This is a genomic window from Pseudomonas sp. MF7453 (assembly GCF_016405455.1).
GTDB classification, from domain to species: Bacteria; Pseudomonadota; Gammaproteobacteria; order Pseudomonadales; family Pseudomonadaceae; genus Aquipseudomonas; species Aquipseudomonas paralactis.
Genome location: NZ_JAEKCN010000019.1, coordinates 1 through 54,106 on the forward strand (window position 1 = coordinate 1; position 54,106 = coordinate 54,106).

63 protein-coding genes, 5 pseudogenes and 1 CRISPR repeat array (1 of these 69 cut by a window edge) are annotated in these 54,106 nt (G+C 57.3%); of the genes and pseudogenes, 29 read left to right on the forward strand and 39 right to left on the reverse strand.

Going from position 1 to position 54,106, the window contains the following annotated elements:
* The 4 genes and pseudogenes from JFT63_RS29915 to argC all read right to left on the reverse strand — a co-directional run.
* Positions 1-72: helix-turn-helix domain-containing protein (locus JFT63_RS29915; RefSeq protein ID WP_146469857.1), on the reverse strand; the 72-nt coding region annotated here is incomplete at its 3' end.
* Positions 73-96: 24 nt separating this feature from the next.
* Positions 97-723, reverse strand: a complete 627-nt coding sequence (locus JFT63_RS24465) for a DNA methyltransferase (RefSeq protein ID WP_003465024.1) — start codon at positions 721-723, stop codon at positions 97-99.
* Positions 724-1,137: 414 nt separating this feature from the next.
* A pseudogene (locus tag JFT63_RS29760) lies at positions 1,138-1,293 on the reverse strand (OmpA family protein); the annotation flags it as partial.
* Positions 1,294-1,706: 413 nt separating this feature from the next.
* Complete coding sequence (gene argC / locus JFT63_RS24470; protein ID WP_003465021.1) at positions 1,707-2,636, reverse strand: N-acetyl-gamma-glutamyl-phosphate reductase; 930 nt, start codon at positions 2,634-2,636, stop codon at positions 1,707-1,709.
* 114 nt (positions 2,637-2,750) lie between these two features.
* On the opposite strand from argC, the gene JFT63_RS24475 reads away from it, so the two are divergent.
* Positions 2,751-3,635, forward strand: coding sequence for a LysR family transcriptional regulator (locus JFT63_RS24475; protein ID WP_003465017.1), 885 nt, complete (start codon positions 2,751-2,753; stop codon positions 3,633-3,635).
* A 183-nt stretch (positions 3,636-3,818) separates the two neighbouring features.
* Here JFT63_RS24475 and JFT63_RS24480 read toward each other — a convergent pair whose 3' ends face one another.
* From JFT63_RS24480 to JFT63_RS24490, 4 genes and pseudogenes are all read right to left on the reverse strand, one after another.
* On the reverse strand, positions 3,819-4,082 hold the full coding sequence (locus tag JFT63_RS24480) for a uracil-DNA glycosylase family protein (protein WP_003830781.1): 264 nt from the start codon (positions 4,080-4,082) through the stop codon (positions 3,819-3,821).
* A gap of 61 nt (positions 4,083-4,143) precedes the next feature.
* A pseudogene (locus JFT63_RS30155) lies at positions 4,144-4,464 on the reverse strand (uracil-DNA glycosylase family protein); the annotation flags it as partial.
* A 28-nt stretch (positions 4,465-4,492) separates the two neighbouring features.
* Positions 4,493-5,041, reverse strand: a complete 549-nt coding sequence (locus JFT63_RS24485; protein ID WP_003465000.1) for a cytochrome P460 family protein — start codon at positions 5,039-5,041, stop codon at positions 4,493-4,495.
* A gap of 27 nt (positions 5,042-5,068) precedes the next feature.
* A complete protein-coding gene (locus JFT63_RS24490) occupies positions 5,069-5,602 on the reverse strand; it encodes a carboxymuconolactone decarboxylase family protein (protein WP_020309197.1) in 534 nt (177 codons plus the stop codon).
* Between the two features lie 117 nt (positions 5,603-5,719).
* Between JFT63_RS24490 and JFT63_RS24495 the strand changes: the two genes are divergently transcribed.
* The 4 genes and pseudogenes from JFT63_RS24495 (at position 5,720) to JFT63_RS24510 (ending at position 11,780) form a co-directional block, all read left to right on the forward strand.
* Positions 5,720-6,562, forward strand: coding sequence for a helix-turn-helix transcriptional regulator (locus JFT63_RS24495; RefSeq protein ID WP_003464996.1), 843 nt, complete (start codon positions 5,720-5,722; stop codon positions 6,560-6,562).
* 887 nt (positions 6,563-7,449) lie between these two features.
* Positions 7,450-7,866 (forward strand): annotated as a pseudogene (locus tag JFT63_RS24500) (PAS domain-containing protein); the annotation flags it as partial.
* 383 nt (positions 7,867-8,249) lie between these two features.
* On the forward strand, positions 8,250-8,810 hold the full coding sequence (locus tag JFT63_RS24505) for a recombinase family protein (RefSeq protein WP_033958617.1): 561 nt from the start codon (positions 8,250-8,252) through the stop codon (positions 8,808-8,810).
* A gap of 3 nt (positions 8,811-8,813) precedes the next feature.
* A complete protein-coding gene (locus JFT63_RS24510) occupies positions 8,814-11,780 on the forward strand; it encodes a Tn3-like element TnAs1 family transposase (protein ID WP_198844936.1) in 2,967 nt (988 codons plus the stop codon).
* Positions 11,781-11,812: 32 nt separating this feature from the next.
* On the opposite strand, the pseudogene JFT63_RS24515 reads toward JFT63_RS24510, so the two are convergent.
* The 4 genes and pseudogenes from JFT63_RS24515 to JFT63_RS24530 form a co-directional block, all read right to left on the reverse strand.
* A pseudogene (locus JFT63_RS24515) lies at positions 11,813-12,352 on the reverse strand (endonuclease); the annotation flags it as partial.
* Positions 12,353-12,456: 104 nt separating this feature from the next.
* Complete coding sequence (locus tag JFT63_RS24520; RefSeq protein WP_198844937.1) at positions 12,457-13,131, reverse strand: protein KlaA; 675 nt, start codon at positions 13,129-13,131, stop codon at positions 12,457-12,459.
* A gap of 140 nt (positions 13,132-13,271) precedes the next feature.
* Entirely contained in the window at positions 13,272-14,330 is a 1,059-nt protein-coding gene (locus JFT63_RS24525; protein WP_028619972.1) for an RNA-guided endonuclease InsQ/TnpB family protein, read from the reverse strand.
* A 65-nt stretch (positions 14,331-14,395) separates the two neighbouring features.
* On the reverse strand, positions 14,396-14,749 hold the full coding sequence (locus JFT63_RS24530; RefSeq protein ID WP_028619971.1) for a hypothetical protein: 354 nt from the start codon (positions 14,747-14,749) through the stop codon (positions 14,396-14,398).
* Positions 14,750-14,965: 216 nt separating this feature from the next.
* Here JFT63_RS24530 and JFT63_RS24535 point away from each other — a divergent pair, with 216 nt between their 5' ends.
* Positions 14,966-15,427 (forward strand): hypothetical protein, encoded by a 462-nt coding sequence (locus JFT63_RS24535; RefSeq protein WP_028619970.1) that lies wholly within the window; start codon positions 14,966-14,968, stop codon positions 15,425-15,427.
* 265 nt (positions 15,428-15,692) lie between these two features.
* On the opposite strand, the gene JFT63_RS24540 is transcribed toward JFT63_RS24535, so the two are convergent.
* From JFT63_RS24540 to JFT63_RS24590, 11 genes are all read right to left on the reverse strand, one after another.
* Entirely contained in the window at positions 15,693-16,130 is a 438-nt protein-coding gene (locus tag JFT63_RS24540; RefSeq protein WP_169866590.1) for an RES family NAD+ phosphorylase, read from the reverse strand.
* Positions 16,127-16,576 (reverse strand): antitoxin Xre/MbcA/ParS toxin-binding domain-containing protein, encoded by a 450-nt coding sequence (locus JFT63_RS24545; RefSeq protein WP_011078033.1) that lies wholly within the window; start codon positions 16,574-16,576, stop codon positions 16,127-16,129. The genes JFT63_RS24540 and JFT63_RS24545 overlap by 4 nt, the downstream gene beginning before the upstream one ends.
* A 422-nt stretch (positions 16,577-16,998) precedes the next feature.
* Positions 16,999-17,295 carry a hypothetical protein gene (locus JFT63_RS24550; RefSeq protein ID WP_233102398.1) on the reverse strand — a complete coding sequence of 99 codons (297 nt, stop codon included), beginning with the start codon at positions 17,293-17,295 and terminating at the stop codon, positions 16,999-17,001.
* A gap of 238 nt (positions 17,296-17,533) precedes the next feature.
* On the reverse strand, positions 17,534-18,778 hold the full coding sequence (locus tag JFT63_RS24555) for a DUF1173 family protein (RefSeq protein ID WP_011600750.1): 1,245 nt from the start codon (positions 18,776-18,778) through the stop codon (positions 17,534-17,536).
* Positions 18,779-18,801: 23 nt separating this feature from the next.
* A complete protein-coding gene (locus JFT63_RS24560) occupies positions 18,802-19,572 on the reverse strand; it encodes a hypothetical protein (RefSeq protein WP_047296946.1) in 771 nt (256 codons plus the stop codon).
* A gap of 67 nt (positions 19,573-19,639) precedes the next feature.
* Complete coding sequence (locus tag JFT63_RS24565) at positions 19,640-20,008, reverse strand: hypothetical protein (protein ID WP_033039696.1); 369 nt, start codon at positions 20,006-20,008, stop codon at positions 19,640-19,642.
* Positions 20,009-20,125: 117 nt separating this feature from the next.
* Positions 20,126-20,368: a hypothetical protein gene (locus JFT63_RS24570; RefSeq protein WP_033039694.1), complete on the reverse strand. Its 243-nt coding sequence runs from the start codon at positions 20,366-20,368 to the stop codon at positions 20,126-20,128.
* A 7-nt stretch (positions 20,369-20,375) separates the two neighbouring features.
* Positions 20,376-21,209 (reverse strand): hypothetical protein, encoded by an 834-nt coding sequence (locus JFT63_RS24575; RefSeq protein WP_198844938.1) that lies wholly within the window; start codon positions 21,207-21,209, stop codon positions 20,376-20,378.
* 212 nt (positions 21,210-21,421) lie between these two features.
* Complete coding sequence (locus tag JFT63_RS24580; RefSeq protein ID WP_033039690.1) at positions 21,422-21,610, reverse strand: hypothetical protein; 189 nt, start codon at positions 21,608-21,610, stop codon at positions 21,422-21,424.
* A 68-nt stretch (positions 21,611-21,678) separates the two neighbouring features.
* On the reverse strand, positions 21,679-22,098 hold the full coding sequence (locus tag JFT63_RS24585) for a hypothetical protein (RefSeq protein ID WP_033039687.1): 420 nt from the start codon (positions 22,096-22,098) through the stop codon (positions 21,679-21,681).
* Positions 22,099-22,213: 115 nt separating this feature from the next.
* Positions 22,214-22,669: an RDD family protein gene (locus JFT63_RS24590; RefSeq protein WP_033039684.1), complete on the reverse strand. Its 456-nt coding sequence runs from the start codon at positions 22,667-22,669 to the stop codon at positions 22,214-22,216.
* Positions 22,670-22,883: 214 nt separating this feature from the next.
* Between JFT63_RS24590 and JFT63_RS24595 the strand changes: the two genes are divergently transcribed.
* From JFT63_RS24595 to JFT63_RS24605, 3 genes are all read left to right on the forward strand, one after another.
* The gene (locus JFT63_RS24595; protein WP_131657991.1) at positions 22,884-23,117 is read left to right on the forward strand and encodes a hypothetical protein; all 234 of its coding nucleotides are present in this window, start codon (positions 22,884-22,886) and stop codon (positions 23,115-23,117) included.
* A 285-nt stretch (positions 23,118-23,402) separates the two neighbouring features.
* Positions 23,403-23,672, forward strand: a complete 270-nt coding sequence (locus tag JFT63_RS24600; RefSeq protein ID WP_033039679.1) for a nicotinamide mononucleotide transporter — start codon at positions 23,403-23,405, stop codon at positions 23,670-23,672.
* A gap of 96 nt (positions 23,673-23,768) precedes the next feature.
* Complete coding sequence (locus JFT63_RS24605) at positions 23,769-24,107, forward strand: hypothetical protein (RefSeq protein WP_131657990.1); 339 nt, start codon at positions 23,769-23,771, stop codon at positions 24,105-24,107.
* Positions 24,108-24,461: 354 nt separating this feature from the next.
* Positions 24,462-25,510: a CRISPR direct-repeat array (repeat unit 28 nt; unit sequence ACTTCAAGCCACCTACACGGCGGCACAC).
* Positions 25,511-25,533: 23 nt separating this feature from the next.
* Here JFT63_RS24605 and JFT63_RS29985 read toward each other — a convergent pair.
* From JFT63_RS29985 to JFT63_RS24635, 6 genes are read right to left on the reverse strand one after another with little or no spacing between them, the layout of a single operon-like run.
* Positions 25,534-25,869 carry a hypothetical protein gene (locus tag JFT63_RS29985; protein WP_322960085.1) on the reverse strand — a complete coding sequence of 112 codons (336 nt, stop codon included), beginning with the start codon at positions 25,867-25,869 and terminating at the stop codon, positions 25,534-25,536.
* Positions 25,850-26,767 (reverse strand): type I-F CRISPR-associated endonuclease Cas1f, encoded by a 918-nt coding sequence (gene cas1f / locus JFT63_RS24615; protein WP_306297916.1) that lies wholly within the window; start codon positions 26,765-26,767, stop codon positions 25,850-25,852. The genes JFT63_RS29985 and cas1f overlap by 20 nt, the downstream gene beginning before the upstream one ends.
* Positions 26,724-27,404: a hypothetical protein gene (locus JFT63_RS24620; protein ID WP_023093826.1), complete on the reverse strand. Its 681-nt coding sequence runs from the start codon at positions 27,402-27,404 to the stop codon at positions 26,724-26,726. The genes cas1f and JFT63_RS24620 overlap by 44 nt, the downstream gene beginning before the upstream one ends.
* Entirely contained in the window at positions 27,404-29,617 is a 2,214-nt protein-coding gene (locus JFT63_RS24625) for an ATP-dependent DNA helicase (protein WP_023093825.1), read from the reverse strand. Before JFT63_RS24625 ends, JFT63_RS24620 begins: the two co-directional genes overlap by 1 nt.
* A 13-nt stretch (positions 29,618-29,630) precedes the next feature.
* Positions 29,631-30,185 (reverse strand): type I-F CRISPR-associated endoribonuclease Cas6/Csy4, encoded by a 555-nt coding sequence (locus JFT63_RS24630; RefSeq protein WP_023093824.1) that lies wholly within the window; start codon positions 30,183-30,185, stop codon positions 29,631-29,633.
* A complete protein-coding gene (locus JFT63_RS24635) occupies positions 30,173-31,273 on the reverse strand; it encodes an RAMP superfamily CRISPR-associated protein (RefSeq protein WP_023093823.1) in 1,101 nt (366 codons plus the stop codon). Before JFT63_RS24635 ends, JFT63_RS24630 begins: the two co-directional genes overlap by 13 nt.
* A 74-nt stretch (positions 31,274-31,347) precedes the next feature.
* On the opposite strand from JFT63_RS24635, the gene JFT63_RS24640 reads away from it, so the two are divergent.
* On the forward strand, positions 31,348-32,016 hold the full coding sequence (locus JFT63_RS24640; RefSeq protein WP_023093822.1) for a hypothetical protein: 669 nt from the start codon (positions 31,348-31,350) through the stop codon (positions 32,014-32,016).
* 89 nt (positions 32,017-32,105) lie between these two features.
* Here JFT63_RS24640 and JFT63_RS24645 read toward each other — a convergent pair whose 3' ends face one another.
* From JFT63_RS24645 to JFT63_RS24655, 3 genes are all read right to left on the reverse strand, one after another.
* Positions 32,106-32,447, reverse strand: a complete 342-nt coding sequence (locus JFT63_RS24645) for a hypothetical protein (protein ID WP_198844939.1) — start codon at positions 32,445-32,447, stop codon at positions 32,106-32,108.
* Positions 32,448-32,523: 76 nt separating this feature from the next.
* Positions 32,524-33,183: a PIN domain-containing protein gene (locus JFT63_RS24650; protein WP_053060111.1), complete on the reverse strand. Its 660-nt coding sequence runs from the start codon at positions 33,181-33,183 to the stop codon at positions 32,524-32,526.
* On the reverse strand, positions 33,183-33,464 hold the full coding sequence (locus tag JFT63_RS24655) for a hypothetical protein (RefSeq protein ID WP_047882950.1): 282 nt from the start codon (positions 33,462-33,464) through the stop codon (positions 33,183-33,185). The genes JFT63_RS24650 and JFT63_RS24655 overlap by 1 nt, the downstream gene beginning before the upstream one ends.
* Before the next feature lie 179 nt (positions 33,465-33,643).
* Here JFT63_RS24655 and JFT63_RS24660 point away from each other — a divergent pair, with 179 nt between their 5' ends.
* From JFT63_RS24660 to JFT63_RS24685, 6 genes are all read left to right on the forward strand, one after another.
* Entirely contained in the window at positions 33,644-35,404 is a 1,761-nt protein-coding gene (locus JFT63_RS24660; protein WP_198844940.1) for a PRTRC system ParB family protein, read from the forward strand.
* Between the two features lie 14 nt (positions 35,405-35,418).
* Positions 35,419-35,892 carry a hypothetical protein gene (locus tag JFT63_RS24665; protein ID WP_198844941.1) on the forward strand — a complete coding sequence of 158 codons (474 nt, stop codon included), beginning with the start codon at positions 35,419-35,421 and terminating at the stop codon, positions 35,890-35,892.
* A gap of 11 nt (positions 35,893-35,903) precedes the next feature.
* Positions 35,904-36,116: a PRTRC system protein C gene (locus tag JFT63_RS24670; protein ID WP_011600742.1), complete on the forward strand. Its 213-nt coding sequence runs from the start codon at positions 35,904-35,906 to the stop codon at positions 36,114-36,116.
* Between the two features lie 195 nt (positions 36,117-36,311).
* On the forward strand, positions 36,312-37,586 hold the full coding sequence (locus tag JFT63_RS24675) for a hypothetical protein (protein ID WP_169715556.1): 1,275 nt from the start codon (positions 36,312-36,314) through the stop codon (positions 37,584-37,586).
* Complete coding sequence (locus JFT63_RS24680; protein ID WP_198844942.1) at positions 37,576-38,280, forward strand: PRTRC system protein B; 705 nt, start codon at positions 37,576-37,578, stop codon at positions 38,278-38,280. Before JFT63_RS24675 ends, JFT63_RS24680 begins: the two co-directional genes overlap by 11 nt.
* The gene (locus JFT63_RS24685) at positions 38,277-39,050 is read left to right on the forward strand and encodes a PRTRC system ThiF family protein (RefSeq protein WP_084341307.1); all 774 of its coding nucleotides are present in this window, start codon (positions 38,277-38,279) and stop codon (positions 39,048-39,050) included. The genes JFT63_RS24680 and JFT63_RS24685 overlap by 4 nt, the downstream gene beginning before the upstream one ends.
* Before the next feature lies 1 nt (position 39,051).
* Here the strand turns inward: JFT63_RS24685 and JFT63_RS24690 are convergent, their stop codons facing one another.
* The gene (locus JFT63_RS24690; RefSeq protein ID WP_011600738.1) at positions 39,052-39,351 is read right to left on the reverse strand and encodes a helix-turn-helix domain-containing protein; all 300 of its coding nucleotides are present in this window, start codon (positions 39,349-39,351) and stop codon (positions 39,052-39,054) included.
* 129 nt (positions 39,352-39,480) lie between these two features.
* Between JFT63_RS24690 and JFT63_RS24695 the strand changes: the two genes are divergently transcribed.
* The 12 genes from JFT63_RS24695 to JFT63_RS24750 all read left to right on the forward strand — a co-directional run bounded on the left by JFT63_RS24695 (position 39,481) and on the right by JFT63_RS24750 (position 45,254).
* Positions 39,481-40,038 (forward strand): hypothetical protein, encoded by a 558-nt coding sequence (locus JFT63_RS24695; protein ID WP_047883085.1) that lies wholly within the window; start codon positions 39,481-39,483, stop codon positions 40,036-40,038.
* 192 nt (positions 40,039-40,230) lie between these two features.
* Positions 40,231-40,389, forward strand: coding sequence for a hypothetical protein (locus tag JFT63_RS24700; protein WP_156796377.1), 159 nt, complete (start codon positions 40,231-40,233; stop codon positions 40,387-40,389).
* Between the two features lie 10 nt (positions 40,390-40,399).
* Positions 40,400-40,711: a hypothetical protein gene (locus JFT63_RS24705; RefSeq protein ID WP_033039648.1), complete on the forward strand. Its 312-nt coding sequence runs from the start codon at positions 40,400-40,402 to the stop codon at positions 40,709-40,711.
* A 127-nt stretch (positions 40,712-40,838) separates the two neighbouring features.
* Positions 40,839-41,186 carry a hypothetical protein gene (locus JFT63_RS24710; protein ID WP_172691832.1) on the forward strand — a complete coding sequence of 116 codons (348 nt, stop codon included), beginning with the start codon at positions 40,839-40,841 and terminating at the stop codon, positions 41,184-41,186.
* 84 nt (positions 41,187-41,270) lie between these two features.
* The gene (locus JFT63_RS24715) at positions 41,271-41,960 is read left to right on the forward strand and encodes a hypothetical protein (protein WP_047883083.1); all 690 of its coding nucleotides are present in this window, start codon (positions 41,271-41,273) and stop codon (positions 41,958-41,960) included.
* Positions 41,957-42,148 (forward strand): hypothetical protein, encoded by a 192-nt coding sequence (locus tag JFT63_RS24720; protein ID WP_102685538.1) that lies wholly within the window; start codon positions 41,957-41,959, stop codon positions 42,146-42,148. Before JFT63_RS24715 ends, JFT63_RS24720 begins: the two co-directional genes overlap by 4 nt.
* Before the next feature lie 49 nt (positions 42,149-42,197).
* Positions 42,198-42,647, forward strand: coding sequence for a hypothetical protein (locus tag JFT63_RS24725; RefSeq protein WP_102685537.1), 450 nt, complete (start codon positions 42,198-42,200; stop codon positions 42,645-42,647).
* Between the two features lie 10 nt (positions 42,648-42,657).
* The gene (locus JFT63_RS24730; protein ID WP_172691835.1) at positions 42,658-42,963 is read left to right on the forward strand and encodes a hypothetical protein; all 306 of its coding nucleotides are present in this window, start codon (positions 42,658-42,660) and stop codon (positions 42,961-42,963) included.
* Between the two features lie 249 nt (positions 42,964-43,212).
* Entirely contained in the window at positions 43,213-43,458 is a 246-nt protein-coding gene (locus JFT63_RS24735; RefSeq protein ID WP_131657989.1) for a hypothetical protein, read from the forward strand.
* Positions 43,459-43,577: 119 nt separating this feature from the next.
* Positions 43,578-43,988 (forward strand): hypothetical protein, encoded by a 411-nt coding sequence (locus JFT63_RS24740; protein ID WP_033039634.1) that lies wholly within the window; start codon positions 43,578-43,580, stop codon positions 43,986-43,988.
* Positions 43,989-44,006: 18 nt separating this feature from the next.
* Positions 44,007-44,195 (forward strand): hypothetical protein, encoded by a 189-nt coding sequence (locus tag JFT63_RS24745; protein ID WP_033039631.1) that lies wholly within the window; start codon positions 44,007-44,009, stop codon positions 44,193-44,195.
* A 201-nt stretch (positions 44,196-44,396) separates the two neighbouring features.
* Positions 44,397-45,254 carry a phosphoadenosine phosphosulfate reductase domain-containing protein gene (locus tag JFT63_RS24750; protein WP_198844943.1) on the forward strand — a complete coding sequence of 286 codons (858 nt, stop codon included), beginning with the start codon at positions 44,397-44,399 and terminating at the stop codon, positions 45,252-45,254.
* Between the two features lie 321 nt (positions 45,255-45,575).
* On the opposite strand, the gene JFT63_RS24755 is transcribed toward JFT63_RS24750, so the two are convergent.
* The 3 genes from JFT63_RS24755 to JFT63_RS24765 all read right to left on the reverse strand — a co-directional run bounded on the left by JFT63_RS24755 (position 45,576) and on the right by JFT63_RS24765 (position 49,177).
* Entirely contained in the window at positions 45,576-47,114 is a 1,539-nt protein-coding gene (locus JFT63_RS24755) for a phosphorylase family protein (protein WP_034138759.1), read from the reverse strand.
* Positions 47,115-47,654: 540 nt separating this feature from the next.
* Complete coding sequence (locus JFT63_RS24760) at positions 47,655-48,422, reverse strand: PP2C family protein-serine/threonine phosphatase (protein WP_034138760.1); 768 nt, start codon at positions 48,420-48,422, stop codon at positions 47,655-47,657.
* Complete coding sequence (locus JFT63_RS24765) at positions 48,419-49,177, reverse strand: serine/threonine-protein kinase (RefSeq protein WP_034138761.1); 759 nt, start codon at positions 49,175-49,177, stop codon at positions 48,419-48,421. The genes JFT63_RS24760 and JFT63_RS24765 overlap by 4 nt, the downstream gene beginning before the upstream one ends.
* Positions 49,178-49,492: 315 nt before the next feature.
* On the opposite strand from JFT63_RS24765, the pseudogene JFT63_RS24770 reads away from it, so the two are divergent.
* Positions 49,493-49,731: pseudogene (locus tag JFT63_RS24770) on the forward strand (transposase); the annotation flags it as partial.
* Positions 49,732-49,769: 38 nt separating this feature from the next.
* Here JFT63_RS24770 and JFT63_RS24775 read toward each other — a convergent pair.
* From JFT63_RS24775 to gmtZ, 3 genes are all read right to left on the reverse strand, one after another.
* On the reverse strand, positions 49,770-50,522 hold the full coding sequence (locus tag JFT63_RS24775; protein ID WP_034138762.1) for a hypothetical protein: 753 nt from the start codon (positions 50,520-50,522) through the stop codon (positions 49,770-49,772).
* A gap of 298 nt (positions 50,523-50,820) precedes the next feature.
* The gene (gene gmtX / locus JFT63_RS24780) at positions 50,821-51,504 is read right to left on the reverse strand and encodes a gamma-mobile-trio protein GmtX (RefSeq protein ID WP_034138995.1); all 684 of its coding nucleotides are present in this window, start codon (positions 51,502-51,504) and stop codon (positions 50,821-50,823) included.
* Positions 51,504-54,106: the 3' portion of a gamma-mobile-trio integrase GmtZ gene (gene gmtZ / locus JFT63_RS24785; RefSeq protein ID WP_034138763.1), read on the reverse strand. The gene runs 484 nt beyond the window's last position; 2,603 of the gene's 3,087 nt are visible here — the last part of the coding sequence; its start codon lies off the right edge, out of view; the stop codon is at positions 51,504-51,506. Before gmtZ ends, gmtX begins: the two co-directional genes overlap by 1 nt.

Below are 54,106 nucleotides of genomic sequence, written 5' to 3' on the forward strand. Positions count from 1 at the left end.
CAGGCTGAAACCTTGGGCATGACCGATTTGAATGGTGGCGCGCTCTTCAACGCTGAGTTCGGAATAAGACATAGGGACAGCACCGTACCGGAAAGGTCAGGTGTTGCACTCAGTTTTCGCCGCCGCCCCCTTATTATCACTGCGAGGTGAATAGCTTTTCTGCCAATTGATTATGCCAATGCGATTCTCTTCGCCGAAGATTTCGTCCATGAGCATGCCAAGTCTAAATAGTTCCCTATGATCAATACAGATAGCCATAACCCCGCCTGGGGTTAGCATCTCACGCATCATCCAGATTCTGGGTGTCATGAAGCGCAACCATTTGCTGTGCTTGGACCCATCATCTTTAGGAACTACATCGCCGAGATCTGGATCGTTTGGATCCTTGTCCCACTTGTCGTTATAGCGGAAGTCCTCGCCGGTGTTGTACGGCGGGTCTGTTACTACAAGATCAACTTGACCACGATATTTATAGAGCGTGACCATCGCAGAAAGGTTTTCACCGTCCCAGATCTCATTCTCTGACTGGGCGGTTTCCTCTCCAAAGGATACTTTCTTGATAATACGATGCAGCTTCGGCTTGACCTGGCGGATGATCTGCCAGGGAGCAGCCCGCCCGGTGTAACTCATAACGATGCCATTCTTGCCAGCATCGGCAAGCGCCGCATCATGCTCCTGCAGCATACGGACCAAGGCGGCCCTCGGCAGTTGTTCGTAATCCATGCTTGCCCCTTGAATTCGTGCGGCGGCACCGAAAAGCTGAAAATTCTAGTACCGCTCGTGGATGCTTCACCATCCCTAGGGTGGCGAGTGTACTTGTGAACGTATTGATTTGGCTGTTAAACCGTTGAAAAAGACGGATCAACTGAGTTCCAAACGGGCTGCGTACTGGCTGGCAGATGCGAATCCGGCGCACGCCGCTCCCTTCTGGGCTCAAGCCCGCGAAGCGGGCATAAAGAACCCGGCCGAGGCCGGGATCCTTATGGGCTTATGGGCCGGCGTATTGGTCTGCCCAGTCCAAAGCCGGTGCCACGGGAGCTTGCACCTCCTGAGGCCAGGTTTTGGAGCCCACTGCAAATCGCCCGTAACCCATTAAAAGATAGCTGGGCATCCGACGAAAAGAGCACCAAGGCACCATTACCCTTGAGCTACAGCGCCGCTACGGGGCACCAGTTTGATTTCAACGCGGCGATTTTGGGCGCGACCCTCGGCGGTGTCGTTGGGGGCAATGGGCGAGCTGGAGCCTGCACCAAAGGTTTGCAGGCGCGAAGGATCGACGCCATTGCTGCGCAAAGAGAAAAAGGGGACTGATTTATGTGCGCCAGGCAAAGCTTGGTCGCCTGGGAATGACGGCGCAAGCCGTCACGAAATGGCGTAAGAAACCCAGCGGGTATGACCCCCGCCCGGTAAAGGTTAGCCACCGACCGGAAGCGAGTCTTGCGTGGTGACCGGGTAACCGGCGCTGCGAAGCGTAGACAGCAGAAAAGGGGATTTATTTTCCCTACTCTAAAACGGCCGCTGTTGGCCGATTGCTGCCTGTCGTGGACGACCGTTTAACTTCAAAGCCTGACTGGATTGCAAACTGCTGACACGCGTAGATTCTGTTTTCGACTCGTTTAATGCCGTCGATGCCAGGCCATAAACAGAGAGGAAACAACCGCTCGAAAATTCGAGCCATAGACTCTAGAGCCAGTGGGTAGTCGGAGTCATGTTCCTGCAACCATCAAATCCAGATTCTGCACCGCCGCTCCAGCGGCTCCCTTCCCAAGATTGTCAAACACCGCAGCCAACAAAACCTGCCCCGTCTCATCATTTTCACACACCACCAATCGCAAACTATCAGTCCCGTTAAGCGCCTGAGGATCAAGGCACGTCAACCCTTTGGCCTCCTGCATCGACATCACCTGTACATGGTCCGCATCGACGTAGTGCTGCATAAGACACGCATGCAACCGCACCGCATCCACGCCCGGCGCCAACAAGCGAAGTTGCAACGGTATGGTCAGCACGATCCCCTGCCGAAAAGCCCCATAAGCCGGCACAAACATCGGCCGCTCCATCAGACCGCTTTGCTGCTGAATCTCCGGAATATGTTTGTGTGCCAGCCCCAGACCATAAACCTGAAACGCGGGCGCCTGTGATGCGCCCTCTCCCTCATGCTCTTGCACGCCAACGCGCCCTTTTCCGGAATAGCCCGACACAGCATGAATGTTCGTCGGATAGTCCCTGGGCAGCAACCCGGCCTCCAGCAATGGGCGCAGCAGCCCTATCGCCCCCGTGGGATAGCAACCGGGATTGCTGACCCGCCGTGCCGTGGCGATGCGTTGGGCCTGCTGCGAGTTCATCTCCGCGAAACCATAGGTCCAGTCTGGATGGGTGCGGTGCGCCGAACTCGCATCGATCACCCGAACGGCGGGGTTTTCGATGCTCGCTACAGCGTCGCGTGCGGCTTGGTCGGGCAAGCAGAGAATCGCGATGTCGCAGGCGTTGATGATTTCGGCGCGACGTTGCGGATCCTTGCGATGTTCGGGGCTGAGCGTGATAAGCCGCAGATCGGTCCGGTCGCGTAGACGTTGATGGATTTGCAACCCGGTGGTGCCTTGGTCGCCGTCGATGAATATAAGAGGACTTGCCATGGAATGCTCTCGGACATAGGAAATCAGGAGTTCCAATCTTCAGTGAGGGGCTAAGATAGGAAAAGTTGAATTTCTAAACGATGAAATTCAGCTTTTCTGAACAAGGAGTGACTCATGCGCGAAATCAGCCTGGACCGTCTGCGCACGTTGGTGGCCATTGCCGACCTGGGTTCGTTTGCCGAGGCGGCCCGTGTGCTGCACCTCGCGCCACCCACGGTCAGTTTGCATATTGCCGACCTGGAGTCGCGGGTTGGCGGAAAGCTGTTGTCGCGCACACGTGGGCGCATTCAGCCTTCGGCGATTGGAGAAACGCTGGTGGAGCGCGCGCGGCGCCTGTTGGCGGATGCGGAGCAGGCGCTTGAGGACGTGGAGCGTCAGGTGCAGGGCTTGGCCGGGCGTGTGCGGCTGGGTGCCTCCACAGGGGCCATCGCACAGTTGATGCCGCAAGCTTTGGAGACGTTGGGCCAACGCCATCCCGCTATCGATGTGCAGGTCGCGGTGCTCACGTCGCAGGAAACTTTGAAGAAGCTTGCCGAGGGCTCTTTGGAGATCGGTCTGGTCGCGCTGCCACAGACCCCGGTGAAGGAATTGCGGATCGAGCCATGGCGGCGGGACCCGGTCATGGCCTTCTTGCCGGCTCGCTGGGAATGCCCGGATGTTGTGACCCCCGGTTGGCTGGCCGCCCAGCCATTAATTCTGAATGACAAAACTACTCGGCTTTCGCGCTTGACCTCGGAGTGGTTCGCCAGTGATGGACGGCAGCCCACGCCGCGTATTCAACTGAACTACAACGATGCGATCAAAAGCCTAGTGGCGGCCGGTTATGGTGCGACGTTGTTGCCGCATGAAGCCTCCACGCCATTGCCCGATACCAGGATCGTCATGCGGCCATTACAGCCCTTATTGTGGCGTCAACTTGGTATTGCCCACCGTGGTGGGGACGTCGAGCGGCCTACGCAACATGTGCTGGATGTGTTGTGGGGGTTGAGTGCGGGCTAGGGCGATGTTGTCAGAGAAAGGACCGCTTTCGACCCGGTCATACGGTGATTGAGGTCCCAGGCGTCAGCTACCGCACCTGAAGCCGTCGTTCATCGCTCCAAAGCCGGTGCCTGTCTCCGTTCGCCCAGGCCAGGGTGTCGTAGTACTTGTGCAGCAGCTCGGTAATGGCGGCGGTGTCGTCGGTCATGGGGTTTCCTTGGGGTTGGCGGTGAGGACTGCCTGGACGCGTGCTTGCAGCGCGGGCAGCACGTCTTGTTGGAACCAGGGGTTGCGCACCAGCCAGCGATTGTTGCGCGGGCTAGGGTGAGGCAGGGGGAACGCTTGCGGCCAGTGCTCGCGCCAGGCTTCGACCACCCGGGTGAGCGGCGTCTTGCCAGTACCGAGGTGGTAGTCCATGGCGTAGCTGCCCAGCACGATGACCAGCGACAGGCGCTCGAAACGCTGCATGAAGGCTTCGCGCCAGGCGGGGGGCGCACTCCGGGCGTAGCGGCAGGTCACCGCTTTTGCCGGTGCCCGGATAACAGAAGCCCATGGGCAGAATGGCGATGCGGGTAGGGTCGTAGAAGGTGTCGCGGTCCACGCCCAGCCAGGCGCGCAGACGCGCGCCGCTGGCGTCGTCGAAGGGCACGCCTGAGGCATGGACCCGGGCCCCCGGTGCTTGGCCGGCGATGAGGATGGGCGCACTCGGGTGAAACTGGAAGACCGGCTGCACGCCGTGTGGCAGATGCGGTGCGCAGCGCGTGCAGGCGCGGACGTCGGTCAGAAAGGCGTCGAGTGTCGGCATGGCGCGCTTCCGGAAAGGGTGGCTCGCGCAGGACGGAGGTGCCATCCTGCGCGAAGCGTAACCCGGCAGCAAGTCAGTGCTGGGTCAGTGTCGGATAGCCCTGGATGAATACGCGGTCGGTCTTGGCCGCCGGCACATGGCAGCCCATGCAGTCGGCTTCGTAGCTGACGGCGACATTCTTGGCGGGGGCGTCGGCCTTGAACAGCGCCCAGCCCCAGCCGTCGCCCCACAAGGGGTTGCTGGCGAAACGGCCTTTGGCGTCCTTGACCATCACGAACCACACGGCCGCATCGGAACCCCAGACCACAGGGTTGCCAGTGGTCATGGCGCTGGTTTCGAGCTTGCGGATCTCTTTCACCAGCGTGGCGCCGTCCAAGAACTTGCCGGTCTTGCGGTAGTGCTCGGCCGAGGCCTTTTCGGTGTACACATCGTGCAAGCCGCGAGAGGCGGATTTTTCGTCCAACACCGCATATGAGCCCAGGTGGACGAAGTTTGTGCGGAAGTCTGTGGGGCGGCTGATGCCGCCCTGGCTGTCCACATAGGGCGAAAAGTCGCCGGCCGTGACGGCCAGTGGCAGGACGAGGGCGCTGGCGAGCAGAGCGCCGGTGAGTGCGATTTTCATCGTGTTCTCCTTATATGCCTATGGAGATCAGACGGCGACCACGGGGAAATCCACCGTGGTGTCGGCGATGTGGTTGGTGTAGTTGGTGAGCGTGTTCAGCGCGACGTTGGCGATCACTTCCAGTATCAGGCCGTCGTCGAGCCCCGCGCGGCGGTAGTTGGCCATGGCGTCGGCCGACACCACGCCGCGTTGCTCGACCAGCGCGCGGGCAAAGCCGGCGATTGCATCGTCAAGTGCGTTGGCCGCCTGGCCGGTGCGGGCCGCGGCGATGGCCTCTGCCGACAGTCCGGCACCTTTGCCGATCAGGGTGTGTGCGCTCAGGCAATACTGGCAGCGATTGGCTTGACCGGCAGCGAGCGCAACGATCTCGCGCTGGGAGGCATTCAGGCGGCCGGTGCCCAGCGTTTCGGACAAGCCGAGGTAGCCATTGAGCGCCGCCGGCGCGTGGGCCAGCGTGGCGAACAGGTTCGGCACCATGCCAAGCTTGGCTTTGACGGCCTTGAGTGTGGCAGCGGTAGCGGCGTCAGCGGTGTCGATGGTCAGGGGGGCGATTTGGGTCATGTCTATCTCCGTAGTGGGTGAGGTGCAAGAGCACGTGGGCATGATCGCCCTTTGTTTGGTACGATATGGCACGTAAAGTATCAAATACGTAACCTATCGTCTTATATGGAGAGTGGAATGGCGGATCGACTGGCCGGCTTGCTCCGGCACTACTCGCTTTCGGCGCGCGTTTTTCACAGCGGCGCCTTCTGTGGGCAGCATCATTACGCGGCGCCGCATGGCTATATCCATCTGGTGCGGCGCGGCCCGATTACGGCGCGTTCGCCCGTGCATGAAGATCTGCTGGTTACCGAGCCGAGCCTGCTGTTTTATCCGCGCGTGGCGTCGCATCGTTTTGTCGCCGCCCCCGGCGATACCGCTGAGCGGTTGTGTGCGGAGGTCGACCTGGGCGCTTCGACGGGCAATCCGTTGGCCATGGCCTTGCCGTCGATGCTGCTGATTCCGTTGGCGGACTTGCCCGGCCTCGGGCCGACGCTAGAGTTGCTGTTTGCCGAAGCCGAGCGCGACCAGTGCGGTCGGCAGGCCGCCATCGACCGCTTGTGCGAGTTGCTACTGATCCAGTTGCTGCGTTATCTGATGGATGGGCGGCTTGGCGCCACCGGACTGCTGGCGGGCCTGGCCGACCCGAAACTCGCGCGCGCCATAACCGCCATGCACGATGCGCCGCAGACCGCGTGGTCGCTCGAGGCGCTGGCGGCGAAGGCGGGCATGTCACGCGCGCGCTTCGCCGCCGCGTTCAAGGACGCGGTGGGCGTCACGCCGGGCGACTATCTGGCCGACTGGCGGATGAACGTCAGTTGCACCCTGCTCAAGCAGGGGCGGCCGGTGGCGGTGGTGGCCGACCGCGTCGGCTACGGCAGCCCGAACGCTCTGGCGCGCGCCTTCCGCGTGCGCATGGGCTGCGCCCCGCGCGACTGGCTGGCGCAGCAGCGCGGTGACGCGGCGCTCAGCGGTTCGTGAGTTTGAGTTCGATTCGCCGGTTCTTGGCGTAGGCGGCGCCGGTGTTGCGCTCGTCGAGCGGGTGAAATTCGCATCACGCCGGAACAACTGGCGGAACTCCAGGTGGCGATCCGTCAACGGCTGGTCAGTCTGTTCGTGCGGCGCGGCCGGCTGGACAAGGCTGAGTCAGTGGCGCAGGTAGCTGGATGACGCTGTCCCGCCCTGAGCCGACGCTCACAGGCGGGGATTTCCAGTGTCGTCATTGTCGGCTATTGGCCGGCAGCAGCCCGTCGTTGCCTGATGGATCCAACCCCTCCGCTGCTATAGTGCAGTCGGCTTCTGACGTTCAGTGCAGCCGTCTTCTGAAAACGACAGGTTGAACGCCAAAGAGGGGGCGGGAGCGCTGCAACCGGAGCAGCGTCAGAGCCTCCAGAATCGCCCACACAACGCGGAAGCTGTCAGTCAGGGGGCAAGCCTACCTTGGCACCAGAAACGCGCCCAGGAGGCCGCAGGGGGCGATTTTGGCCGCTGCAACTGTCCAACCTTGGCCGGGCCTCGCCGGGCCGAGTGGGGCGGCCTTCGACCAGGGCGGGCCGGCGACCGTCCGTCGGGCATGGAGGGGACGATAGAGAAAACGGACAAAATCGTACGCTAAGCGTGCGGCCTGTCAGGTTGAGGCCCTAGAGGTTGCAGGCGAGTCGTCAGAAAATGCTGGAATCGGCCCTATTCTGACACTGCCCAAGGTTCCGGCCTGACGCCCAGTTAGGGCATAGCCTAGATTGACATGCGCGATGCAACCCTTAACTTGCTTGCACCTATCGTTTCCATGCTAGCTTTATCGTAACGCTAAAGAAATTGGGCTTAATGCCGAATACAATAAAATAAAACAGCCAACCCTTGAGGCTCTTATGCGCCAGAATTTACCAGTGACGGGTCGAAACTTAGAACTCCCAAAAGATACCAATATTCTTTCGACTACCTCCCCTCAAAGCCATATCACGCACATTAATCCTGACTTCATTAAAATCAGTGGTTTCACTGAGGAAGAACTATTAGGCCAGCCTCACAACATCGTAAGACACCCAGATATGCCGCCTGCTGCATTTGAGCATATGTGGAGTACATTAAAATCTGGCCGCTCATGGATGGGGCTAATAAAAAATCGCTGTAAAAATGGCGACCACTATTGGGTAAGTGCTTATGTAACGCCAATAGCTAAGAATGGTTCGATTGTTGAATACCAGTCTGTAAGGACCAAGCCTGAACCTGAGCAGGTTTTGGCTGCGGAAAAATTATATGCTCAATTGAGAAGCGGGAAGGCCGCGAGGCCGAAATGGGCTGCTAGCTTTTCCGTGAAAATACTCTTGCTCATATGGGGTAGTATTATATCAAGCGCAATGGCTGCCGGCATGCTTACTGATACATCAATAAGCAGCTTATTGTTAGCCCTGTATCGGCTAGCGCAACCGCTTCTTGAGAGCATAGCTCTTTATAGTTGGTAAATTAGCGATTTGCAGCCATGTGTCATATTGAGCTATACCCTAACTTGATGTCAAACAGGGCCGCGCCGCTTCGTCAGAATAGAGTCTGCTTTCCCATTTTTTGACACATGCCCGCGAAGGTTATAGATTTCAGCCTGACAGAAACGGGGTTTGAGGCGCAACGGAACAGAAAGTGCACTTAAGCCGCCTTCAACCAAGGAGACATCGTGCAGGGGCACCGCATCGGCTACGTCCGGGTCAGCAGCTTCGACCAGAACCCGGAACGCCAACTGGAACAGACCCAGGTGAGCAAGGTGTTCACCGACAAGGCATCCGGCAAGGACACCCAGCGCCCCCAGCTCGAAGCGCTGCTGAGCTTCGTCCGCGAGGGCGACACGGTGGTGGTGCACAGCATGGATCGCCTGGCCCGCAACCTCGACGACCTGCGCCGCCTGGTGCAGAAGCTGACCCAGCGCGGCGTGCGAATCGAGTTCTTGAAGGAGGGGCTGGTATTCACCGGCGAGGACTCGCCGATGGCCAACCTGATGCTGTCGGTAATGGGGGCCTTCGCTGAGTTCGAGCGCGCTCTGATCCGTGAGCGGCAGCGCGAGGGTATCGCCCTGGCCAAGCAGCGCGGCGCGTACCGGGGCCGCAAGAAGGCCCTGTCCGACGAGCAGACTGTTACCCTGCGGCAGCGGGCGGCGGCAGGTGAGCCCAAGGCGCAGCTCGCCCGCGAGTTCAACATCAGCCGCGAAACTCTCTACCAGTACCTCCGCACGGACGACTGACACATGCCGCGTCGCTTGATCCTCTCGGCCACGGAGCGGGACACCCTGCTCGCGCTGCCGGAAAGCCAGGATGACCTGATCCGCTACTACACCTTCAACGATTCCGACCTGTCACTGATCCGCCAGCGGCGCGGCGACGCCAACCGTCTGGGCTTTGCGGTGCAACTCTGCCTGCTGCGCTACCCCGGCTATGCGTTGGGCACTGACAGCGAGCTGCCCGAACTGGTCATCCTGTGGGTGGCCAAGCAAGTCCAGACCGATCCGGCGAGTTGGACGAAGTACGGCGAGCGCGATGTGACCCGTCGTGAGCACGCCCAGGAACTGCGCACCTACCTTCAACTGGCCCCGTTCGGCCTGTCCGACTTCCGCGCCCTGGTGCGCGAGCTGACCGAACGAGCCCAGCAGACCGACAAGGGCTTGCTGCTGGCCGGCCAGGCGCTGGAGAGCCTGCGGCAGAAGCGACGCATCCTGCCGGCGTTGAGCGTGATCGACCGGGCTTGCTCGGAGGCCATTGCACGGGCCAATCGGCGGGTCTACCGCGCCCTGGTCGAACCTCTCACCGACTCGCATCGGGCCAAGCTGGACGAGTTGCTTAAGCTCAAGGCCGGCAGCAGCATCACCTGGTTGACCTGGCTGCGGCAGGCACCGCTGAAACCCAACTCCCGCCACATGCTTGAGCACATCGAACGGCTGAAGACATTTCAGCTGGTGGACTTGCCCGAAGGCCTTGGCCGGCACATCCACCAGAACCGCCTGCTCAAGCTGGCCCGCGAGGGTGGGCAGATGACGCCCAAAGACCTTGGCAAGTTCGAGCCGCAGCGACGTTATGCGACCCTGGCCGCCGTGGTACTGGAGAGCACTGCAACCGTGATTGATGAGCTGGTGGATCTGCACGACCGCATCCTGGTCAAGCTGTTCAGCGTCGCGAAACACAAGCATCAGCAGCAGTTCCAGAAGCAGGGCAAGGCGATCAATGACAAAGTGCGCCTGTACTCCAAGATCGGCCAGGCGCTGCTGGAGGCAAAGGAAAGCGGCAGCGATCCCTACGCCGCCATCGAGGCGGTGATTCCCTGGGACGAGTTCACCGAGAGCGTCAGTGAGGCCGAGCTGCTGGCCCGGCCGGAGGGCTTCGACCACCTGCACCTGGTCGGCGAGAACTTCGCCACCCTGCGCCGCTACACGCCGGCCCTGCTGGAGGTACTGGAGCTGCGCGCCGCCCCGGCCGCGCAAGGCGTGCTGGCAGCCGTGCAGACCCTGCGCGAGATGAACGCCGACAACCTGCGCAAGGTGCCGGCCGATGCCCCCACTGCCTTCATCAAGCCGCGCTGGAAGCCGCTGGTGATCACCCTGGAAGGCCTCGACCGGCGCTTCTACGAAATCTGCGCGCTGTCCGAGCTGAAGAACGCCCTGCGCTCCGGCGACATCTGGGTCAAGGGCTCGCGGCAGTTCCGCGACTTCGACGACTACCTGTTGCCGGCCGAGAAGTTCGCCGCGCTCAAGCGGGAACAGGCCCTGCCGCTGGCGATCAACCCGAACAGCGACCAGTACCTGGAAGAGCGCTTGCAGCTGCTGGACGAGCAGTTGGCCACTGTCGCCCGCCTGGCCAAGGACAACGAGCTGCCCGATGCCATCCTCACCGAGTCCGGCCTGAAAATCACCCCGCTGGATGCGGCGGTGCCGGATCGGGCGCAGGCGCTGATCGACCAGACCAGTCAGTTACTGCCGCGCATCAAGATCACCGAACTGCTGATGGACGTGGACGATTGGACGGGCTTCAGCCGCCACTTCACCCACTTGAAGGACGGGGCCGAGGCCAAAGACCGGACGTTGCTGCTGTCCGCGATCCTCGGTGATGCAATCAACCTCGGACTGACCAAGATGGCCGAGTCGAGCCCCGGCCTGACCTACGCCAAGCTGTCCTGGCTACAAGCCTGGCATATCCGCGATGAAACCTATTCGGCGGCCTTGGCCGAGCTGGTCAATCACCAGTACCGCCATGCCTTCGCTGCCCATTGGGGCGACGGCACCACCTCATCCTCCGATGGCCAGCGCTTCCGCGCTGGCGGCCGGGGTGAGAGCACCGGGCACGTCAACCCGAAGTACGGCAGCGAGCCAGGACGGCTGTTCTACACCCACATCTCCGACCAATACGCGCCGTTCAGCACACGCGTGGTGAATGTCGGCGTCCGAGATTCCACCTATGTGCTCGACGGCCTGCTGTATCACGAGTCCGACCTGCGGATCGAGGAGCACTACACCGACACGGCCGGTTTCACCGATCACGTCTTCGCCCTGATGCACCTGCTGGGCTTCCGCTTCGCGCCACGCATCCGCGACCTCGGCGAAACCAAACTGTACGTGCCGCAGGGCGTGCAGGCCTACCCGACGCTGCGCCCGCTGATCGGTGGCACCCTGAACATCAAGCACGTGCGCGCTCATTGGGACGACATCCTGCGCCTGGCCAGCTCGATCAAGCAGGGCACCGTTACCGCCTCGCTGATGCTGCGCAAGCTCGGCAGCTATCCGCGTCAGAACGGCCTGGCTGTCGCCCTGCGCGAACTGGGCCGGATCGAACGCACGCTGTTCATCCTGGACTGGCTGCAAAGTGTTGAACTGCGCCGCCGCGTGCATGCCGGCCTGAACAAAGGTGAGGCGCGCAACTCGCTGGCCAGGGCGGTGTTCTTCAACCGCCTTGGGGAAATCAGGGATCGGAGCTTCGAGCAGCAGCGCTACCGGGCCAGCGGCCTCAACCTGGTGACGGCGGCTATCGTGCTGTGGAACACGGTGTACCTGGAACGCGCCACCCAGGGGTTGGTCGAGGCCGGCAAGCCGGTGGACGGCGAGCTGCTGCAATTCCTGTCGCCGCTGGGCTGGGAGCACATCAACCTAACCGGCGATTACGTCTGGCGGCAGAGCCGCAGACTGGAAGACGGGAAGTTTCGGCCCCTACGGATGCCCGGAAAACCTTAGCGTACGATTTTTTCCGAATTCTGCGGGCTCCCCATGTAGAAATAGATGCGAGCAACCGCTCCCTTTACTTGGTCGCGAGGCTCTGTCACCCGCTGCTGGAAATCTGTTCTGGTCGGGCAAGCGCCGTATTGCTTGGGTGTTGAGGGTAAAACGCCATAGCGAAAGTTGCTGCGATCAGCATTCACCTCGCCGACACTCACATCGAGGTTGTGCATGTCGGCTTCCATTTTGCGAAATACCGGATCGGTATCGATGCAGTTTTTGCGCCCCCCGTTCTGCCAACACTGCCGCTGGCTGCCGAAGGCGTATGCGGGCAAGACATGCTCCCATTCGATGCGCTGCGCGCGATTCTCCTGAGCGCGGACTTCGTACCCGCACGAGGCGAAGTCCACACGGCCTCCTGATCGCCCTACCCACTTCCAATTGCACCCACAGTAAAGATCGCCGGCTTCGCTGGTGTTGCGGTCGTAGTAGACTTTCTGGCGTAGCTCAACCTTGGCCTGCTCGAAGGTCGTAGGTGCTGAGGCCAGAGCGCAGTTAGACGTGGCCATCAGCATGGCCAAAAACATCATGGGGATCGATTTCACGGTCTTTTCCTTAAAACAAGGGTGGTTCCAGGCTATTCAGGGGAAAAAAAACCCAAGCAAGGCTTGGGTTTGAGCGCTGCTCGCAGTAGCTACCGCAGCGGTGTAAGAAGCTCGCCAATGCGACGAACTCTGCGAAAGATAATTTGCGCGATCGATTCATGGCCCGTGGCAATGACCCCAAACAACCCAGCCAGGAGAAGTGCCCAGAAGCTGTTGCGCTTCCAGTCGTTTGCCTCGGCCAAGGCACTCTGGCGATGCTGTTCTCGCGGCCGATCAAACTCGATCTCCCCCTCCGCTACCGTCCCGATGAGAGGGTTCTCTTCGAGGAATTCACGCCCGGCCTGGATGAACACTTTCAGTGCTTCTGCCTCTTCGGCGTGGGCAATGATCATTCTGCTGATGGCGCTGACCGTATCGCGTACACCTTGGGCATGACCTTCAGCTTCGGCCAGCAGTTGTTCCAGTGTTGACCTGGCGACTTGATAGCGAACCTGCTTTTCCACGGCTCCACCCAGAACCTTCTCGAACCAGGTCGGCTTCCGGGTAATCTGCTCCGGCGAGGCGTCGGCCATTTTCGAGAGGATTTCTGCGATTTTGGCCGCAAGCGCCGCCGCCGACCCGCTCTCCATGAGATCGGATAGTTGATCGATTTTGGCAGAGCTATCCGCTACGCCCCCGTACTCGCCGAGGCGAGCCGGGAAAGTAAACAACTCAGGGAGTACCTGCTGTTTGAGGTGGTCGATGCTGACCACTGAATGAGTCATGGCGGAAAATTTCTCCTTGGATTTGTTGGAGATCGTACCTGCCGTATTCCTTGGCGGGTTGTTATTTCAGACGCTTTTACCGACTGAAAGCGCAGCTCGAAGTCGTTGTATCGCGATCTCGAATTGACATCCTCCCCGGCCTAAGCGCCGGGGATTCCCTCTACAGGACGCTCATGTCCGAGCGCGAGAATGTTCCTGGCCGCGTTCTCGTCGCGGTCGTGAGTGACACCGCACTCACAGATCCATTCCCTTATTCCAAGCCCTGCGATACCTCTCGGCCTGCTGTCGGGCAATGCACCGCAACAGCTACAGGTTTGGGTGGTGTACGCCTCGTTCACAACCTTGAAGACGATGCCTGCGTGCGCGCATTTGTAGGCCAGCATCGTTTTCAGTTGACCCCAGCCGGCATCGAGCACCGACTTGGCCATCTTGGTTCTGACGAGTTTCTGCGGGCTGACATCGCCCACGATGATCGTGTTGCAGCGCTCGACCAGCGAGCGGCTGAATTTGTGCAAGGCATCCTTGCGCCGATTGGCGATCTTGGCGTGGATCGCCCGCACGCGAGCCTTCTTGCCGGCACGCTGGGCGCTCACCAGCTTGGGCTCAAGGTCGTGGTAGAAACGGCCATTCTCCAGCCGCTGCCCGTCGCTACAGGTGGCCACATCCTTCAGGCCCAGATCGATGCCAACGGCCCCTTGCCCCGTCGATAGCTGGGTTTCCAGCTCGACGACGACATTGAAATACCAGCGGCCACGAGCGTCTTCGCTGAAGCTGCCGGAGCGGAGGCGGTACTGGGCCAGCCCGTAGCTGTCCCAGACCTTGAAATAGTGACCGTTGTGGTAGACCTGGCCGTTCTTCCAACTGGCAGCCCCCGTGTTGAACGGCACCCACCCCAGCGACCGCCGCACACCGCCAGACTTGCGCCAGTTCAGCCGCGCCTTACGAGATTGTTTTCGCCGGGTGACGTACTCAGCCGCGACGTATTGCAGCGTCTGGCTGTGCAGGCCAAGTTCCTTACCTGCGCCCTTGGTATACGGATGCAGATCAAAGGCGGATAGAAACACCCCACGCTCACAGATTGAGCGATGGCTGAGTTCGTTCAGGTAGTTCCAGACGAGGTTGACCGACCGCGCCATCTGCCGCAGCAGCGGGGCGTGCTTGTCTCGAACGCGAACTTGGAGGGTCTTCGTATGGTTCATGATTTCAGCGTGCCATAGTTCTGGAATAACCCAAGGGCACCAACGTGACACGCACTACCCATCCCTCACTTGAGGTAAAGCGCAACCAGTACCACGTACAAGCGAACTGCTCCCTGCATGTGCAGAGAGGCAGGCCAATTGACAATCAGATCCATAAGCCAAAAACACGATTTCGCCAGCCGATCTTCGGGAGGTGTTGATTCCTCCAGGTGCTGCTTGAGTTCGTTGAACTGGATCTTGCTCCGCTGGAAATAACCTGTGTCCCGGCACATTTGAGCCAAGACCTGAAACTCTCTACGCTTCTCAATCAACATCGAGCGCATCTCAGTATCGTCCCGTTCCATCGTGGAAAGCAGGTCCCCCATGATGCTGTAAAACAGTTGCGCCTCGTACCTTGTGGCCTCGTTCATGACTCGCATACCTCTCTCCTTTGGCTTGTTGGGAATCGGGTTACCCGATAAGTAGGGAATTCCAAGCATGCAACAGCGAGTAAGGAAACCGGCGCGATTTCAGGCGTATTTTCCGCCCGAATACGAAGCTTCGACGCAATCACGAACGGTAAAATGGCTTAGGAGCGAGCCCAGGCCGGGCATATCTCTCTACGAGAAATCAAACACAACTAGAGACTTACTGACATGTCTAGCGAACACGATAAAGCTCTTCTTAAAACCGCACTCAGTTCGGCGAAAGCGTTACGGAAGTCCCTGGAAGCTCTTGTTACCGATGGGTCTCCATACCTCGGTGAGCTGGTCCTACTACAGGTAGATAGTGCGGATTTGATACTTCAGCGCCTTGCTCGGTGGGATCGATTATGCGCCTCGCACCTCGACGCTAACGACAGCGATAGCCCATCCCCGCCGGTGGCTGCTGGAAAAAAATGGAGCGTGGACGAGGAGGCTGAGATGTTGCGTCTTTGGCAAACGTACTTGATGTCAGCCGACTCAATTGCTGCTGAACTGGAGAGAACCGAAGGAGCAATCATTGCGCGGCTTGTCCATTTGGATATCTACCCTGACCGTGAATCTGCTCGTGAGGAAGATGAGCGCAGACGTTCAGCAATGGTCCTTTCCCGGCCAATCCATAGTCAAATGCAGTAATCCCCCGCCGCTTGAGCCCCCGCAAGCAACTGACTGCGACCTGCGAGTTTTGCGGGCAGATGAGTTTTGGTTTTGCGGCAGCGGACTGTGGGTGTGTCCTGGGCCAGCTCTTCCTGGAAGGGAAGAAGCTTGCATACCCCGGACGAGGCAAGCCGCGGGCCTCGAAATCAAGGGTTGCATCGTCAAGAGGGTGACTTTCTCATAGCGGCAAGACAGCAAAAAGCCCAGCACTTCTGCTGGGCTTTTTGCTGTTTAGGGGCGCTTGCTAGAACAACCTCGAATCAGGTGTGAAAAGTTCAACCTGAATAGTCGCGCTCTGTGCTTCTGGATGCCGAGGGTTGAACAGGTAGTTGACCGTGCTCGGTATGATAGCGCTGGGCACTGGCAGTAGCAGTGCGTTGCACTCATCAAGGAACTGGTTACCAATGCCTCTGGTGAGCTCGGTCTCTGCCGACCAACCAGCCGGCAGAATGGGCATCTGGGCTTGCGATACAGAGTCAGGCACTTCGATACGGAGAAGCTGCATCGTCGCCGGAAAATCCTCTGGATCAATTTCCAGATGAACAAGCACCTCGAGCATTGCTCCCGGCGGGCTGGTCGCGGTGTAGACGACCGGTCTGCCGGCCTGGTGCCAACGGCCGCTCACGCGCAAGCCGCCTGTCCCGCTCAAGTCAGCATATGAGCTGATCCGCCACAGAATCACAGAGCGAAGCCTTCGGCGATTTGCAGCAGCATCTCTTCAACCTGGCTTGTGCCTTGCTGAGTTGTGAGCAGTTGCATGGGCGTCAACCCAGAGAATCGTTCCTTAGGCTTGGAGAGCCATCGCTTGGCCTTGTCGGCGTCCCCAAAGATAGCCTCAGCCATCGCGGTGATGTGCGCCGATCGGAAGAGCCGGTCGCTTTCCTCGACAGTGAGGGGCTGATCGCGTTCGATCCGGTTTTTCAGGGTGCGCAGCGGGATAATCTGGTCTCGCTCCAGCGGGGTAACCACCCCCTCTTCAGTGAGCCTCATCAACCGCGCTGCGGAAAAGCCATGGCTGATTCTGGTGTGAATCTCGAAGTCGCTGGCAGACTCTGGGATCTCCAGCAGTATTTGTAAGCGCGCACGGTAAGCTGAATACCCGTGGTCGCGTAGGACTTCAGCAAGCATGATGGTTCTCCTATCCGGCGTTTCCCGGTTAGTATGCGGGAAACGCCGGAGGATGCAAGCTTACCGTTTGGGTGGCCCGGCTGGCGGTCGCCTGCCGGTAGAGATGGGGCGGTCACTTTCAACCCATCCAGGATGATGCTCGAGGAGCGCCTTTGGTGGGTCAGCCTACTGGCTGCTCTGGCCAAACATGTCTGCTTGTTGGTTCGCTGGATCTGTTTTCGGCTTGTTCAGCGGGTGGCCTAGCTGCCGGCGCACCTCGGCGAGCCACGCTTTGTAGGGAGTATTCTTGCGTGCTCCCCAAGGGTACGCCTCGGCAAGTGCCTTTCGGAGGGCCTGCTTGTCGCTTCGCCCTATGCGGCGAATTACCTCCCCAACAATCGGTGCTGCTCGATCTGCCCAGGACATGCCCTTTCCCTCAGCTGTCACGGCTGATGCGCCTCAGGCTGAAACTGAGCGACGTAGCCGAGCACGGCAGCAACCCGCAGGCCCGTCGCACTGCCCTTGTCGGTGCACTCGCGGTAGGCTTGGCCGCTCTGGACGATTTCGCCCAGCAGCTCGGCCGCGTCGTCCAGGTACTTCTCGGTTTCGTTGGTGTGCTCAATGAGCCGTTGGTGAGCCTGTTGCGACTCAACATGGCGCCGGGCCATGGCCTGGACGATTTCGAGCAAGCGATCGGTGCCAATTTCATCGGTATCGCCCAGGCAGTAGCGGTCGCCCACCTCCTGAGTACATTGGCAATCGTCGGTAAGTGCTTCCGAACTACCGACCCACCCGCAGAGAGTGCACTCGGAGGCATAGTAGCTCCCCTCTAGCGGCTTCTGCCCGATGCAGGATGGTATGCGTTCCTTCTTCTCAACGTTGCTCATGGCTGATTTCCTCGTTCAATTTGGCGATGGCCTCAGCATCTCACGAGGCCTCGGAAACCCAAGTACATCCCTGTTCAGCGATGCGTTGTGATCAGGACTTGGCAGGGAAAGGAGGGATATTTTTTCCTTTCGGGTCAGCCGCGGCATTCCACGACCACCACCCTGCCCCGCCGTACTCCCGATTGTACCAAGCCGTTTTGACGGCCTTCCGTTCCAGGTAGGCAGGTGTGCTCATGCCGAACACTTCCAGGGGGCAGTCCTTACCCGTGTCCAAAAGCCAGAAGTCAGGGAAAACCTCACTTTCATCAGCGTCGTAGCGAAGAGGTTTATCGAAGCTGCGGCCAGCGGCGTGGAGCATGGCCTCAATCACCCCTTCGTAATCTGAGTCGACAGGAATCCAACGCTCACTGACCTGCATCAGGGCCAGCTCAACGACATCTGCTTGCGAAAACGACTCGCCCTTCCTCGGCGTAACCTGAGCGATGGCGATAACTCGACTTCCGCGCTTCCAGGCGGAAAGTTCTCTCTCGAATCTGCGGGCGGCGGTTACCCAGACTGCCGGGGGCAAATTCAGCATGGGCATCCCGAAGGGCCCGGCCAGAGGCAATCTGCTGATGTCTCCAGAATGGCGCTCAGGGTTGTAGCGTGCCAGCGGCGATATCGCGACGAGTCGCAGATCCCGCGTGATTGCAGACTTGGCGATCGCCTGATTGCGAACCGCTCCCTTGCTGTCCTTTTGAGCAGCCAGCAGCAGCACTTCGCTCAACTTCATTCGGCTTGCGGCGACACGTTCCGCAGCCTGTAGAAGCGCGTAGTTCACAATGCCGCTATTGCGCTTGCCCTCCATTGCTGGATACCAGGTAGAGAGTCGGGACTCAGACCAAAGCAGGTGCAGAAGCCCAAGCAACGTCATAGCCGGCTTGCTCTTTCCAGGCGATCTTGTCACCGAGGTGCTTTCGCTTTCCTCGGATCGAGGGGCCTGGACTCGAATGCCTCGAGCCAGGCGCACGCGAATGCTGCCATCTTCGCCCTCCTCGACTACGCCAACGGCATACCCTTGCATACCGGAACGCTCCGGGGCCGGCGCGTAGTACCGACAATCGTTTGAGTGCTCATGACCTGTACCGGCGAACCGCGCCAGATGAAAACCATCGCTTTCTTCACGTCGCTTGATCGAGAGTTTTCGGGAACCGCTGCTTGGGCACTGGCAAATTGCATGAGTGCCGTAGGCCTTCTCCAAAACGATTTTCCAGTTTTTTGCGTACTGCTGATCGGTCTGGAACTCCGGCGAGTAACGTTTCCCAGAGATCAGTACGGGATATCGACGGTTGAGCATGATCTTTTCTCTCCTGATTCGGGTCAGGCAATTGCCCGCTGCCGGCGGGCATAGGCTGCTTCAGCACGGTTTGCTTCGATCTGTATATGCAGCCTGACCAGCAACTCATATCCGGACTTGGGGCTCATGAGCGCAATACCGAACAATTCGTCTGCTGGAATGCTCCCGCACTCCCCATGAAACCGGCCCTTTCGCTCAATCATGGAAAATATCCCTTCGAGGTATCCGGTCTCAACGGCCTCAGCAGAAAGGCTGGGGTTTTTCAGGTCGAAGATCTCTCCGGTTGGCCACGCCAGCCCATCAAGTGGGGGGAGGTTTTCCAGCGCCCAGTGACCAGTACGCATGACTGCACGCGCTATCTCGTAATGTTCCTGGTCAGTCTGATACCAGCTATCGACGGAAAGGAGCTGGTGGCGGGCCTGGTCAAGGCATTCGAGCTGCTTGGCGCGTGTAGCGCGCTCATCATCAGAAAGGCTGTCGAAGCCATCGATCCATACAGGGAGGATACGCAGCGCCTCCCATCGCAGCAGGCATCGCATCAGGGACGAGCGGGTACCGCTCATGACTACCTCGCCTGGTTCCAGTAGCTGATTGTGGCTGTTGTGCAGGCCGACGATGCAGTTTGCATGGAGCCAGCGGTTTCTCTGGATGAAGTCGTGAATCGCTTCAGGCTCGTGCTCAAGCGGATCTACGCCGTCGGGGATGCTGAATGCCTTGGGCGAGAGAGTGACCATTTGTCGGTCAGCGGAGTACGCCCTCATTTTGCCGAGGGCGCAGAGACTGCGGATTTTCATGAGAGCGAATCCTCCTGGTGTATTCGATCAGGAGGCTATCGCGGGAGGAGGAGAAGGAGATTCGTTTTCAGGACGCTGGAGCGTCGGAATTACTCACGTTGTCTTGCGGGCGGTACTCAGGCAAGCCGCAACCACCAAGCAGCTGGGGACGCTGACGAATAAATTCACCGTACCAGTGCTGACGGTGAACTTCATCGGAATGGTCGGGCCAGGCACCATGCACCATCCGATAGATCCGCATGAGGTAGTCGTCTTGCGTGGCCATGTGGCTGACGTGCCACGGGCATTCTGTGAATAGATTCGTTTGAGATTGGATCTGCTCAACCACCTCTCGATGTTCATCCAGTCGCTTGGAGATGTTTCGAGCAAACTGGAGTTGATCCCTAACAACTGCCACCCGAATGAAGCCCAAACGCTGGGCGATTGCATCGATCATCATTCTTTTCCTACTGAAGAGGGAGTATCGGGAGCCCGCAGAATTCGGGAAAATTCGTACGCTAAGGTTTTCGCGAGCCAAGGTTGGCTGGGTTTTCAATGACTTAGCGAACCATGGCTAGCGCCGGGCCTTTTCAAACGCGGCCGTGACGGTCTTGGCCAGCGAATCCATCATCGCCTTGCGCTGATTGAAGCGGCCATCAGGCAAATCGATGACCTCATAGGAGACGTGACTGCCGCCGAGCTGCGCAGGTTGCAGCACGATCCGTCCCAGCTCGCCCAGGGTGTCGTGACGCAGGTTGAAAGCAAACCGGCCACCTTCCAGCAGCTCACGCTCAGCCTTGATCTCTTTCGGAAACATAACGACCTCACACTTGGGATTTGAATGTCCAGGTCTCGCGAGTAATCGCGGCGATGGTGACGGCTAGAGCCTCGGACGGGCCGTCCGCGATCAGGCAGCGCTGCCAGGGCTCCGGCTCCATCGTCGGGGCCTTCGACTGCACGCGCACGGTGATGTACGCCTTGAAGCTCGGTGGCAATTCTTCTGCCTTGGCATCCCATTCAAGCCGGGAAGGCACTCCGCCATAGCGCAACTCAAGCAAACGCTTGGCGTCATCCAACCCCTGTGTTGGCTTCAGGCCCTGCGCCTGGGCCTGCATGCCGAGCAGCTTCATCACCTTGTGATCGAGGAAGTCAGAGCCAGTCCGGTTCTCGGGGCGCTGAAGTTCCTTGATCAGATCGCCCATGGCCCAGCGCACGTCGATGTGCGGTGAGCAGCGTTCAGTTGTGGCTTCCCGCACCGCCCACTCTTCACCGTTTGGTCGCTGAGCCCAGTACCACTTCTCAGTTTCGGTACGCTCGAAGTCTGGTTCCCAAGCTCCTTGGGAGCTCAGGCTTGGAGTGCTCGCGTCAACCAGCACCTGTACAGCGCCGCCCAGCGCGAAACCCGCGACGATGAACATCAATACCGTCTGGCTCATCTCAGCACTGCTCGCCGAGGATAAGAACTGCCGCAGGCCCTCGTAATCGCCCATGGCCCAAACCATCAGACCGTAGAGCGGCATCATGGGAGCGAGTTTCGCTCCACCGACTATTGCCTGCTGAACGTATGGGCCAATAAACGGCCGATCAGCACTGTCCTTTTTCCGAGTCAGGATGCTGCTTACTGTTGTACGCACCCGTTGCATCTTGAGTCCCCACATTGCACCAACTTCCTTCAAATTCGGCCCGTCAGGTATTTTTTCACATAGAAAATGTCACTAGGCATGTTCCAAACCAATGCCGTGCATCAGAAGGCCATCCATTGTCAGTGTCTGACGGTCTGACTGTATCCTCTATTGGAGGAGCAAGAATTGCGCCTTCCCTGCGGGCTCAGCCCCGAAGAACGGGGCTGGGATGTCGCGGGATTTTTTACCTATTCCAATGCGCTCCGACCAGTGCGGTCAGCCAATTCATTTCGGACAGCCTGGAGCTCGGCTACTTGGATCTCCACGCTATCCAGGGACGCATGCGGCGAGCCGCTTAGCAGCTTACGAATCAGCGAGCTGGCTTTGGCCGAACTGTTCAAGGCACGCTGCTCAAGGTCTTTTATTTCGCGGTTCATGGGACTTTCCTTGAATTCCTATTGATGGCCCGATGAATTGGCGGCCGGGATCGTTACTCATCGCCCTTTCAGGACAGACTGGTGCGATAGTTGGTGAGCGCATCCGCTGCTATCTGGGCAAGCTCGGAGTCGCGATCCATGATGCCTGTGGAGCCAGTTGCGATTTTCCCCAGGGCCTCGAGCAGCCCGGCAATCGCAGGGTTGGTGCGCAGCTTCTCCACCTCCTCCAACGCCATAGTCACATTCATGAATCCCAACGCCTTGGCTTTGCCCCATACCTCGTCGTACAGCTCGGCTTTGTAGCTCAGGCCAGAAATTACGCGCTCGGCGTCGGATTTGAACACCAGGGCATCATCGTTGATTGCATTGTCGAAGTTGATCCGATCGCTGCGGGTTTCGATGTAGGTCGTCTCTTCGTCGTAGCTCATCACTTCGATGGTGGCTACGACTTCAAGCTCCGGTTGGGCTTCGCTGGTTTGCTTGCTCATTACGCTTCCCTTGATCAGTTGATGTGGCCAGCATCCCATGGGTTGAAAAACTCCCAACCACGGACGGCTGGTGGATGAGCCAGAACGCCACGTCCGGCTCAACTGAGCAGGGTGATCAGCTCCGGAATTTCACCGGCTGTGTTCTGAGCTCGCGTACCACCACTGTTCCGGCGAGCTTGTCGTGCCACCCCTGCTTACGGCGATCGAATGCCGCCCAGAAGAAGCCAAGTCCCAGCGGTAGGGTCGACACTACATAGCCGAGGTACCGGCCGATGCACTGTCGAACGCTTGCGGTGTTGCCGCTTTCAGCGTCGAGCACCCGCAATTTCAGCGCCATCTTCCCCGGCGTAGCCTGGAGACGACGCCACAGAACTACCGTCAGGATCGCTGGCAGGACAAAGTTGATTGCAAAATCCGCTGGCCCTTGGATCAGCTTGTCGCTGCTGAAATAGCCCGTGCCATAGATCATCATCAGGAGCGGCAACTCCAGCAGCATGAAAAATATGCCGTCAACAATGCACGCCCCTGTTCTCGCCCAGAAACCCGCGTATTCAAGTTGTTCGTTCTGCATGAAAAATATTCCCTGTGATTGGTTGGCAAGCCACTGTGGCTTGGCCTGATGCTATCGGGCTGGGAACTAGGCCGGGCGCGTTTTCACGCTGGTTTTGTGCCTGAAATGGAGGTCGTCCAACAGCCTGTTGGACAAATTCGGCCCGGCTATTGGAGTTGGGTTTTCTGCGGACGCATTCACCCTGAAGGCTATCCAGTTCAATCGAGTCATTTGCATGAGCCAGAAAAACTCCAAAGAGCCACTGACCTTCACCGCTCGCTTGGTGAACTCCCATCACGGTTTTCAGGATTTCGATATCGACGGGCATCATGTGGTGCGGCGTGCCTGTGTTCCGAATTCGATCAAGAAGGGCGAGCACTTCAACGTCTATCACGGGGAAAGCTCGAAGTCGGGCGCTGTATGGACAGGGACGCTCGGTGACTCCCTCCGCAAATTTGCGCTTATCTGAGGGGTGCCTATGTGTTTCCCTCGTAAACCCAGTCTTGGCCGGTACAGCGCGACCAGGGCTAATTGGAGTCGGTGCTACCGGCAAGCCCGCATTGGTGCTGGCCGCGGCTTAGCTCCCGACCCGAAGTCATCTGGTATCGCCTGGAAGGCCCAGCTCATCGTAGCTTTTGAGCGCCGAGGCCACGATCCTCTGGCGTATCCCGTCCAGTGTCGGCTCAATGCTCATCGGATCATCAATGAAATTCGAGCCGAAGAAATCTCCCTGGAACATGTGAAGGACTGACCTATGACCCTGTATTTCGAGTGGATCGGAAGCCTCTGTGGCGTCCTCGGCGCGCTGATGATCTCCACCAATACCCGTGTTTCTCCGTGGGGATGGTGGCTATTCCTCGTGTCGAGCTTGAGCCTCTGCTGCTACGCCGTTCTCGCGCAGGCCTGGGGATTGTTGCTGCTGAATGGTTGTTTCGTTGCTACGAACATTACCGGGTTGATCCGCTGGTGGTACCCCGCTGTGTCTGCCATGCGTGCAACTTGCCATGCAGGCGTCAAGGGGTAAGCCGCTTGCTCGACCTTCGGCAGAGTGCGTGCTTGACGGCTTGGGTTTTGCGGAATGGTCGGCATGCTGGGGGCATTCATCACTGGGAGCCACCACATGCAACTATTCAACCCGATCCACAAGGCAGAGCTGATTTCTATCGTCGAAGAAGCGTCAGCCAAAGCAGCGAAGAATGCAGGCGTTGTCCAGGAGTTGGTTTTCCCGCACATCTACTTCGTTCTCAGCAAACGCCTCAGCGTAGTAGAAGGGGCATCGACTACTGCGGAGGCCAAAGATTCTACTCTGTTGGCTGCTCTCACTGAGGCCAAAAAAGCGCTTCAGGATTGCGTGTCGGTGATGAGCAACGACCTGGGGGGCTTAACGCTGATACAGCCGGAGCTTGAGGGGGCGCGCCAAGCCTTGGCGGCAGTTGAGGCGGTGTTTATTGGTCAGTAATTCTTTGTATCGTTGACATCCTCACTGCCCTGAAGGGCGAGGCTTATCGCGCAACACTGTTGAACCCCAAAAAACGGCGCTGACTCGAGCTTATTGGGCTACTCGAAACATACGCCTTCAAACCGCCTACACAGGGGCACACCTAGCCCGTCTGCCCCTAGATCGGTCGATTATTTCCCAAACCGCCTACGCGGCGGCATACAAACAGGGCTCACCTCCCATTTCCTGCTTATGCCTACAAGCCACCTAGACGGCGGCATACAAAAGCCGTCCGATGACGATGCCCCACTGGTTCTTATAAGCCGCCTAGACGGCGGCACATGTATCCCAGATACGCAAATTCCCGAGATCGTACCTTCAAGCCGCCCATACGGTGGCACACAGTTTCGCAGCCGTCTTCAACGATTCCGCAGCCTCAAGCCACCTACGCGGCGGCACACTGCTTGCAATCGTCAGTGCGCTGACTATCGCACCTTCAAGCCACCTACACGGCGGCACACAAAACATGCTCACACTACCTCTCTTGCTTATGCCTTCAAGCCACCTACACGGCGGCACACGAATGGATAGCTTTGCCCTTGGCAGCCAGCCTCCTTCAAGCCACCTACACGGCGGCACACCACCCAAGGCAGCCAGCGCAGTGGCATCTTCCTACTTCAAGCCACCTACACGGCGGCACACGCACAAGGGCGGATGCGACGAGCTGGGCAATCTACTTCAAGCCACCTACACGGCGGCACACAAATATCGCTGTCAATTGCCAGGCCGGCCGATCACTTCAAGCCACCTACACGGCGGCACACTCCGCCCGTGTTTTTGTAATCGCAGACGTAGACTTCAAGCCACCTACACGGCGGCACACACAACTGGAACCGAGTGTTTGTCCACGCCAGCACTTCAAGCCACCTACACGGCGGCACACTCCAGGTACTTGCGGGCGAACTCGGGGAATTTACTTCAAGCCACCTACACGGCGGCACACCTGAACGTGAATTGATTACCAGCGCTGATGCGTACTTCAAGCCACCTACACGGCGGCACACAGGGGCAAATCAGGGCAAAAGGGGCGTTTCCAACTTCAAGCCACCTACACGGCGGCACACGCATGGGGGGCCGACCAGCTCGGGCTTGTGCTACTTCAAGCCACCTACACGGCGGCACACTCTAGCCCCGCCTCGCGTACCTGGATTTTCTCACTTCAAGCCACCTACACGGCGGCACACTTCAACCAGTGCCGCTGGTCCCCCGGCCTCAAACTTCAAGCCACCTACACGGCGGCACACGAAATCCTTTCGATGCCTGGACACGCCATACCACTTCAAGCCACCTACACGGCGGCACACACCAAGCCCCCTGCATCACTCGAATTCAAGACACTTCAAGCCACCTACACGGCGGCACACTGTTATAAATCCGCGATTACTTTCTATTTTTCAATCACTTGCTTCAATAAATAGTCACTATCAATGAGGCATTTTGCGCTGATAGATTTATGAGAAAACCAGCCATTTTCATCCCAATCGGTTCGAGCACCACAGAAGAACAAAAGAGTCATTCTGCGCCCTGATCGCACAGCAAAAACGGCCACAGCACTGGTTTTACTCGCTGCCTTTGCAAGCTCGCTGCGCATCTGCTGGATACCCTCTTGGCTTAGGCTCCCAGTCCATGTGCGAGAGCCTATTTGGCTGAGCCATTTGGATAACACTCGCCTGGATCTCCTCAGCGAACGCTTTTGGCTCTCATCAACGGCGATGACAATCACAAGCGTCCTTAATTGTTTCGATCATGGTTTCCAAAACCCGGTATTTATCGAAGACAGCAATGCACTTGGCCCTAAATTCGGCCCTGTCGTCGCCGAGCGCGGCACTGCGAAAAGCTGTCGGCATGACGCAAGCGTCTTTGACTACATCCGCCAGGTCGAACACTAAGCCACCCCGCCGAGTACGACCGTGGACGACTGGAAGGCTGTGCGGAATCCCGAGAAGCCAGAGCGAGGATGCTGCCAGCCCGTAGGCTAAGTAGTTCCCGGTCGATAGCAGCTTGTTCGCCGAATCATCGCCTTGATGATCTCGGGTAAAACCATCCATGGCCGCTGCGCCAGCACATGCGCGATAAAGCACCTTCGATAACACGCCTTCTTCTGCCAGTATCTGAGCTTCTGACGTAGCCGCCCTTGTCTCTTGCTCAAACCTGAATATCGCCTGTTCGCACGGGTTCAGTTCGGCAAAAACGCTGGCTGTTTTCCTGAGCATTTTGACTCTCGCTGACTGGAAAACTTTCGCCATCGCCAAGCGAGTATTTGGCTCACTCCAACTCCGAACCCATGCTTGCAGGTACTCGGTTGGCCTGTATTCGTTTTGGGATGCGTAATAGATCGGCGTCCCCTCGCCACCTACAAATGCGACAAGTACACCCTCGCTCCCCAGAAACTTCGCCGCTGCCTGAGTTAACGAAGTACCAGGGCCGAGCAAGATGGAAAGAGTCGCCGCGTGCGGAATGCTCCAGAACTTCTCCAGTGCGTCTTTCGAGCGCACCAAGCAGAGCCTTTCATCGTCCACCTGGATGCGGCAATGCTCCAAGTAGACGATTCCCTCTTTGTGACTCGCCAGCACCGCGTTACGCCGCCGTGTCCATCGGGTAGACCGCCTGGACAGCCTCACCCGACCAATACGGCACCCGCACAGTCAGATCAGCGACCGGCATTTTGCGGTGGCCGCTAATGCGGTTCCACACGTCGAGCGGTAACGGCCTGGCCGGCGAGCCGCTGGGCATGATCCAGGAGCAATCACGGTCAGCCGATACCTTCACCCAGCTCACGTCGATGATTTCGCCAGCGCCAGCATTGGCCCGGCGACCGAGGCCAGGAATATTGTTCTTGATCAGCTCAACCACGCGATCAGGATCACCTTTTCCAAAGAAAATCACGGTCTTGGCGTCAATGCCGGCGTAACTGCTCATGTTGGCTTTGTACGGGCCGCGCTTAATGTCCACGCCAAGGTAACGTTTAACCTTGCCCTTGGAGTTAGGCGCAAAGTGCTCATCGGTCATATCTGCAAGGCCGCGCAGGTTCATAATGCGCTGTACCGTGGCGTGGGTGTACCCACCCGACACAAACGCGCAACTCCCTTTAAAGATGCCGTCCTCACGCTCAAGCGGGATGTGGGGTATTGTGTCGCCCCCCATGAGCCCCGTTTCACGAAACACGGCAGCCGACAGCAGTCCGTCGAGCGTGGTGCGCGGTCGGCTCATCACGAATGGCGTTGCGAGCTTGATTACTAGCTTGAAATCAATTGCCATCAGACAAGCTCCGGTGTGTGGACTTTACCGCTGGTCAAGAACAAGCGAGCCGCGTTGAAGCTGTCTTCAAAGCGTTGCGGGATGCAGCCGGCAAACGTGGCCAGCACCCGCTGCCGCCGAACCATCAAAGCATCGTCAAGTGACGAAGAAAAAGACTCTGGGTACGGAAAGCGCGAGTCAGCAATCCAGACCTCTACGCGGTCATCGCGCTGACGAATCCCACGGCCCAAGCCCTGTACGAGGCGGCGGCGCGCCTCGGCACCGAGGTCGGCAAACTTGATGGCGGTGATCTTGTCTTCGCTGTAGCCACGGTGACGCAGCACCGCTTCTTTCAGGCTCAGGCGGAAGCCATTAAGGGAGCCGAAGGGCAGGCGCGTGATAACGAGGTTCTGCACGTCACCCGGCAGGTCAAGCCCTTCCCAAGCGCCCGGTGATATCATCACGGCGTTTTCGGTTTCGACATAACGCTGTTTCAGCGTGCTCATAGAGTCGCCCTGCTTGGCGACGATCAGGCCCGGCACGTCGGCGAGAATCAGGCCCAGGCTTTTCGTATCCGCATGACTGAGCGTCAGCACCAGCGTTTTGCCGCCCGCGCTAGCTGCCTCACGAATCATTGCCCCGGTGTACGCCAGCCATTCAGGGTTTGAGACGGAAACATAATCCTGATCTTCGCTTACTTCGCCGGTTGGCAACGGCGCATCTGGAGCAGGCAAGACGAAGAACATTTCACCGAAGTCGGCTGGCGCATCGAATACGCGATACAGATCAGCGGTGACGTTGTGAATCGGCGTGTCCATACCTGCTTTGCAGTGACGAATGACGCCGACCGTGTGGGCGAAGGCATCGAAAGCAGCCGGCAATGTGCGCCCCGGCGTTGCCAGTGTCGCAGACGTAAACAGAGCACCTTTCAGGTAGCTGCGCTCAGGCAGTACGCGGCCATCGTCTTCATCCCACCAGTCTGCTTTTGCAAGCAAGCGGGTCAAAATGCGCGCTGGCTCAGGCTGGCCCACTCGCAATGATGGGTAGTGGCGCACCGGCGACCAACTGATGATGCTGGTGTTGCCTTGTGAGCGCGCAGCCTTCTGTACGGCATCAAGGCTGTTGTAGCTGTCACAGAAGTTGGCGATCAGTGCCTTCTTGTGTACAGAATCGCCCAGCTCGCTTTGCGGCGAAGCGAGGATCGAAGCCAGTTTCTCGACGTGAGGCTTGAGCACGCTCAGAACGCCAGCGATGCGCTGTTCAACCTCTTGCGGCAATGTGGCCATTTTCGCGTGGCCGGGATCGACAGCCATCACCGCGCTGTACAGGTTGCCGACATGATCAGTGATGCCCGGCAGGCTGAATGCCTCGGCCACTTCCTGCGTCAATCGGCTGAACTGGTGCATGGACACGTCAGCGCCCAGCACGGACTCGGCAGCGTCAGTCAAGCGGTCAGCCTCGTCGCAGATCAGTACGCTAGCTTGGCGCCCAGGATTGAGCAGTGCAGTCCAAAGCATGGCGTCCATCATCACTAGCGCGTGGTTGACGATCGCCACGTCGACGGCATGCGTCTCTTGCATCGCGATCGCGTAAGCCTCGTTTTCGACTTCCGGTGATTCACTCGACAGGCACAGCAGCTTGCTATCCAAGCCGTCAGGCAGGCTTGCACCCTCCCCCAGTTCGGCCAAGTAGTCATCGAGCGTCGGCAACTGTTGCGCATCACCTTGCAGCCACGCGATAACACCAGCCACAAAATCGGCGGCTTCGGCTGCGCCAGCATCGGCAAGAAGCGCTTTCTGATACTGGCATGCTTGCATGGAAAGGTAGTTGGCGCGCCCGACCCGGCGCGCAAAACTCACGCTGACGCCCAGTTCATCTTGCACCCAAGCTTGCGCCCGAGGCGCGTCGTTTTTCAAAATCTGCTGCTGCAATGCCTTCGTGTACGTCGAAACAATCACACGCTCACCCGTAATAGCAGAGTAAGCGAATGCCGGCACCAGGTAGCCGAGTGTTTTGCCCGTCCCCGTGGCGGCTTGCAGCATGTTGACCGCCGCCGCTCGCTCGGCAGGTGAATACCGGCAAAAGCCGCGAGCAACGGCTTTTGCGTATTCGTGCTGCTTGTTGTTGTAGCGGAACGTGCGCTTACCTTGCTCGCACTTCCCACGCACCATTTTGCCGTTCGGCCCGAGCACGTTATCCACGACTTGGAGCAGCTTTTTTTCTAAATCGCTCATGGAGCACTCCGGCTTAAAATTGAGGGACGACCGCGCCGAAGCCATAGCCGCAGGGCTCCGCCGAACGCAGATCAGCAGCGCTTACACGCTTGATGAAGATGTAAAAGTGCTGCCCCGTGGATCGGCTCTGCATGGGCAGCCGATGACTGGCTTTCAGCCATTCGCCATAAGCCGGCTGCTCATACACTTCACCCCGCGCCAGCGCACGACGCTCCAGCCGGCGCTGGTGAGTGGGTGAGCACTTGTCGGGTTTGCGGTGACGGCGATAGCCGTGCGACCAGGCAGCATTATCTGGCACCGTTTTCACTTCACCCCACACATCTACCAACTCAGCCTCAACCAGCGGGGAAATAACCGACAGGCAGTGTTCGATGGCCGAAGGCTCACCAAGCAGGCGCACCACAGGGCCAAACCCGCCCGGTACGTTTTTCCAGCCCGGCCAATCAATCGCGACCGGCTTCCCATCTTGGGCGCTCAGGTGTGCTCCCGTCACAATGCGCCCATGAAGCTCAAAGAATGCGTTGCCATTGTGGGGCGCGAGGTCGATGTAGTGCGTCAGGCTTTGCATGCGGCAGCACTCGGAATCGACAAGTTGAATTGATCCCCAGCCAAGTAGTCTTGGAACGCTTTGCGGGCGGCGAATACTTCGCTGTCGGCTGGCGCTTCGATGGTCACAGCGCCAGCGAACGGCTCAAGAACCAGTACGCCCAACGAGGTCTTGCCTTCGCCCGGAACGACTTTAAACAGCTCCCAGCGGGCAGATACGAGGCCGCATCCTGCGGCGAGGTGAGCGCCGAGGGTAGGCAGTGCGCTGAAATGATCCAGCGCCGCAAGCAGTGCACCCAGCTCGGTCGGTTTGGCGTTGTTCAGCATGAAACGATGGCGCATCACCGCACCAGCCGGAATGGCTTGCCAGCCGTCGAGCGGCATACCGATAGACATTTTCGCCCCGGTTTCAGCCTTGACGTTCTTCATGTCAGTTTCGAGCTGTTCGATTTTGGCACTCAGTTCATCGACACGATCACCCTCTTTCGCGGCGCGTGCAGCTTTGCGGGCTTTGTCGAGTACGGCTATTTCCTTCTTGATGCCCGAGGCATCGCGGTTGCCCTGCGACTGTGCTACCAGGGCGCTAATATCTGCCTGCGACAAGAACTCAATTTGGCTGCGGTCGCGGTACAGGTCGTCACTGCGCACGCCGCTGAACACATGCGGCACGCTGACCGATTCACAGATCGCATTGCCAACGGCCAGCCGGCCATGAACCATGCCCATGTAGCCTGCATCGCCAGCACCAAACAGACTCAGCAGGACGTTGCGCTCACGCCACTGCGATTCTTGATCCACCGATGCCTTGTCGGTTTCCTCGGAACCCTTGATGCCGCCGAGGGTGAGCAGATAGTGCTGGTCGAGCGACAGCGGCTTGTCGTTGCCAGTGCGTTTGATTTCGTTCTCACGCAGCACATCACGCAAAGCGCGGCGCAGCTTGCCGCGAATCCCGGTAGCCGGGAAATACAGACGGTTGCCTTCCGGGGTCTGCATGTGGGGCACAGGGATTGGCTTACCCTTGCCGCCTTCCGCTTCTTTCAGCGCCGCGCTGCACGTAGCCAGCGGCTGCTCTGCTTTGATTTCGCCTTCGAGTACATAGTGAGTTGCCATTGAATCGTCTCCAAGTAGACAGCGCGGATGGCTGGAAGTAATCTCGGCGAGAAATTAAACCCGAGGTAAGTTAAATGCAAGAATTAGATTTCTGGTACAACTGCATTGGCCGCTACCTGGCACCCGATGTTGAGCCTGCGGCGTCCACCAAGATCGGCGTCCAGACCCGCATGAAAAAGGGCATTGCGAGCAACACGCTCGGCGCAGGTATTGATGCGTTCTATATCGCCAGCCCGGACAAGAGCGTTATCATCGGCAAGGTCGAAATGCCGAATATGCCCGGCCTGTCTTTCGTGCCGAGCGAAGACGGCAGCGGCGAGAAGTACATTGCGCAATGGCTGGTCAATGATGCGCCGCTGGATGCGGCGTGGATGATCGGGGTCATCGGCAACGCAAACCCGAACGCCAGCATGAAACGCTCTCAGCCCCCGGCGCTCTGCCGATTTTGCGCAGCCGGTGCGACGTTTGAGTTTGACCTGAGCATTGTGCGGCAGGCCGTGACGATCATGGGCGATTTGGACTGGAAGAAAGACGTAGCGCCAGCGCTGCATACCTTTCAGTCGCGCCAGCAGGCCAACGTTGCGGGTAACGCCGCCAAGGTCGAGTCGGATAACAAGACACTGCAAAAGGCTTTCGCCAAAGCGCCAGCGCTCAAAGATGCTTTGCTGGCGCTGTGCCGACTGCCGCTAAAGCCTCGTTCAGGCGAATATGAAGTGCTGTCGTGGTATAACCGCGTCCGCTGATCTGTGTGCCGCCGTGCAGGCGGTTGATAGAGAGGTCAGTTAAATGCACCTATTGCCGCCGAACAGGCGGCTTCTAGTTGAGCGAATGGCTAGATTTCCAAGAACAGCATCGCAAGCGGCTGCATCATCTGGAGTCCCCAGGCGAAAAGCTCGAATCGAAGCAAGCCCAGCAGGCAGGTGATAAAGAATCCCACCACGATCCCTACCAGGAAGACCGAGTACAAAGTTCCAACGCCTGGGCTACTGGATTCGCCCCCCTCTCTTTCCCCTCCCCAGTTCGGAACTTTGATGCGAAGCCGCTCGCGACGGAAATCTTTTGGGTTGTAGTAGGCATCCTTTACCGGATCGTTCTCTGAGCGGTCTGTCTGATTCCCTTCGCGGGCGCGTTGTTTCGCACGCTCCTGCATGTAGTCCCTGTCGCTTAATCCCATATTTGTCCCCTTGTTTCTCCCAAAGCTGATGTGGCAAGTGCTGGCAGCAGAGGTTACAGCTCTCTCCCAATCCATTTCATCGGGCATTTTCGATGATACAGCCGGGACACATCCACTCACCTTCGTCGAAGAATCCGTCGCTCATGTCGGTATGCTGGGAGCACCAAGCGCAAGTACCCATGCGCGGGCCACCCCCATTGGTATCTCTATTTTCAGAATATGGTATCGAGCGGGAGGGGAGTTGCTGCTGTTCCGGCGAGTGAGAAAATTGACCGCAATAGCTGCACCACTTTCCACCCAAGTGTTCAATACAACTGCCCCTGCCACAGTGATTGCAGGTACTTTCAGGAACTTGTTGCACCAGCTCTGTCATCTTTTGTGGTACCAACTCCTCCAGAGCCGCAATCCTCTTGCAGGTCAAACCATGCTTATTCAGGTAGGCCAGCAGTGGATCGAAGCCTTTATCCTTGGAAAGGACGATGCACTCAGTCTCTGGCGCGATTTCGAATGTGCGCCCGAGATGAAAGGCAATGTGAAAATCCAAGGCGTTTTTGCCCACGCCCTCGATCTTCTGAAAATCAACGCGGGAAAATCTATGCGCTGTGGAATCCCTGCGCGCAGCCTTCGGTAGCTGTTGCATCGCCCCTACAAAAATGATGGCTCGGTAGGAGATGTCCAGCCGCGACAGGTCGATTTTCCCGATGTTCTCGTAGTCCACCAAAATCAGACGTTTCATCACCACGGCATTTTCCCGAGAAAGATAAGCATCCCGACCCCAGAGCCAGCCAACACTGAAAGCGAGAAAGTAAGGTCGCGCAGCATTCGATTTTTCTTGCCAATGCGCCGCGCCAGCACTGCGCCAAGCACTGTACCGACCAGCATGCAGCCGAGGAAGACGACTACTTTTATCTTGAGTTCGGAGATTGCCGCGACGGCATAAGGTGGAAGCGAGCTATCAGCCATTGCATGCGATGCCGGTATGGCAATGAGTGCCAAAACGAGAGTGGATATTTTCATTCAATTTGAGCAGCCGTCTGCTCCCCCTGCTTGTGAAGCAAAAAATATATCTCGTAAATCCGGCGTGTTTTTCTGCTTTCAGGCACGATTTACGCCCGAAATATCCGGCACGACTCAGCGCTTGGGTTTTACCGGATATGGGTGAAGCTGAACTCATTGCAAACACGGAGTTTAGCCAAGTGAATCAGCAAGTAGCCCAAGTCCTCCCCCTCGGCCGTATCCGCCGCAACCCGCAAATCGACCCGCGTAAAGGCCGGAAGAAGTCCGCTTATGAGCAACTGGTGCGTTCGATCAGTGCCAAGGGCATCATCCAGCCGATTCTGGTCAGGCCAGTACGCGATGACCCGAACTACGACCATGAGGTGGTCGCAGGCAACCGGCGCTGGACGGCGGCCCACGATGCGGGCTTGATCGAGGTTCCCGCCCTGATCCGCGCTATGAGCGATCAGGAAGCGCGGTTGATCGCTGCGCTGGAGAACCAGGTGCGGGCTGACCTGACGCCAATCGAAGAAGCCCAGCATGCCGTAATTTTGCTGGAGGACATGGCCAACGACCACTTGGCGGTGATGAAGGCCTTGGACTGGTCTAGAACCAAGCTCGACAGCCGCCTGCTGCTCGCCCATGCCTGTGATGCGGTGGCCGATGCCCTGCTGGAGGAGCAGATCAAGATTGGCCACGCTGAATTGCTGTGTCGTCTCCCCGCCCCCGATCAGGCGGGCATTCTGTCGAAGATCATCGAAAAGAACTATTCCGTCGAGCAGACCAGGGCGCGCCTGCTGGAGTTGACTCGGGACGTTTCGACTGCACGCTTTGACACCACGGAATGCCGGAGCTGCATCCACAACTCGGGTGCGAATGCCGATTTGTTCGAGGCAAGCCTTGGGGCGTCTCGCTGCCAGAACTCTGTCTGCTGGAACCGGAAAACCGAGCAGCTAATTTCTGTTCGGTTGATCGAGGCGCAGGAGGAGCACGCGGTGGTTCATAGCGAGCTGAATCTCGCCAAGGACTCATACGTGAAGCTCGTGGCACGGGGCGAGGATGGTGTGGGAGAGCAACAGGCAGCGGCGTGCGCTACCTGTGCAAGCTTCGGCGCTGTGGTCATGGTGTCGAGGGGGCGCGAAGGCGACGTGATCGGCGGCATGTGCTTCAACAAGCCTTGCCACAAGGAGAAAACCGCCGCCTACAAAACCGCCCTGGCCACCGTAACGAACACAGCACCAGCCACCGTTGCCGGGGGCGCTGTTGGAGCAGCCCCGGCCAAGCCGAAGGCCGCAAGCGCCAAGCCCACCCAGGTGAAGAAGTCGCTACGCCGTGAAGCCTTCGACCTTTACGCCCGTATGAGCAAGCAAGTCGTGCTCAATGACCGCTCGCTGGCGCTGGCAGTGGCCATCGTCAGCATGTATTTCGAGATGCGCAGCGACCTCAAGAGCGAGCTGCGGGCACAGATGGAAAAGGCCATGGGAGTCACAAGCTCCCTGATGACTACGGCTCGCGCCGATGCCGAGATTCGGCTTGCGCAACTCGGGGAGGAAAAACTCCTCACGTTCATGGGCAGCATGGCTGCCGCCTCGCTATTCCGCACGGATAGCGCTGACGCATTCGAGAAATCCGTGTCGGGTGCTCAGTCGCTCAAGTTCATGGAGTACGCCAACGTCGATCCGGCCAAAGGATTCGTGATGAACGAGAGCTACCTCAAGGCTCAGGTTAAGGCGGGCATCATCGAAGATTGCAAGCGTTCAGGCTTTGCCGCCGCCTACAACGAGGCGAAGGGCGAAAAGGCCTTTGAGGGGCTGGCCACCGGCAAGGCAAGCGCTCTTATCGACGCCATCCTGGCTTTCAAAGAGTTCAGCTGGTTGGGTTATTTGCCGCCTGCGTTACAACTATCGGCACAGGGCGGGAAGAACCCCGCTCCCCAGCAATCCGAATCGACCCAAGCCTGACAGGGAACATCACCATGCAATCCACGTTTTTTTCCGTAATGGCCACTGCACTTGCTGGCACTCAACACCGCGTCAATGTGGCAATCGAAACCGCCTCCGCCGACGCGCTGAAAGTGATGATTACCGCTGACCTCGGCCCTACACCTGAGAAGGCATCCGAGCACGAAGTGCAGCTTCGCGCCGCCATGTGCCGCCCGCTGATCCTGGTAGGGAGTGCTGTTGAGATCGAGGAGGCGCTGATGAAGCGCCTGACACAGCACGTCCAGGCGCTGGATGAGGGGGTGAGCCTGCTGGATGAAATCCGCTCGATTGGTGCGACTGTGCAGGCGAAAGCCGCCACGCCAGCTACTGAGCAGGCTGCAACGCCTGACCTCGATGCCGATGCCGATGCCGATGCCGAGGATGGCGACGCTGCGCAGGTAGGTGGCGGTTCTGGCGTGGACAGCCGCTCGGATGAACCCAATCTGAACCTCGCGGCCTCTTTCTAGGAATTGCACTCATGGCACTTGTTGAAATCTCTCTTGCCCGCGTTTTTCGTTACGCCGGTCGCGACCTCCCCGACCCGCAACCCGAAATGTCTGTGACTGACGTGTTGAAACACTATGCCCGTCAGTTCCCAAAGCTCAACGGAGCGAAAATTATCGACCCCATTGTGGAGAATGACAGCTATGTCTACGAGTTCCGAGACGGCGGATTCGGCGCAAAAGGTTGACCCGCTTGAAGTCCTGAAAGCGTGGGAGCGTGGCGAACTGGATCGCCACCTCCCATCCGGTACCGAACCTGATTGTTTAGACCACCAGCAGAGACAAAGGCTATGGAAGTTGCTCTCCTCCCCCGCCAATCCCGGCACTATCGACTTCCAACTGCCGCGCTGACACCTCTTAGCTTGCCGAATGTTGGGCCTGTGATGCGTGAAGCACAGGCCCAACTGTTCAGCCGGGACTATGCAGGGGTGGTCGACCACCAAGCTCATAGCATGCTGTGCCGGGAGGCCTTGGAAGCTGGTCTGGTAGCTGAAAGCTCAATCGAATGGCTTCGGCAGTACCCAAATAGCTACGGGCTGCATCGCCTTACGGGCGAGGTAGTACAGCGCCTTGGTGCGTGCTTTGCCATCAGTGATGAAGGCCTTTTTCCACAGCGCACCAGCCTGCTGAATCGGCTGAATACCCCATACGTCGATCCAGTTGAGACGGCATCCTATGCAATAGCCGCTGTAGAGGCTGGGCTGGTCGGACTTGATGCGCTCGCCCCCCACATCGAGGCAGGCCCTGATGGGGCAGGCAGGATAATGGCGGAGCTGGAGCGCTCGTTGATTGGCCGGGTCAAGCTGCCCACATCCGTCGAGGACGCCTACGCCTTCGGAATCCAGGACGGTCATTTCATCCTGGAGTCGAGCTGCTTCGCTACTTTCACAGTTCAAGCGCCAGCGAGCTTGGAACTGCGGGTGCTTCTTTTCAAGACACTCGACGCGATGACACGCCATCTGCTGCCGTTCCATACGCCAATGACCTTCCTGGGGCCGCATAGCTACCTCAACCACGGGCTTTCGGAAGCTTTCGAGGAGCTATCTCCGCGCTTGGCAACACACTCTAGAGAGGAACTGTGCGCCTTCCTGCTGGACGATTCGGTCGAGCATGATGATTACATCGCCGAATATCTCTACTGCCACGGCCAAGACGAGGATTCTGTAAACAGCTTGCTTGACGCCATCTATGAGATGGATGAACTGAAACAGATAGCTGGAGCCACCCTTGGCCAGGGAGATCGGTGCGAGATCGAGGAGCTGTCCGATCAGGCGCGGCAAATCTGTGAGCGTGATGATGCACACGCCCCGTTGGTTCAAGTGCTGGCGGAAGCCTTGCAGCACTGCCTGGAGCATGAGGCCAGTGGATCGCTCAAAGAGTTCAACCCCCATGATTTCCCAGGCACAGCCGGTGATGGGGTTTCTCTTTTCGAGAGCATTCTGGTGTGCCTGACTAGGGATTTTCCAAATCTAGAGCAGAGTAGCTATGACGGTTTTGACGGCATTGTCAGCGGCTCTGGCTTCCCTGCAATTGGGTTACCGCTGAGTCCTGATCAACTGCGCACCGTCACCCTGCCAGTTCTAGATGCGCTATCGCTGACGCTAGGTCTGTTGCAGCGAATCGCCGACGCTTTAGAGGAATGCGGTAATGCTGAGTGAAAAAGTTTCGAGCAAGGCCATGCTGATACATCACCACAGCCAGACCGGCGTGGTCACCGTCACCAGTCACAGCGTCATCGCGCTGGAAGATGGTAAGGCTGGCTTCACGCTGGGCGCTGGGAGGGCATTCAGTCCCTACGACAAATCCGAACTGGCTGCTCTGCTGTTGAATGAGGATGCCGGAGCAGAATTTCTCCCTGAGAGTTATCTGTTCAGCTCACGCACCGTCTTGGCGTGGTACCGCCGCCCTGGTGTGCACGATATTCCGATTCTTGGCGAGCGCATACGCGCCCCGCTGCCGGGCTTGATCTTCATCGCTGCGGCCAACCAATCCTTCCGTTGCTTTGCGTTCAAGGGCAATCAGCGCCCGACGCCGGAGACAGAACTCTTCTATGCTCCGTTGGGGAACGTGTACCAAGGCGGAACCTTCTGCACTGGCAGCGGCAATGTTCCCCGCGATGTTCGACGTGAGAACATCCCGGCCTGGGAGAACTTCGTGCTGGAGAGCGATAACACCCACAGCGGCACGGTTGAGCCGGTGGCGGGTTGCCGCTCGTTTGAGGCCTTGAAGGAGTTCTATCGAGCACTGAACGAGAAAGGATCGAAGCGGTTCCCAGCCTCTAAACTGGTTTCAGCAGGGTCATACAGTGGCCCGCTAACGCTAGCGCAAGCTATCAAAGGGGGTGCGCGATGAGCGTTCATCCGATCACAGCTCACCAATCGCCGATCTACAAGACGCCAGCCTCGTGGGTTGAACGCGCACCACGCATTGTGGTTATCGGGGCCGGTGGCAATGGCAGTGAGGTGGTTGATGCGCTGGCCAGCTTCCACCATGCGCTTCGCTCCCTCGGCCATCCAGAGGGTCTGGAGGTCACGGTAATTGACGATGCCATCGTGCGCGAGCCGAACCTCGTACGTCAGCGTTTCTGGCCGTGTGACTTGGGCCAATTCAAAGCAATCAGTTTGGTGAATCGTTACAATCTCATGCTGGGTACGTCCTGGGAGGCCCTGCCCTTCCGATTCCCAAGCCAAGAGACCATAGAGGCGATGCGCGCCGCCGACTTGATCATTTCCGCTGTTGACCTTTCTTCGGCCCGCCGCGCAATCGCCAGCAGCGCGCTGCTATCCCGACACTGCATGTGGCTTGACCTCGGCAACGAGGCCCGCCATGGACAGGTTGTGTTCGGCGCTGCGCATGTAGACAAGAGGGGCATCTACCCCAACGTGATGGACGCTTACCCTGAAATCGAAACGCTCGAAGATGACACCAAAAAATCCTGCTCGGTTGCGGAAGCCATTCGTTCGCAGGACTGCTTGGTCAACCGGGCAGTTACAACTGCCGGAATGAGCATTGTGTGGGAGTTGCTGCGGACGGGGGAAACCGATAAGCACTGGATCACAGTGGATCTGGCGTCCGGCTCTCAAAACGCTTTTCCGTTCCCTGCTGTTCCGCAATCCGCCTAACTCAACCGCTTCCGTCTTCGCATTGATCCAGCCGCTGCTCCATCTGCGATATCAGGTCAGCGGCTTTAACTTCGAGGGCTTTGGACAATCTCATAATCAAGGGAAGTGTGGGCAGACTCTCGCCCCGCTCGATTTTCCCCAGGTGCGCCCGCTCAACCCCAGCCAGGAGAGCAAGTTTCTCTTGAGCTAGGCCCGATTTTAGGCGTTCTTCGCGTACGACATTGCCAAAAGCTCCTGCCACCTGAGGGTCAAAGCTTGATGTTCCTGCCGGTCGCCCGCGTGTAGGTGGTCGCTTCTCCATAGACAGAAGCGTTATCGGCAGGAACAATTAAAACCACGTTTAAGAATACCCGTTTCGCTATTTACGCTATGCCCAGAGGGCCAGCGGAGCGGTTTTATGTGCACACTCCCCTGGTTAGGACTAGCAAATATGACTCACGTTGACCCCTCCGTACCTCAGCACTTGGCAGAGCTTTACCAGGAACTGAACGCATCGAGAGCGACCCTGCTGGCATTGATTGAGGCCGAGGGTTCCGGCATCCATCGGCGGACACTGGATCAGCTTGATCGCATGATTGCAGAGATATTTTTTCCACTGGAGTTCGTTGTTTACAGCGAAGAAGAGACGGTGCCCTCGGATGATCCGGCGTCTGCTACCCCGACCGGGTATGCGTGGCGAGTGACTGGCCGTGAGGGTGAGATCAGGACGCTCCGGTGTGACGAAACCGGCCAGGAAATATCCATCTCGATTGGAAGAGCCATCACAGACTTCGCTTTGGTGCCCAATCACCTACCGGAAGCCTACTTTCCCGATCTCGATCTCACCCCGGCGCAACTGGAGGGGAAATATGCACAGCGTGGCAACGATCACCCTTTCTTGACCAATTACCAGTGGCTTCAAGCAGTGCGCAACAACCAGACCCAGTTTGGATACTGGCAGTGGGTTCTGGCTCAACTGCTGGCCCTGCACCGACGCTCGCTCCCCTAAAGCCCCGCACAAATACCGCGCCAGCCACTGATGCACCTCGGGGCTTGGCGCAGGCCACTCGAAAGCTTCCGCCCGCCCTGTACCTCTTACCCAGATAAATTCATCTTCAATCGGTGTGGGAAAATGCCTGCCCCGACTTGGGATATCTGCGCCGGCCTTTATCCTAGTCGCAGGCAAATAGAGGAGACCGCGATGCGCACTTTCACCGGCACAATTAAGACTGATGTACAAGGATCTGAGGTGGAATTTGAATTCGAGGTCGATGACAACGCTACTGCTGAACAGATCGAAGCCGAGGCAAAGCAGGCGGCGTTTGAGCTTGTCCAGTGGCATTACGAAGAAGTGAAGTAGGAAAGTGCCCATGAGCGAGCAAGTAACGATGCAGTTCGGCCCCCTGGAGCTGCGCAAGACAGAGGAAGGCTGGCAGTACCTGAGCGAAGGCGTTGGCCATGAGCCTGATACCTGGTGCGATGCTACCAGTGTGCTTGGGCCGTTTGGCGGTTCAGGTGTGAACGATCTGCTTGATGAGTTGGCTGCAACAAAAGCCAACGCAGAAGCACGCGAATCCGAGCTTGTAGATGTTCTCCAGCACATTCGAGGAAAAAGTTGCTGTTCGGACGCTTGGGATGCCATTGACGAGGTTGTGCCGTATAACGACGCGCTATACAGCTGATACAAGAAAATCCCGCAGCAGACCACGGCCCCTTAATTGGGGCTAAGTCCGTGAGATGGTGCCAATTTTCGGTTACGCAACGATGTCTTGGTCATCAAAGGTATGACGCGCTGAAGGAGTGCTGAACATGTTGGGAGCTGCATTTATCGCCGATATAGCTGGTCTCTTCTACTGGCTGTTGATCCTACTGGCAATTGGCGCAGCCCTCACTTGGTTGTGGACGTTCGTCGATCACCTGGACATCCGCAAGGGTTGGCAAGCTCTGGTGGTGTGCGCCGTGACGATAGTTCTTGTGCGTGTCGTTGGGGCACAGGCCGACCACTATCGGGCGATGGCGACCGCTGCTGGAACCGGGCTACAGCCGGGCGATGGCCTGGGCATCTTCTTCATGTTCTTCATGGGGGGCGGGCTACTTGTAACCCCATTCGTGCTGCTTTTCTCGGGTAACGGCAGCAAGAAGGAAGGCAGTGGATAACCGAGTACGCACCCCTCGCATAAATCTCGATCTCTACCAACTCGGCGGTAAATCCACCGAAAAGCGCTAAAGGCGTCAATCATAATGCTCTACATCCTCCTATGCTCCGTTGTTCTGCTGATCGTGGTCATTGGTACCGTCGCTCGCGCTACGTTGGCCTTGGTTTCCCCCGGCCCTGGGCAGCGGCTACGTCAAATGGTTCTCGTGCTGGCTTCCTATGCTGTAGGCATGGCCTACTGCGCACCACTGCTTTACCTCTTCTTTGGCCCAGATGGCGCTCCGGGGGAAACTCTTGGCGTCGATACTGCGCGGCTAACCGTCTATCTGCTTTTGGCTGCCTCAGTGGCCCTACTCTTCTACATCCCCTCGCTGTGGAAAAGAGCGGCTGACTCCAAAGGCTTTTGGCCGATGGGCCAGCTGACACTCGTTGCTTTGGCATGCTTCGTAGGTGGTAAGTCCGCATATGACCACCTGACGTTCTTCAACAACGATCAAGCTGGCTGGGCAGATGTTGCTCTCATGAAGGAAATAGGAGAAATAACCGATATGCCGGGATGCACCAGCCCGGTTGCCTTTGTCCGGTTCCAATCCACTGGCCCATTTGAATACCGCTGCCCTGGCTTGATCGTTTTCAACCGGCTTTCATCGCAGCCTTTCGGCCCATGGCCACACAACGATAACGGCTCAAGCCAGCAGCTCGCAGATGTCATCCTGAAAATCAAAAGCGAAGCGAAAGTGGCGAAAGACTCTGAAGAGGAGTCCGCCCCGCTATGAGTGCGAAAGCCCGCAAGTCAAAGCCAGCACAGCCACCGGCTGAAATGCCTATTGAGTGGCCGCGCGCCGACCCGGCCGAGCTGGCCAAGTTCGACCCGGCGTCGAAGGTCTGCAACATGAATTGCGGCCCTCACAAGAACGACCCACGCAGCCATGCCGAGCGGCTGTTTCTGTGTGACGACTGCTAACCCAAGGAACCAGAAGCCCGACAGGAGCTGACCCAATGGAGAACGAAAAATGACTGATATGCCTACAGGAACATTCACTATCGGCGACCCGTTGCGCTCCAGTGGGAAGGGCAAAACGCCCATTGCTGACGCATGCGCTGAAGCAGAAAAGATGTTGGCCGAGTATCGCCACGCCCTCAGAGATGGTGTCGACGCGGACAGTGATCGCTATGAGTTGGTGTGCATGCATTCGCTCATCGGACACAAGAATGTCGGCCTCGCATATAGCGTCGAGCTTCAGCGGGCATACCTGCTGTTTGCTGATGCTGACCGCCCCCAGCCCGACTACGAGCCGCTGTGGCTGTTGGATGCAGCCAAAGAACTCACCCTGCTTATGCGAACGCTCGTGGTACCAGATAAGTCATCAACTGCAACGACGTACTGGGGTGGCGTCAAGCGAGGGCCGATCATTGCGTACCGCTTCAAACTCGCCTATGCGCCCACAAGCATCAAGTTCTAGGAACCCATCCATGGAAATGAAATTTCGCACCCAGTCCGGTGCCATCGTCACCACCGATCCTATGGCTGAGGGGCAGACACCCCTGGAGCTTGCAGATCCTGCTGCTGAGCGTGGCGTAGGCCAAGTCGAGCCTGCACACCTGCTGCGCAAACAGATCGAGGGTGTGATTCGTGAATACGGTGCAGATCCTGCGGAAGCCGCTCTGGCGGTCTGCGTCATCCTCGACGGGAACTTGGGCCTGGCTGAAGACGGCTGGTTTGACGATGACGAAACCGTGCTGAACGCGATCATTGCCGGCAACCAGGCTGACGACTGATCTGTTTGACGAAAAGCGGAGGCGAAAACATTGGTCTGGATCAAGACAAAAGACCTCATGCCTGCTCCAGGGGTGCCCGTGCAGTGCAAACTCAGGCATTGCAGCAGTGGGACTGTCCAGCAGCATCGCCTAGTCCGCGTGGTCGAGGACGATTGTACCTGGCGAACTGCCGGCGACCTTTGCGAAGTGAGTTATGACTGGGACGTGATCGAGTGGGAGTCCGCCTAGGGCAACGGAGAGGGAACAAAAATGATGAACGTACCTATGGGGTTGTTAATTCTGGCAGTGTCATTTTCTGTCAAGGCGGCAGGTCAAGGCGAACCGATGGAACCGTTCCTGGGCATCCTAAAACTGGTAATAGCTCTCGGTGGCTTAGTTGTGGTTTTGACTGCGGCACGTTGGCTGTATAGCTGGTACCAATGTCGAAAAGTAACCCGTACCGCCACTGAATCTGTCAAAGAGCGTGTCGCTCGTGGTCAGAAGCCCTATTGCTAACTCCCATTCTTCAGTGGAGTTTTGCAGGGCGAACCCCGTTAATGCCCACGCCCCGCTTAGCGGGGCTGGGGTCATAGGAGAGGGCCACTTTCGGGCCTCACAATGAAGAAGGACACATCATGGCAACTGAATCTCCGTTTCTGAAGCACCGAGAGATCTTGCTCCACCAATCCTACAGCGCCGCTGGCGCGCTCCAAGATTTTGCCCTGAGCTGCTACAACGGCCAGCTAGGGCAGTTCCGGGGTGACGCCCTGGCCAACTTCGACCAACAGCACTTCGCAATTTTTGTCGAGATGGCCACCTACTACCACCAGCACCGCGAGAATGATCCACACTTGCTCGAGGTCGGCGCGGCCATCTGGGCGGATCGTCGTGATCGCGGGCGAAAGCACTTGGCCGAGCTAGCCGAGCACCGTGCGATCAACCCGAAAGAGTACCCGGACGGCTCGGAGCGAGATTATTTCGACCAGTTGGATTGGCTGAACCGGCAAACTGAACGCATGAAAGCGAAGGGCTGGATCGACGAATAAAACTGAATGGAGACCACGATGGCAAACGCACCCAGCGAGTTGATGCAGCAACAAGATGACCCTGTGTGGTTCGTGGAGGAGCGCCAGCTGAACGGCGACTGGATCGCCATCGACCGCGCGGACGATCAGGCCGAAGCCGAAGCGAAGTTGAGCCATGCCGAGAACTGCCTTCCAGGCACGTACCGTCTGAATCGGTCGGATTGGTGAGCCCGGCCACGCAAGAGCCATCCCATCCAGGAGAAGCGCAGCCAAGTAGCAGCCGATCGTGCTCTGTTTCCTGTAGATGATTTCTCCTCGGCTTCCTCCTGTCGCAGGGAGGAGCCGCCTCCACCGCCCATCAGTTGGGATTTCCCGTTGCCGCCGTAGGCTGAGTCTGTAGGCACCAGGTAGGTGCTCAGAGGACAGCCAATGCACCCGTCAATCTCCCGCGCACACCAGTTCGACGACCAGGTAGTTATCCCGGCACTGGGCCAGCAGCTCACCCTGCTTGGGTTCGAGCCTGAGCCTGCTGTGCTGGCAGAGGGAACCTATTTCGATGCGCCGACAGTGGATCTGGACAGCTATGACCACGTTGTAGTCTGTGTGTCTGGCAAGGACAGCATCGCTTGCCTGCTGGCACTGATCGAACAGGGTGTGGATCTGCGTCGTGTTGAGCTCTGGCACCATCGGGTGGATGGTGCAGAGGGGAGCACCCTCATGGACTGGGCTTTCAATGACAGTTTCATCGAGAAGTTCGCAGCTGCATTCAATCTGCCGCTCTATTTCTCCTGGTTGCAGGGTGGCATCGAGGGCGAATTGCTCAAGATGGACGCCTACTCCAAGCCTCACATGGTCGAAACTCCAGGCGGAATTATCTGCTTGGATCGGGATACCAGTCGGACATCACCGGCGACCCGCCGCCGGTTTCCTCAGCAAAGCGCCAGCCTGACAACACGCTGGTGTAGCTCCGCAGCCAAGATCGATGTAGGCCGTAGGGCCATCACCAATCAGGAACGCTTTCTCGGTACCAAGACCTTGTTCGTCACAGGTGAGCGCCGTGCTGAGTCGAGCAACCGCAGCAAATACAATCAGCTGGAACCTCACGCCGTCGACCGGCGCAAGGGTCGCCTCGGCCGGCACGTAGATGCTTGGCGACCGGTGCTGCACTACAGCGAAGAACAGGTGTGGGAGCTGCTTTCTCGTCACCGAGTGGAGGTGTCACCTGAAATACCCGGCAGGAGTTCATACTCAATGTTTGCTGTTGTTCTTACCTATTCATGCGCCTAGCTGCGAAATTGCACACCTGATTGCATCGGAGCTGACCCACTCGTTTGCATTGCACTTGACCAGGAGTTTGCATTTCGACTGACCACCGACTGCATCAGATTTGACCAGCACACCTAGTAACTATGATCGGCAGAGAACTCTCGCCTAGCGCGTCAATTTTTGGGTAGGGCTCACGTACTATCTGAGGAATGGGTCATCACATAGACACTTTCCACAAGCATCCGCGAACATTTGACCGTCCGTTTTTGGCCGACTCCCGCCTGGACCATCTAGCGGAGAGCGGCCAATAGCGGTCAGCCAGTTAGCGGACTGGCTGCAAATTTAGTTAGTCATACCCTCGACAAACACGACTCGAGCATCGAAAGCGAAATGCTCTTTGAATTCATGTGCGTAGCGGGGATTAATCCATCGTATGTATATACGTTCAACCGATTTAGGGATTTTAGCGCACAGATTCGAAAGCAACATACCATCCGAACCACTTAAAAAAAGGTCCTTGGCATCGAGCCAAACCTCACGACAATTTGATAGATCACCAAGAGGCATGTAAGAGAACGCGTAGCCGCGAAGATCTTCGGCTGTCAGCATCAAAGTACAGAAATAGCTCTGGCGAAGCTCACAAGAAAGTTCCTTCAACCTAAAAACCAGCGATTGCGATCCATCTTCCGCATACCAATTAACGTCAACGATCCCACTACCCGATGGCCCATACGCGCTTAGGAACGAAGCCAGATCCCTTTGACCGCCCCCGCTCACTTTCATCTTTTGAAATTCAGTCAGAGGATTGAACACTCTTCCATCGCTATCTAGTGTGATCTCTTGCGCACCTCCCCGAAGTTGAATTCGAGATGACTGCCCCCACTTAACCGAATTCTCAACCATTTCCTTCAAGACAGCGATCAGGTGGGATCTAAATCCAGCGTCATAGCTGACTCCAAGAGAACACTTATTGACAAACCCACCAATCTTTTCAGCGTACGTTCTGTTTCCCATTAACTGATGTACAGAGGCGTCATCGAGAATATCAAGCATAGGATCATCTCCATTCTCGCCAATATACTCGCTGAGCACTTTTGATACCGAAAGCCCCTCGGTACTTATGAATTCCTGTGCTAGGTGGCAAGCAGCGATTGCAGCAATTTTTGCGGAGTATACTTGTGCGTTCTTTGTGCCAGCAGTACCTCCGCCTTTGTCACTTGGCGACTTGGCGAAAATCCAAGGGATCTCTCTCTGATTACATTGAGCTGCAACAGGCTGACCCTCCATGTCCCCGCCAACTGCGCTGCTGTCGGCACCGAATAACGTCGAGGCGAACGACTCGTCTTCGGAAAAGACTTCCCCGCTATATACCGTACCCGTGACAATCTTCGACGATATCCCCAGCGCCTTAACACTTTGGTTGAACCTCGGCGTAACCGCACCAACGATCCTGCTCAACTGTTCGTCGTCGATACGTGATGACAAAACAGGTTGAGAGCGCAGCTTCAAGCTTCCCTCCTTCGCAACAAAGTCTATAAGGGAAACAATTTTGTTCGAAATAGCTACATCATGCAGGTCGCCAACTGCGGAGTTTCCGTAGCAAAAACCACTGAGCACGACGAGTCGTGGACATAGTGTTTGCAACACCTCAGGTAACAACATCCCTACTGACGCCTTTCCATGACTGCCCCGCTCTGCGCTAAGTAGGCAAACGGGATACCCCGCTAGAACACCCACCCTAAGACGCTGCAGGAGACCGATAGCCTTGCGCTGCATCTTAACGCCGCAAATGTTCAGCGCTGAGATCAGCGCATCCCTCTCTATATCGTTGGAGGTCACAAATAGGATTGTATGATTACGAAGCTCGAGGGATAGCTGCATTGAATTGCTCTCAGTTCGACAGAGGTTTCGGGTTTAGCGTTGACGTAGGAATTCCGCCTAGCGTGAATATTTCGTTTGAATTTAAAGACTCACCCAAAGATAGAAAGGGCGTGCCATAATAATTCTTGATTACCCGCTAAGCGTTTGCAATAGGCCGACTTCCGCCCGATACGTCGGTCAGAGAGCGGCCATTAGCGGGTGTCCGCAGTGGAGAGGTTGACTCTCCGTCTCTCTGCGGAGCAGCATTCTCGATATGCCCGTATGAAACGTTTCTCTTTGCTTCGGACACTCACAGGTGAGCCAGTCGTCATCGGCAGATACTAACCGTGCCCCGACTGAAGCGTCGGGCAGAGAGCGGCCACAAGAAGCATCCAACAATGACCGATAAGATATAATGCGGACGACCATGCGCTCTATGCATCAAATAGCCCCTGAATTAAAACCACGATAGCTCTGTCAGGGAAAGGTTATTTTTGCTATGAAGAGAAACAACCTGGCTACATTAAAGCTCGCAGCTAATGCAGCCAGGTCAACATAAATCTAATCGAATAGATCAAGCTGTGGCTTGACTGTCAATTTAACAGCTACAAGCGAGCAATCGTCCGTCGGCACCAGTCGCACGATACGTCTTCGCAAATTTGCCGCAAACCGACTTGGATCTTCCAAAGTGCTCTCAAGAAAGCGCGGCCTCAATTCCCATGGATGATAAGCGCCATCAGACATAATGAACAAGCTGACACTTCCATCCTGTGCACAAACTTGATCATACCTCAAAAAAATCTCTTGGAAGTGCAGGTTGATTTTTTTTGATATGGCCGAAAACAGCGTATTTTTTCCGCTGGCTTCTTTGAGCTCAGAAGGCTTGTATAAACCTTCGTCTATAAGCATCTGGTGTTGGGTATGATCTTTAGTGACCTGGATAAGCTTACTATCACTTTTAAGATAAACACGACAGTCTCCAACATGACCTATTTTTATACCCTTTTCTCCCGCATAGCAGAAAGTTAAAGTGGTCGCGGCTTCATAGTAGCTAGGATCTTCATGAGTAAGATTTGAGACGCGAACTTTGATCTGTTCAAAGATTTTTTCAATAGCATCAGTGCTTTCGAAAGCCGACGGCTGCAACCCTATCAAATACTCGATAGCAGACTCGGATGCGCTGCTTGCCCCAGCATAAGACCCGACACCATCTGCAATCGCCATAAGAAAGCCACTTCCTACCTTGCGTGGTGGTAGAACAGAATCTTCATTTTTCCGCGCTACCTCTTTTGGAAATGAGAATACACTTGAGCTTAATAATTTTATCATTTCGGCTCTCCTGAGATGGCGGCGACAAGCTCATTTCGCATTTCTTGAACTTCTGCGTAACGATCGGGGGGGCGCCGGGCCGTACTTTTCATATAGACTTTATGAACGCCTGGATTTTCCAGCATTTCCAGATCCTCTAGCAGAACCCCGAGAGCAAAAATATCCGTTCTCTTGCTGTAATCGCCTGCAATGGATATCTCAGGAGCCATATATTTCGCGGTGCCCATTGCTGTTGCAATTTTCGTGATAACTTCTGATTCTGAGCTTTTGTCTAAATTCTTAACCAAGCCAAAATCTGACACCTTGTAAATACCATCTTTGAACCGGAGAATATTGGAGGGCTTTATGTCGCGATGTAGATAGCCCATAGAGTGTAAGTATATAAGGCCATCCGCAACCATTAGTAGCACATCGATCTTCTGAGATGTGGTGAGCGTCCCTTTTTCGATGTCCTTCTGCAGATCGCCAGCCGCGAGATCCATAATAAACCATGGCAGGTCTGATTTAAGATCGCACAGATATATGTTAGCTACATGAGTGTGCACGCAGGAAGCTTGATATGACACCTCACGGGCAAAACGTCTTCGGAACTCAGCGCGAAGTTCTGGATCAAGATCACTTAGGGATTTTCGCGCATACTCACCGCATCTATGACCATCAATATTGAATAGCTCAATTTTCTCTACAAATCCGAAGCCGCCTTCCCCGATTTTTTCAATTATTTTGTATTTGTAGTTTCCGTGATAGCCATCCATTCCCTGATCCACGCTGTAACGATTAGAACCGACTGGGTTGAAATTCGATGTTAATAATACGCCGCGTCAGTGATGCTCGCCCACGGACGGTATCATAATGCCATAGAACATGTGCGCTGCGTGTTCAATGCCCCGCACCTCCACACGAGCACCAAACTTTTACGACCGGTGGGCCGATGCCTTCGGTAATCGAGGTGCAAACGGTTGCCTGATCGCGTCCCAATTTGCTGCTGGCCTGGGTGAATTTATAGCTTGAATCGACCTGCATAGCGGATTGACTGTTGGCCGGTATCGTTCGCTTGCCAACGTCCGCTTCTGGCCGACCTGCGCCATTACCTCGCCGATTTCTACAGTCCTATTGGGCATCCTTCGACTGATCCCGAACTGATGATTCTATGCTGATCGTGGGCTATTGCTACGGCATTCGCTCCGAGCGGCGGTTGTGCGAAAAGGCGCATTTGAACCTGGCGTATCGTTGGTTCTGCCGGTTGAGCCTTGAAGACGAAATCCCCAACCACTCGAGCTTTTCAAAGAACAGACACGGCCGTTTTCGACTCGACCAGCGAGTCAAACATTTCGCCATTCATACGGCTCAGCCTTCAAGTCGTTCCACATCAATTACCGCGGCGATGTCCTCGCGGGGAATGGTTTGTCCGGTGCCCTTGAAGGTGTGGGTGAGGTGACATTCTCCGTCATCCGAAAGCAGGTAGGCCCAAAGTGACGCACAGTAGTCCTCGATGTCAGTCGTTTTCCCTTTGAACTTGACTACGACAGGCTTCAGTCGCTCTTCGATGACACCGCGCAGGTCGACAAATCCGCCACTTCCGCAAAAGCTGCTAGACCATAGATCTTGGACTGCCTCTGGTACGCGGTATCGGATGCCGCTTTCACTGGTGCTTGCAGCAGTGAAGGTGTTCCACGCGTAAGGGCCCGTGCCCTCAGCTGTAGACCCTTCATACTCGCTGCGAAGCTTCACAATACCCTCAGCCCGCTGTTTTGCAGTTGGTCGTTTTTCGGGGGGTACCCACTCCATGATCTTATCCAAGAAGCGCCCCACGCCTTGCGAGGAACCCAACAACCCCTCGGCAAACCACGAGTCGCACCCCGCATAACTCGTCGAGTGGTAGTAATACGCGTGGGTGATGTCATCGCGCGGGTAGGCTTTTAGCAGGTGCCAAACAACCCCATGGAACTCCGGTCGCTTAATTTCAGAGTACACCTGTGCGATTTCCAGCACTGCCGGGGCTAGAAGCACTCGTTCGATCTCATCGGTAGAAACCGCGTAGATCTCAGCAAGAGAGCAAATGGCGTCGTGTCTGTTGTCACAGCTCGGGATAAAACTCATCTCAGGCTCCCAGCCTTACCTTTGCGATAGGGCCGGGAGGATATCAGGTTCGATATCGCCGGATAAGTCCCGCAAACCGACCTTTAAGCGTCGAGCCGTCCTCCAGCTCGTGCTCCATTAGACCACCCTTGGATTGTATGTGGCCAGTGCAGGAGGCGTTTCTAAGCATACCGCCAGGATCAATCCCCGGTGGTAGATGACCAATTGCGTTACTTGAGGTCTGAGCTGTAGCTAGCACGGATGCAATTGGCTGTCATTGGCAATGCAAATGAGTGGTCAAGTCAGTGCAATTACGCACCTAGCTTTGCAGAATTGTTTGAATGGCAAGCACAAAGGCAGGCGGGAACACCTTGTCTCCATGTTCATTTTGAATACCACCATCATCCGTGATGCTGAGGCCTTGTTGCGCCAAGCGGGAAGGGTCAATACCTTTGCTAAGCGCATTTCGCAGGCGAGGCGACAATTCGGGAGATGCCGCGACCGGAGCGGGTAAGGTAGCGGGGGCCTCGGGCGATGTCGGCGTAATAGAAGCTCCGACCTGAAGCCCCTTAAAGGCCGCGTGAAGGTTGTCGTTGGTAACCTTGAGCCGCTTGGCCTCGTCCAGTGCGACCCGGAGAGTTGCTCGGATGCTGGGGTCGGTTATCAGCTCCAGGGCCTGTTCGACGTTTGACTTGCTCTTGGCCACATATCGGGTGGAGCCGCTGACGGCATTGGCGAAGGCCGTGATGATTTCCCGGTAGTACGCGCCTTGGGTATTGCGCAGGCTTTGCGTCTTGGGCCCGCCGATGGACTCCAGGCGCCGACCCACTTCGGCCAGCGAATAGTCGCGGTCGCCATCGTCCCGTATCGCGTTCAGCACCTCCCAGACTTTATCAAGGTTCTCAACTTTCGAGGATTTGCTGGCGGCAGCCCGGTGGGCCTGATATAGCTGTCGCGCATCCTTCAGAATATCCGGGGCAGTGAGGGGGAGGCCGTTGCTCATCATACTTGCTCCAACAAATTTGCCGATTGCGCAAAGCCGAAGGTCTTGGGCTTCATGAAGTCCAATTGGGTAGCGAAAGCCTTGTCCAGCCCCACGGCGTGCAAAGTCGTTCGCCCATCTACCAAGGCATGCACTGTGTTGGCCTCCAGCCGAGCATAGAGGAATTGCCCCATGGCATTGGCCACGTGCAAGGCGTCTTCGTCATCCAGCAAGGAAAACCGGGGCTCATGGCCAGAATTTCGCAGCATTCGGTCAAACAGGCGAGCGCGCTCTAGGTTGGGTTGCCGCCAATTGATTTTCAGCCCGTCGAAAAGGGTGGCATTAACGCAGATTCGATTCAGCTGCTCGAACTCATGGCCTTCCGACAAGACCGCTTCAAGCTGACCAGTGCCACCCGCCGCGACCAGGGCCAAACCATCACCCTTGTCTTGGGCTGCAATGCGGATGCACTGCTCGGTAAGCGCATACGCGGCTTGTAGGCTTAAGGCGATTTCGTCCACCTCAGCCGTAGAGGACTCAAAGGCGGTCTCTGCAATCTCTAGCTCGCGTTGTTTATGGAAGGGGGCACCACCACTCAAGGCGTCAGCGTGAGCATCCGACAAGGAATCAAACCGTTCCTGGGCTTTTTCGAAGGTGAGCGATGCCTTCTTCAGCCGATACGACAAGTCATTGACGTGGGCCTCCAGTCCAAATAGGAAGGCCGGGCCTGTCATGAAAAACCGGCACCGTGCACAATTAGATGCACCGCCGGGCACTGCCTGAAAGCGGGTGACATTACTGGTGAGGTCTTGGACCACCAAGCCTTCGTGGCAGCGCTTGGCCGCGACAGGGCAAATGCCATGGTCCATCACCAATAGGCCTACCCCTGTGCCGCCGCTTGCCGCATCGAGGGCGGAGGGATGCCGGTAGGCCGCCGCCTGCTCCAGTTCCTGGCGGCTTGCACACTTGATGAAGCCCGCCATTTCAGCTTGGGATTTGCGTTGCCGCTCCAGGAGCGCCTCGTCCATGCGAAGCGTCAAAGTTTCCACGTGGAGCTTGGTGTAGTAGAGGGTCATGAGCACCGTCGCATGTCCCACAATCTTCATCAGGTACTCGGGCGGCACGCCCTCCTCGTACATGGCCGTAATAAGGGAGACCCGAAGGCTATGGAGGTCAAAGGTAGCTGTAGAGGGTTGGCCCGTTTTCTTATCCCGGGTCAGCACCAAGCGAATGGGGTCCCCGTTGCTCAAAGTTTCCCCGGCATCGGCCAGCCGGCGTTCCATCTCGTCCATCAGCTTGAGCCACAGATTGCGGATACGCACGTCGGTCACGGGCAAGTCGGGCCGGGTTTGGTTCGCAGGGTCCCGGAACAGGAAGTAATTCGCGCCCATCTTCTCCAGGTCCTCAACGTGCTTGACCTTTTTGAGCTCGATGATGTCGGTCCAAAGGGTGGGGCCCTTCACGGGATTGTATTTTTCCTGCCAGTCCCGAAACTCTGACAAAAGGGTCAGCGCATCATGCTTTTCCCAGGGCATTACGTAGCCCTTGACTTCCTTGTCGGCATCACCGGTCTTGTTCGTGTTGAAGTAAAAGACGGAGCCATCGGTTCCATCTTTTCGCTTGTATTTTCTGAATACCCCGCGTTCTACGGGCTCGCCACCGGCTTTGGGATGGTGAAGCCCTAGGTTCGTGTCCCAAAGGCCATCCTTGCCGTAGCGATAGGTATCGCCCTCTCCACTGTCCAGCATGCGCACCTGATAAGTCCGTGCCGGCAGCAGAAGCTTGATAAGAAGCGTGTACGCCCGCACCGGGCTCCAGACGGTCTCGTATTGCCCCGCTACCGGGTTAAGCCACCGGAAGGTATCCTTGATTCGTCCAGCCTCCTTCGCCCAGGCAAAGTCGTTTTCGGTCAGGATATGCTTGGCAAGACTAATGAGCCGCGTAGGCATGGCTTCCCGATGAGTCTCCCCTTGATTCACGTTCTTATAGGTGCCTTTGGGCAAGGGGTTCGCAAAGCCCGGCCTCAGGATAGGGACCTCATTATCATCGGGCTGAGCACAGACCTTAAACAGCACCTCATTGTGAAATTCATGAAGGACCGTCATGGTTTGCCGGCCCTTCCTGCCAGGCACCACATAAAGCTCAGTGGGCCTCCGGCGGATGTCAAAATAAGCGGCGGGGTTTCGAGGCAACTCCGGATGTTCGTGGTAATGCTTCAAGAAATTGTTGACCGACGACTTGCGCCTCTTGAAGTTGGCCGGGTTCGCTTCTAGGTGCTCAATGGCCAGCCGGACCCAATCGGCCATTTCAGGCTCTTTGGCAAGCAGCCAGTTGAAGTTGTCGTCCCGAGCCAAATGGCCCATCTTGTTCTTGAAGAAGCCAAAATCGTCGGGAGTCCAGTTGATGGCCACAACAGGATATTGCTCACGCAGCATGCCCAGGACAGGCTGTATCGCTACGGAGTGCAGCTTACCCAATCGACTGCGCTCAACCGTAAGCTGAAAGGTTTCGGGAGTAATGTCGCCAATATCTTCGATTCCACACCGGCTAAGCAGGTTGTCCAACAGGAACCGAAACTTTGCAGTGTCCCCAAAATTGGTGTCTTTGCTTTCAAGGTCGCGGC

Coding starts and splice junctions, on each gene's coding strand:
- JFT63_RS24465 (WP_003465024.1), bottom strand. CDS start 723: ATGGATTACGAACAACTGCCGAGGGCCGCCTTGGTCCGTATGCTGCAG.
- argC (WP_003465021.1), bottom strand. CDS start 2,636: ATGGCAAGTCCTCTTATATTCATCGACGGCGACCAAGGCACCACCGGG.
- JFT63_RS24475 (WP_003465017.1), top strand. CDS start 2,751: ATGCGCGAAATCAGCCTGGACCGTCTGCGCACGTTGGTGGCCATTGCC.
- JFT63_RS24480 (WP_003830781.1), bottom strand. CDS start 4,082: ATGCAGCGTTTCGAGCGCCTGTCGCTGGTCATCGTGCTGGGCAGCTAC.
- JFT63_RS24485 (WP_003465000.1), bottom strand. CDS start 5,041: ATGAAAATCGCACTCACCGGCGCTCTGCTCGCCAGCGCCCTCGTCCTG.
- JFT63_RS24490 (WP_020309197.1), bottom strand. CDS start 5,602: ATGACCCAAATCGCCCCCCTGACCATCGACACCGCTGACGCCGCTACC.
- JFT63_RS24495 (WP_003464996.1), top strand. CDS start 5,720: ATGGCGGATCGACTGGCCGGCTTGCTCCGGCACTACTCGCTTTCGGCG.
- JFT63_RS24510 (WP_198844936.1), top strand. CDS start 8,814: ATGCCGCGTCGCTTGATCCTCTCGGCCACGGAGCGGGACACCCTGCTC.
- JFT63_RS24520 (WP_198844937.1), bottom strand. CDS start 13,131: ATGACTCATTCAGTGGTCAGCATCGACCACCTCAAACAGCAGGTACTC.
- JFT63_RS24525 (WP_028619972.1), bottom strand. CDS start 14,330: ATGAACCATACGAAGACCCTCCAAGTTCGCGTTCGAGACAAGCACGCC.
- JFT63_RS24530 (WP_028619971.1), bottom strand. CDS start 14,749: ATGCGAGTCATGAACGAGGCCACAAGGTACGAGGCGCAACTGTTTTAC.
- JFT63_RS24535 (WP_028619970.1), top strand. CDS start 14,966: ATGTCTAGCGAACACGATAAAGCTCTTCTTAAAACCGCACTCAGTTCG.
- JFT63_RS24545 (WP_011078033.1), bottom strand. CDS start 16,576: ATGCTTGCTGAAGTCCTACGCGACCACGGGTATTCAGCTTACCGTGCG.
- JFT63_RS24555 (WP_011600750.1), bottom strand. CDS start 18,778: ATGCTCAACCGTCGATATCCCGTACTGATCTCTGGGAAACGTTACTCG.
- JFT63_RS24560 (WP_047296946.1), bottom strand. CDS start 19,572: ATGAAAATCCGCAGTCTCTGCGCCCTCGGCAAAATGAGGGCGTACTCC.
- JFT63_RS24565 (WP_033039696.1), bottom strand. CDS start 20,008: ATGATCGATGCAATCGCCCAGCGTTTGGGCTTCATTCGGGTGGCAGTT.
- JFT63_RS24570 (WP_033039694.1), bottom strand. CDS start 20,368: ATGTTTCCGAAAGAGATCAAGGCTGAGCGTGAGCTGCTGGAAGGTGGC.
- JFT63_RS24575 (WP_198844938.1), bottom strand. CDS start 21,209: ATGTGGGGACTCAAGATGCAACGGGTGCGTACAACAGTAAGCAGCATC.
- JFT63_RS24580 (WP_033039690.1), bottom strand. CDS start 21,610: ATGAACCGCGAAATAAAAGACCTTGAGCAGCGTGCCTTGAACAGTTCG.
- JFT63_RS24585 (WP_033039687.1), bottom strand. CDS start 22,098: ATGAGCAAGCAAACCAGCGAAGCCCAACCGGAGCTTGAAGTCGTAGCC.
- JFT63_RS24590 (WP_033039684.1), bottom strand. CDS start 22,669: ATGCAGAACGAACAACTTGAATACGCGGGTTTCTGGGCGAGAACAGGG.
- JFT63_RS24595 (WP_131657991.1), top strand. CDS start 22,884: ATGAGCCAGAAAAACTCCAAAGAGCCACTGACCTTCACCGCTCGCTTG.
- JFT63_RS24600 (WP_033039679.1), top strand. CDS start 23,403: ATGACCCTGTATTTCGAGTGGATCGGAAGCCTCTGTGGCGTCCTCGGC.
- JFT63_RS24605 (WP_131657990.1), top strand. CDS start 23,769: ATGCAACTATTCAACCCGATCCACAAGGCAGAGCTGATTTCTATCGTC.
- JFT63_RS24620 (WP_023093826.1), bottom strand. CDS start 27,404: ATGGCAATTGATTTCAAGCTAGTAATCAAGCTCGCAACGCCATTCGTG.
- JFT63_RS24625 (WP_023093825.1), bottom strand. CDS start 29,617: ATGAGCGATTTAGAAAAAAAGCTGCTCCAAGTCGTGGATAACGTGCTC.
- JFT63_RS24630 (WP_023093824.1), bottom strand. CDS start 30,185: ATGCAAAGCCTGACGCACTACATCGACCTCGCGCCCCACAATGGCAAC.
- JFT63_RS24635 (WP_023093823.1), bottom strand. CDS start 31,273: ATGGCAACTCACTATGTACTCGAAGGCGAAATCAAAGCAGAGCAGCCG.
- JFT63_RS24640 (WP_023093822.1), top strand. CDS start 31,348: ATGCAAGAATTAGATTTCTGGTACAACTGCATTGGCCGCTACCTGGCA.
- JFT63_RS24645 (WP_198844939.1), bottom strand. CDS start 32,447: ATGGGATTAAGCGACAGGGACTACATGCAGGAGCGTGCGAAACAACGC.
- JFT63_RS24650 (WP_053060111.1), bottom strand. CDS start 33,183: ATGAAACGTCTGATTTTGGTGGACTACGAGAACATCGGGAAAATCGAC.
- JFT63_RS24655 (WP_047882950.1), bottom strand. CDS start 33,464: ATGAAAATATCCACTCTCGTTTTGGCACTCATTGCCATACCGGCATCG.
- JFT63_RS24665 (WP_198844941.1), top strand. CDS start 35,419: ATGCAATCCACGTTTTTTTCCGTAATGGCCACTGCACTTGCTGGCACT.
- JFT63_RS24670 (WP_011600742.1), top strand. CDS start 35,904: ATGGCACTTGTTGAAATCTCTCTTGCCCGCGTTTTTCGTTACGCCGGT.
- JFT63_RS24675 (WP_169715556.1), top strand. CDS start 36,312: ATGCGTGAAGCACAGGCCCAACTGTTCAGCCGGGACTATGCAGGGGTG.
- JFT63_RS24680 (WP_198844942.1), top strand. CDS start 37,576: ATGCTGAGTGAAAAAGTTTCGAGCAAGGCCATGCTGATACATCACCAC.
- JFT63_RS24685 (WP_084341307.1), top strand. CDS start 38,277: ATGAGCGTTCATCCGATCACAGCTCACCAATCGCCGATCTACAAGACG.
- JFT63_RS24690 (WP_011600738.1), bottom strand. CDS start 39,351: ATGGAGAAGCGACCACCTACACGCGGGCGACCGGCAGGAACATCAAGC.
- JFT63_RS24695 (WP_047883085.1), top strand. CDS start 39,481: ATGACTCACGTTGACCCCTCCGTACCTCAGCACTTGGCAGAGCTTTAC.
- JFT63_RS24700 (WP_156796377.1), top strand. CDS start 40,231: ATGCGCACTTTCACCGGCACAATTAAGACTGATGTACAAGGATCTGAG.
- JFT63_RS24705 (WP_033039648.1), top strand. CDS start 40,400: ATGAGCGAGCAAGTAACGATGCAGTTCGGCCCCCTGGAGCTGCGCAAG.
- JFT63_RS24710 (WP_172691832.1), top strand. CDS start 40,839: ATGTTGGGAGCTGCATTTATCGCCGATATAGCTGGTCTCTTCTACTGG.
- JFT63_RS24715 (WP_047883083.1), top strand. CDS start 41,271: ATGCTCTACATCCTCCTATGCTCCGTTGTTCTGCTGATCGTGGTCATT.
- JFT63_RS24720 (WP_102685538.1), top strand. CDS start 41,957: ATGAGTGCGAAAGCCCGCAAGTCAAAGCCAGCACAGCCACCGGCTGAA.
- JFT63_RS24725 (WP_102685537.1), top strand. CDS start 42,198: ATGACTGATATGCCTACAGGAACATTCACTATCGGCGACCCGTTGCGC.
- JFT63_RS24730 (WP_172691835.1), top strand. CDS start 42,658: ATGGAAATGAAATTTCGCACCCAGTCCGGTGCCATCGTCACCACCGAT.
- JFT63_RS24735 (WP_131657989.1), top strand. CDS start 43,213: ATGATGAACGTACCTATGGGGTTGTTAATTCTGGCAGTGTCATTTTCT.
- JFT63_RS24740 (WP_033039634.1), top strand. CDS start 43,578: ATGGCAACTGAATCTCCGTTTCTGAAGCACCGAGAGATCTTGCTCCAC.
- JFT63_RS24745 (WP_033039631.1), top strand. CDS start 44,007: ATGGCAAACGCACCCAGCGAGTTGATGCAGCAACAAGATGACCCTGTG.
- JFT63_RS24750 (WP_198844943.1), top strand. CDS start 44,397: ATGCACCCGTCAATCTCCCGCGCACACCAGTTCGACGACCAGGTAGTT.
- JFT63_RS24755 (WP_034138759.1), bottom strand. CDS start 47,114: ATGCAGCTATCCCTCGAGCTTCGTAATCATACAATCCTATTTGTGACC.
- JFT63_RS24760 (WP_034138760.1), bottom strand. CDS start 48,422: ATGATAAAATTATTAAGCTCAAGTGTATTCTCATTTCCAAAAGAGGTA.
- JFT63_RS24765 (WP_034138761.1), bottom strand. CDS start 49,177: ATGGATGGCTATCACGGAAACTACAAATACAAAATAATTGAAAAAATC.
- JFT63_RS24775 (WP_034138762.1), bottom strand. CDS start 50,522: ATGAGTTTTATCCCGAGCTGTGACAACAGACACGACGCCATTTGCTCT.
- gmtX (WP_034138995.1), bottom strand. CDS start 51,504: ATGAGCAACGGCCTCCCCCTCACTGCCCCGGATATTCTGAAGGATGCG.